Annotated in this window: 45 protein-coding genes and 1 pseudogene (1 of these 46 running past the window's edge); 19 read left to right on the forward strand and 27 right to left on the reverse strand. The window is 68.2% G+C overall.

Going from position 1 to position 57,671, the window contains the following annotated elements; all coding sequences use genetic code 11:
• Window positions 1–149: 149 nt before the first annotated feature.
• Together SPI01S_RS17745 and SPI01S_RS17750 are read right to left on the reverse strand one after the other, a co-directional pair.
• A complete protein-coding gene (locus SPI01S_RS17745) occupies window positions 150–1,334 on the reverse strand; it encodes a M24 family metallopeptidase (protein ID WP_066725756.1) in 1,185 nt (394 codons plus the stop codon).
• Window positions 1,335–1,344: 10 nt separating this feature from the next.
• Window positions 1,345–2,577: an NAD(P)/FAD-dependent oxidoreductase gene (locus SPI01S_RS17750; RefSeq protein WP_066725758.1), complete on the reverse strand. Its 1,233-nt coding sequence runs from the start codon at window positions 2,575–2,577 to the stop codon at window positions 1,345–1,347.
• 131 nt (window positions 2,578–2,708) lie between these two features.
• Between SPI01S_RS17750 and SPI01S_RS17755 the strand changes: the two genes are divergently transcribed.
• Window positions 2,709–3,353 (forward strand): GntR family transcriptional regulator, encoded by a 645-nt coding sequence (locus SPI01S_RS17755; protein WP_066725760.1) that lies wholly within the window; start codon window positions 2,709–2,711, stop codon window positions 3,351–3,353.
• Window positions 3,354–3,356: 3 nt separating this feature from the next.
• Here the strand turns inward: SPI01S_RS17755 and SPI01S_RS17760 are convergent, their stop codons facing one another.
• From SPI01S_RS17760 to SPI01S_RS17770, 3 genes are read right to left on the reverse strand one after another with little or no spacing between them, the layout of a single operon-like run.
• Window positions 3,357–4,763, reverse strand: coding sequence for an amino acid permease (locus SPI01S_RS17760; protein ID WP_066725763.1), 1,407 nt, complete (start codon window positions 4,761–4,763; stop codon window positions 3,357–3,359).
• 23 nt (window positions 4,764–4,786) lie between these two features.
• On the reverse strand, window positions 4,787–5,785 hold the full coding sequence (locus SPI01S_RS17765; RefSeq protein WP_066725766.1) for a 4-hydroxyproline epimerase: 999 nt from the start codon (window positions 5,783–5,785) through the stop codon (window positions 4,787–4,789).
• 6 nt (window positions 5,786–5,791) lie between these two features.
• Entirely contained in the window at window positions 5,792–6,715 is a 924-nt protein-coding gene (locus tag SPI01S_RS17770; protein WP_066725770.1) for a dihydrodipicolinate synthase family protein, read from the reverse strand.
• 217 nt (window positions 6,716–6,932) lie between these two features.
• Between SPI01S_RS17770 and SPI01S_RS17775 the strand changes: the two genes are divergently transcribed.
• Window positions 6,933–10,127, forward strand: a complete 3,195-nt coding sequence (locus SPI01S_RS17775) for a helicase-related protein (RefSeq protein WP_084253552.1) — start codon at window positions 6,933–6,935, stop codon at window positions 10,125–10,127.
• Between the two features lie 68 nt (window positions 10,128–10,195).
• A complete protein-coding gene (locus SPI01S_RS17780) occupies window positions 10,196–10,522 on the forward strand; it encodes a hypothetical protein (protein WP_157084767.1) in 327 nt (108 codons plus the stop codon).
• A gap of 6 nt (window positions 10,523–10,528) precedes the next feature.
• On the opposite strand, the gene SPI01S_RS17785 is transcribed toward SPI01S_RS17780, so the two are convergent.
• From SPI01S_RS17785 to SPI01S_RS17805, 5 genes are all read right to left on the reverse strand, one after another.
• Window positions 10,529–11,296 (reverse strand): ThuA domain-containing protein, encoded by a 768-nt coding sequence (locus SPI01S_RS17785; protein WP_066725776.1) that lies wholly within the window; start codon window positions 11,294–11,296, stop codon window positions 10,529–10,531.
• A complete protein-coding gene (locus SPI01S_RS17790; RefSeq protein ID WP_174539126.1) occupies window positions 11,293–12,618 on the reverse strand; it encodes a M20/M25/M40 family metallo-hydrolase in 1,326 nt (441 codons plus the stop codon). Before SPI01S_RS17790 ends, SPI01S_RS17785 begins: the two co-directional genes overlap by 4 nt.
• A 64-nt stretch (window positions 12,619–12,682) precedes the next feature.
• Window positions 12,683–13,069, reverse strand: coding sequence for a VOC family protein (locus SPI01S_RS17795; protein WP_066725779.1), 387 nt, complete (start codon window positions 13,067–13,069; stop codon window positions 12,683–12,685).
• Window positions 13,070–13,133: 64 nt separating this feature from the next.
• Entirely contained in the window at window positions 13,134–13,367 is a 234-nt protein-coding gene (locus tag SPI01S_RS17800; protein ID WP_066725782.1) for a DUF6894 family protein, read from the reverse strand.
• 49 nt (window positions 13,368–13,416) lie between these two features.
• Window positions 13,417–14,736 (reverse strand): oligogalacturonate lyase family protein, encoded by a 1,320-nt coding sequence (locus SPI01S_RS17805; protein ID WP_066725906.1) that lies wholly within the window; start codon window positions 14,734–14,736, stop codon window positions 13,417–13,419.
• Between the two features lie 132 nt (window positions 14,737–14,868).
• On the opposite strand from SPI01S_RS17805, the gene SPI01S_RS17810 reads away from it, so the two are divergent.
• Window positions 14,869–16,392 carry an MFS transporter gene (locus SPI01S_RS17810; protein ID WP_066725785.1) on the forward strand — a complete coding sequence of 508 codons (1,524 nt, stop codon included), beginning with the start codon at window positions 14,869–14,871 and terminating at the stop codon, window positions 16,390–16,392.
• Between the two features lie 30 nt (window positions 16,393–16,422).
• Here the strand turns inward: SPI01S_RS17810 and SPI01S_RS17815 are convergent, their stop codons facing one another.
• The 5 genes from SPI01S_RS17815 to SPI01S_RS17835 all read right to left on the reverse strand — a co-directional run bounded on the left by SPI01S_RS17815 (window position 16,423) and on the right by SPI01S_RS17835 (window position 24,182).
• Window positions 16,423–17,091: a hypothetical protein gene (locus tag SPI01S_RS17815; protein ID WP_066725788.1), complete on the reverse strand. Its 669-nt coding sequence runs from the start codon at window positions 17,089–17,091 to the stop codon at window positions 16,423–16,425.
• A gap of 66 nt (window positions 17,092–17,157) precedes the next feature.
• Window positions 17,158–19,911: an exo-rhamnogalacturonan lyase family protein gene (locus SPI01S_RS17820; protein ID WP_306305029.1), complete on the reverse strand. Its 2,754-nt coding sequence runs from the start codon at window positions 19,909–19,911 to the stop codon at window positions 17,158–17,160.
• A gap of 582 nt (window positions 19,912–20,493) precedes the next feature.
• Window positions 20,494–21,702 carry a replication initiator protein A gene (locus tag SPI01S_RS17825; RefSeq protein ID WP_066725791.1) on the reverse strand — a complete coding sequence of 403 codons (1,209 nt, stop codon included), beginning with the start codon at window positions 21,700–21,702 and terminating at the stop codon, window positions 20,494–20,496.
• A gap of 166 nt (window positions 21,703–21,868) precedes the next feature.
• Window positions 21,869–22,951: a ParB/RepB/Spo0J family partition protein gene (locus SPI01S_RS17830; RefSeq protein WP_066725794.1), complete on the reverse strand. Its 1,083-nt coding sequence runs from the start codon at window positions 22,949–22,951 to the stop codon at window positions 21,869–21,871.
• A 31-nt stretch (window positions 22,952–22,982) separates the two neighbouring features.
• The gene (locus SPI01S_RS17835; protein WP_066725797.1) at window positions 22,983–24,182 is read right to left on the reverse strand and encodes an AAA family ATPase; all 1,200 of its coding nucleotides are present in this window, start codon (window positions 24,180–24,182) and stop codon (window positions 22,983–22,985) included.
• Between the two features lie 159 nt (window positions 24,183–24,341).
• Here SPI01S_RS17835 and SPI01S_RS17840 point away from each other — a divergent pair, with 159 nt between their 5' ends.
• Complete coding sequence (locus SPI01S_RS17840; RefSeq protein ID WP_066725800.1) at window positions 24,342–24,623, forward strand: type II toxin-antitoxin system Phd/YefM family antitoxin; 282 nt, start codon at window positions 24,342–24,344, stop codon at window positions 24,621–24,623.
• Window positions 24,620–24,952 carry a type II toxin-antitoxin system RelE/ParE family toxin gene (locus SPI01S_RS17845; protein ID WP_066725803.1) on the forward strand — a complete coding sequence of 111 codons (333 nt, stop codon included), beginning with the start codon at window positions 24,620–24,622 and terminating at the stop codon, window positions 24,950–24,952. Before SPI01S_RS17840 ends, SPI01S_RS17845 begins: the two co-directional genes overlap by 4 nt.
• Before the next feature lie 9 nt (window positions 24,953–24,961).
• Here SPI01S_RS17845 and SPI01S_RS17850 read toward each other — a convergent pair whose 3' ends face one another.
• Window positions 24,962–25,219: a response regulator transcription factor gene (locus SPI01S_RS17850; RefSeq protein ID WP_066725806.1), complete on the reverse strand. Its 258-nt coding sequence runs from the start codon at window positions 25,217–25,219 to the stop codon at window positions 24,962–24,964.
• A gap of 236 nt (window positions 25,220–25,455) precedes the next feature.
• Here SPI01S_RS17850 and SPI01S_RS17855 point away from each other — a divergent pair, with 236 nt between their 5' ends.
• Window positions 25,456–26,133 (forward strand): FadR/GntR family transcriptional regulator, encoded by a 678-nt coding sequence (locus SPI01S_RS17855; protein ID WP_066725809.1) that lies wholly within the window; start codon window positions 25,456–25,458, stop codon window positions 26,131–26,133.
• On the opposite strand, the gene SPI01S_RS17860 is transcribed toward SPI01S_RS17855, so the two are convergent.
• A complete protein-coding gene (locus tag SPI01S_RS17860) occupies window positions 26,123–26,668 on the reverse strand; it encodes a gluconokinase (RefSeq protein WP_066725812.1) in 546 nt (181 codons plus the stop codon). The two genes, SPI01S_RS17855 and SPI01S_RS17860, sit on opposite strands and share 11 nt — an antisense overlap.
• Window positions 26,669–26,806: 138 nt before the next feature.
• Here SPI01S_RS17860 and SPI01S_RS17865 point away from each other — a divergent pair, with 138 nt between their 5' ends.
• A complete protein-coding gene (locus SPI01S_RS17865) occupies window positions 26,807–29,827 on the forward strand; it encodes a glycosyl hydrolase family 28-related protein (protein WP_066725815.1) in 3,021 nt (1,006 codons plus the stop codon).
• Window positions 29,828–29,946: 119 nt separating this feature from the next.
• Window positions 29,947–32,787, forward strand: a pseudogene (locus tag SPI01S_RS17870) (TonB-dependent receptor plug domain-containing protein); the annotation flags it as partial.
• Here the strand turns inward: SPI01S_RS17870 and SPI01S_RS23395 are convergent.
• Complete coding sequence (locus SPI01S_RS23395; RefSeq protein ID WP_373278326.1) at window positions 32,680–33,033, reverse strand: PH domain-containing protein; 354 nt, start codon at window positions 33,031–33,033, stop codon at window positions 32,680–32,682. The pseudogene SPI01S_RS17870 and the gene SPI01S_RS23395 sit on opposite strands and share 108 nt — an antisense overlap.
• An 11-nt stretch (window positions 33,034–33,044) precedes the next feature.
• Between SPI01S_RS23395 and SPI01S_RS17875 the strand changes: the two genes are divergently transcribed.
• The 6 genes from SPI01S_RS17875 to SPI01S_RS17900 all read left to right on the forward strand — a co-directional run bounded on the left by SPI01S_RS17875 (window position 33,045) and on the right by SPI01S_RS17900 (window position 40,840).
• Complete coding sequence (locus SPI01S_RS17875) at window positions 33,045–33,251, forward strand: hypothetical protein (protein WP_245653647.1); 207 nt, start codon at window positions 33,045–33,047, stop codon at window positions 33,249–33,251.
• Between the two features lie 105 nt (window positions 33,252–33,356).
• The gene (locus SPI01S_RS17880) at window positions 33,357–33,968 is read left to right on the forward strand and encodes a TetR/AcrR family transcriptional regulator (protein ID WP_066725822.1); all 612 of its coding nucleotides are present in this window, start codon (window positions 33,357–33,359) and stop codon (window positions 33,966–33,968) included.
• 377 nt (window positions 33,969–34,345) lie between these two features.
• Window positions 34,346–34,759 (forward strand): hypothetical protein, encoded by a 414-nt coding sequence (locus SPI01S_RS17885; RefSeq protein WP_066725825.1) that lies wholly within the window; start codon window positions 34,346–34,348, stop codon window positions 34,757–34,759.
• Window positions 34,737–35,987 carry an efflux RND transporter periplasmic adaptor subunit gene (locus SPI01S_RS17890; protein WP_066725828.1) on the forward strand — a complete coding sequence of 417 codons (1,251 nt, stop codon included), beginning with the start codon at window positions 34,737–34,739 and terminating at the stop codon, window positions 35,985–35,987. Before SPI01S_RS17885 ends, SPI01S_RS17890 begins: the two co-directional genes overlap by 23 nt.
• A 118-nt stretch (window positions 35,988–36,105) precedes the next feature.
• Window positions 36,106–39,282, forward strand: coding sequence for an efflux RND transporter permease subunit (locus SPI01S_RS17895; protein ID WP_066725831.1), 3,177 nt, complete (start codon window positions 36,106–36,108; stop codon window positions 39,280–39,282).
• A 151-nt stretch (window positions 39,283–39,433) separates the two neighbouring features.
• Complete coding sequence (locus SPI01S_RS17900; protein ID WP_066725835.1) at window positions 39,434–40,840, forward strand: efflux transporter outer membrane subunit; 1,407 nt, start codon at window positions 39,434–39,436, stop codon at window positions 40,838–40,840.
• Between the two features lie 4 nt (window positions 40,841–40,844).
• Here the strand turns inward: SPI01S_RS17900 and SPI01S_RS17905 are convergent, their stop codons facing one another.
• From SPI01S_RS17905 to SPI01S_RS17945, 9 genes are all read right to left on the reverse strand, one after another.
• A complete protein-coding gene (locus SPI01S_RS17905) occupies window positions 40,845–42,089 on the reverse strand; it encodes an MFS transporter (RefSeq protein ID WP_066725838.1) in 1,245 nt (414 codons plus the stop codon).
• 46 nt (window positions 42,090–42,135) lie between these two features.
• Window positions 42,136–43,188, reverse strand: coding sequence for a beta-galactosidase BglB (gene bglB, locus SPI01S_RS17910; RefSeq protein WP_066725916.1), 1,053 nt, complete (start codon window positions 43,186–43,188; stop codon window positions 42,136–42,138).
• Window positions 43,189–43,270: 82 nt separating this feature from the next.
• Window positions 43,271–44,215: an alpha/beta hydrolase gene (locus tag SPI01S_RS17915; protein ID WP_066725841.1), complete on the reverse strand. Its 945-nt coding sequence runs from the start codon at window positions 44,213–44,215 to the stop codon at window positions 43,271–43,273.
• Entirely contained in the window at window positions 44,212–47,196 is a 2,985-nt protein-coding gene (locus tag SPI01S_RS17920) for a glycoside hydrolase family 35 protein (RefSeq protein WP_174539127.1), read from the reverse strand. Before SPI01S_RS17920 ends, SPI01S_RS17915 begins: the two co-directional genes overlap by 4 nt.
• A complete protein-coding gene (rhaM, locus tag SPI01S_RS17925) occupies window positions 47,193–47,507 on the reverse strand; it encodes an L-rhamnose mutarotase (RefSeq protein WP_066725844.1) in 315 nt (104 codons plus the stop codon). Before rhaM ends, SPI01S_RS17920 begins: the two co-directional genes overlap by 4 nt.
• Before the next feature lie 16 nt (window positions 47,508–47,523).
• On the reverse strand, window positions 47,524–49,005 hold the full coding sequence (locus SPI01S_RS17930) for a rhamnogalacturonidase (protein ID WP_066725847.1): 1,482 nt from the start codon (window positions 49,003–49,005) through the stop codon (window positions 47,524–47,526).
• Window positions 49,005–50,222 (reverse strand): rhamnogalacturonan acetylesterase, encoded by a 1,218-nt coding sequence (locus SPI01S_RS17935; RefSeq protein ID WP_157084769.1) that lies wholly within the window; start codon window positions 50,220–50,222, stop codon window positions 49,005–49,007. Before SPI01S_RS17935 ends, SPI01S_RS17930 begins: the two co-directional genes overlap by 1 nt.
• A gap of 15 nt (window positions 50,223–50,237) precedes the next feature.
• A complete protein-coding gene (locus tag SPI01S_RS17940) occupies window positions 50,238–52,118 on the reverse strand; it encodes a rhamnogalacturonan lyase (RefSeq protein ID WP_169804542.1) in 1,881 nt (626 codons plus the stop codon).
• Between the two features lie 70 nt (window positions 52,119–52,188).
• On the reverse strand, window positions 52,189–55,179 hold the full coding sequence (locus SPI01S_RS17945) for a TonB-dependent receptor (protein ID WP_066725853.1): 2,991 nt from the start codon (window positions 55,177–55,179) through the stop codon (window positions 52,189–52,191).
• 299 nt (window positions 55,180–55,478) lie between these two features.
• Between SPI01S_RS17945 and SPI01S_RS17950 the strand changes: the two genes are divergently transcribed.
• The 4 genes from SPI01S_RS17950 to SPI01S_RS17965 all read left to right on the forward strand — a co-directional run.
• Window positions 55,479–56,123, forward strand: coding sequence for a PEP-CTERM sorting domain-containing protein (locus tag SPI01S_RS17950; RefSeq protein ID WP_084253554.1), 645 nt, complete (start codon window positions 55,479–55,481; stop codon window positions 56,121–56,123).
• A gap of 119 nt (window positions 56,124–56,242) precedes the next feature.
• Window positions 56,243–56,833, forward strand: a complete 591-nt coding sequence (locus SPI01S_RS17955; RefSeq protein WP_066725859.1) for an RNA polymerase sigma factor — start codon at window positions 56,243–56,245, stop codon at window positions 56,831–56,833.
• 3 nt (window positions 56,834–56,836) lie between these two features.
• Window positions 56,837–57,451: an anti-sigma factor family protein gene (locus SPI01S_RS17960; RefSeq protein WP_169804541.1), complete on the forward strand. Its 615-nt coding sequence runs from the start codon at window positions 56,837–56,839 to the stop codon at window positions 57,449–57,451.
• On the forward strand, window positions 57,448–57,671 hold the start of the coding sequence (locus SPI01S_RS17965) for a S8 family peptidase (protein ID WP_066725865.1). 982 nt of this gene lie beyond the right edge of the window; the window shows 224 of its 1,206 coding nt (coding positions 1–224); its start codon is at window positions 57,448–57,450; the stop codon falls past the right edge of the window. Before SPI01S_RS17960 ends, SPI01S_RS17965 begins: the two co-directional genes overlap by 4 nt.

A 57,671-nucleotide genomic window follows, 5' to 3' on the forward strand; every position in this document is an offset into this window, starting at 1 on the left:
GTTTCGTGCGCCTAGCGCCCTGAAACCCGCGGAAAACCGTCGCTTTCACGGTGCCTCGATCGCCGCTCGCATGACCATTTGATGACCATTGCGAGCCGAATCACGCCGAATCACCGCCGAATCGGGCCTCGAAACGCGAGAATCGGGCATCAGCCGAGCCGATCGATCGCTTCCTGCGGCTTCGTGAACCACCGCGGACCCGAATCGGTCATGTGGAAATGGTCTTCGAGACGGATGCCGAAGCGATCGGGCACGACGATCATCGGTTCGTTCGAGAAGCACATGCCTACATCGAGTGGCGTACGGTCCCCGCGCACGAGATAGGCCGGCTCGTGGATCGACAGTCCAATGCCGTGACCGGTGCGATGCGGCAGGCCCGGCAGGCGATAGTCCGGACCAAGCCCCGCCTTTTCGAGAACCGCGCGCGCCGCGGCATCGACCCGTTCGCACGGCACGCCCAACTGCGCGGCAGCGAAGGCGGCCGCCTGGGCTTCCTTCTCCAGCGACCAGAGCGCCTGCTCCTCGTCCGAGACGCGGCCAAAGGCATAGGTGCGGGTAATGTCCGAATGATAGCCTTCGACGGTACAGCCCGTGTCGATCAGCACGAGCTGGCCCTCTTCCAGCGCCTGTTCGCCGGGAAGGCCATGAGGGAAGGCCGTCGCATGGCCGAACTGGACGATGCAGAAGCTCGAGCCCGCCGCCCCCAGCGCGCGGTGCGCCTGATCGATGAAGCGCTTGACCGCCCCCGTGGTGATGCCGGGCACGAGAATGCGGGCGGCGGCGTGGTGGACCGCCAGTGTCATGGCCTTGGCCTGCTGCATCAGCGCGATCTCGCCGGGTGACTTGCGCATTCGGCAGCCGTCGATCGCGGGGGCGCCGTCGACCAGCGTGACGCCAGGCGCGGCACGGCGCAGCCGCTCGGCCATCTGGAAGGGCAGCGCCGGGTCGATCGCGAGCGTGGTCACGCCCTTCAGCGCATCCGCCACCAGCGCGAAGGGATCCTCGTCTTCCTCCCACAGCCGCATGTCCGCCTCGAATGCCATGTCGGCGGTGAGCGAGCCGAGTTCGAAGCGCGGGCAGATCATGATCGGCTCGCCGTCGAGCGGCAGCAGCATCGCGACCAGCCGCTCGGTCGCGCCCCATGGGACGCCGGCGAAATAGCGCAGCGACATGCCGGCGTTCACCAGCAGCGCCTGCGCGCCCATAGCTTCGGTTCGCACGCGCACGCGCGCGAGGCGGTCCTGCCGCTCGCCGAGGGTGATCGCGGGCGCGCGGTCCGCCCAGGGGGCCAGTGCCGCAAGTTCGGTTTCCGCGGTGGATCCGCCGATGGTCATGCTGTCTTCCTCATGCGTAGAAACGTTGGAGGCCGAAGGGGGCAAGGTCGATGGCGGCAGCTCTCCCTTCCGCCAGCGCGACGATGCTTTCCCCGGTCACTGCGGCCAGGGTAAGTCCGAGATGCTGATGGCCGAAGGCGTAGAGCAGATTGCCTGCCCTGGCACTCCGCCCGATCGCCGGAAGATAGTCGGGGAGCGTCGGCCGCGCGCCGGTCCAGCGCGTGAAGGGCGGCCGCAGCGGCAGGCCGAGCGCCACGACATGCGCCTCCAGCCTTTCCCATTTCGCCGGATCGGGCGGCGTATCGATGCCGGCGAACTCAACGAAACTCGCCGCCTGCACGCAGCCGGCATAGCGAGTGACGATCATCGCACGATCCTCGAACACCAAGGGCGGCAGGTCGGCGGGCCAGTCATGATCGACCGCGCGGATATGGTAGCCGCGCTCCGCGATGATCGGCACCCGGTGGCCCAGCGGCGCCAGCAACCGGCCCGAAGCGACGCCGGCGCTTACCAGCAGCTGGTCGACATCCGGCACCGCCGCACCGTCGACCGCCAGCCGCGCCTCCCCTCCCGCCAGCGTGAGCGTAGCGCGACCGGGGAGGATCGTGCCGCCCGCTGCTACCAGCGCGGCACGCAGCGCACGATCGAGCGCGCCCAGATCGGCGATCTGGGCGGTATTGGTGAATCGGATCGCACCCGCGCGCGCGCTGCCCGGCAGCTGGTGAAGCTCGGCGGGCGTCGCGTCGCGGAATGCCGCCGTGCCAATGTCCGCCGCCGCCCAGGCGCGGCGCCCCGCCTCTGCCGCCGCCACGCTTCCCCAAGCGACAACATGCCCCTCCTCGCGCAGCAGGTCCGGCGTATCGAGGCTGGCACTCAGCCGCCGCCACGCCGGCATTGCTTCGCCGAGCAGGCCCGACAGCGCGGTTCGTCCGCGCGCGAACCTGCTCGGCCGCGCCGCACCGAGCAGGCGCAGGCCGAAGGACAGCCAGTGTCGCCACGCTGCCGGCGGCAGCGACACCGCGCCGCCTGCCCCGAAGCGACGACGCGGCAGGCTACGCACCGTCGCCCAGGAGGCGATCGGTTCGACCTGCTCTATGGCGATATGACCTGCGTTCCCCCAGGAGGCGGCACTGCGCTGCGGATCGTCATCGACCAGCCGCACCGACCAGCCGGCACGTGCAAGCGCCAGCGCGCTCGCCAGCCCGACCACGCCGCCGCCGATCACCACCATGTTGCGCTGCATCAAGTTCGCCTTGCCCAGATTGAGATAGAGGTATACTGTATTTCAAGGCCGTACGCGCCAATTGTCGCTTGCCCAGCGCGCGGAAACCATGGCCTCCGTATCCGTGATCGCACCAAGGAAAGTCCCGCCGCATGAGCATCGTCGTCCGCACGCTTTCGGAACAGATCTTCACGATCGTCCGCGAGCAGATCGTCTCCGGCAAGCTGCCGGTGGATCAGGCGATCCGGCAGGACGCGCTCGCCAACCAGCTCGGCGTCAGCAAGATCCCGTTGCGCGAGGCGCTGGCGCGGCTGGAGCAGGAAGGGCTGCTCGTCGGCCAGGCGAACCGCGGCTATTTCGTGCGCGCTATGTCCTCGGGCGAAGCGGAAGAAATCTTCGCGCTGCGGCTGGCGATCGAACCGGATGCCGTCGCCGCCGGCGCCCTGTCCGCCACCGATGCCGACCGGGCTGCGGCGCGCGATGGTCTCGCCGCGCTCGATCTGGCCGCGGCCGAGCATCTCGACGAAGTCGCCGCGCGCAATCGCGAGTTCCACATCGCGCTGGTCCGTCCGGGCGGGCGGCTGCTCACCACCCAGCTCGTCGAGCGGCTGCAGATCCTGGCCGAGCGCTATGTTCACAAGCATCTCGAGCCGGCGGGCCGCGAGGATCGGGCGCATCTGGAACATGCCGAGCTGATGACCGCGTGGGAGAGCGGCGATGCCGATCGCGCCCGCGCGCTCGCCCGCGCCCATATCGAAGGCACACTCACCGACCTGCGCCGCCAGTTGAACGGCTGAGCCTCAGCCGCGCGCCAGCACGCTGCGGGCGCGCCCATAGAGGAAGTAGACGGCAAGGCCCGCGACGTTCCAGAGCAGGAAGCGGACCAGCGTCTTCTCCGGCAGCGAGAACAGCAGATAGAGGCAGCCCAGCACCGCCAGCGTGCCCACCAGATAGGGCTGCGGGCAGCGGAAGATGCGTGGCGCATCGGGCGCGCGGCGGCGCAGCAGCATCATGCAGACGCCCACGGCGATAAACGCGATCAGCGTGCCCGCATTGGCGAGCTCGGCAATCTCGTCGAGCCGCAAGAAACCGGCGACCGCCGCCACGAACAGCCCGGTGATGCCGGTGACCAGTACCGGCGCGCCGGTCCGCGGCGAGACCTTGGCGAGCGCACGCGGCAACAGCCCGTCGCGCGCCATCACGAAGAAGATGCGGCTCTGCCCGTACATCATCACCAGGATCACCGAGGGGAGCGCGACCAGCGCGGCCGCGGCGATGGCCCAGGCGGCGAAAGGGTGGCCGAGCGTGCGCAGCACCAGCGCCAGCGGTTCGGGCGAGTTGCCGAGCGTCGCGGTCGACATCGCGCCTACCGAGGCGACTGCGACCAGAATGTAGATGGTGGTGCACAGCGCCATCGATCCGACGATGCCGATGGTCAGGTCGCGGCCGGGGTTCTTGGCTTCCTCCGCCGAAGTAGCGACGGCATCGAATCCGTAAAAGGCGAAGAACACGATCGCGGCGGCGGCCATCACCCCGCGGGTCGCGGTTCCCTCGGCATGGCTGGCGAAGCCGTGCGGCATGAAGGGGTGGAAGTTGGCGGCGTCGAAGCCCGGCAGCGCGAGCGCGACGAACACGGCGAGCGCCACCAGCTTGATGACGACCAGGACGATGTTGAGCGTCGCGCTCTCGCGCGTGCCGAGCATCAGCATGCCGGCGATGGCGAAGGAGACGAGCACGGCGGGCAGGTTGACCAGGCCGCCGGCGTGCGGCCCCTGGAGGAGCAGCGCGGGCAGATGCACGCCCGCGGATTCGAGCCAGCCGACCAGATAGCCGGACCAGCCCACCGCCACCGCCGAGCAGGCGAGCGAATACTCGAGGATCAGGCTCCAGCCGACGACCCAGGCGATCGTCTCGCCCAGCACCGAATAGCTGTAGGTATAGGCGCTGCCGGCGGCCGGGATCATCGTTGCGAGCTCGGCATAGGCGAGTGCCGCGCAGGCGCACACTGCGCCGGCGATCACGAACGCGAGGATCACGGCGGGGCCGGCCCGTTCGGCGCCGACGCCGGTCAGCGTGTAGATGCCGGTCCCGACGATCGCGCCGACCCCCAGCGCGATCAGGTGCGGCCAGGAAAGCGTGGGGCGCAGCCGATGCGCGCTATGGCCCGTGCTGCGTTCGATCGGCTTGACCGGTCCCCAAAAACCCATGCGTCCCCCAGATTTCGTTGTGATCAGACGACCGAGAAGCCGGCCCAGAACGGGTCTTCGCGATCGATCCAGATGGTGTTGAAGCCCGTCGCGATCGCCGAGCCTTCGATAGAAGGGATGATGCCGGGCCGGTCACCCACCATCACCGCCTCTTCGACCCGGCCGATGAAGCGGCTGCCGATATAGCTTTCGTGCACGAAGCGGTCGCCGACCTGTAGGCGCCCCTGCTGCTCGAGATGCGCCAGCCGCGCCGAGGTGCCGGTACCGCACGGGCTGCGGTCGATCGCCCGCTCACCGTAGAAGACGGCATTGCGGCCGTCGGCGCCTTCCCCCTTGGGCTTGTCCGCCCAGAGGACGTGGCTGACGCCCCGGATCCGGTCGTCGAGCGGATGCACCGGCTCTACGGCCTCGCGCATCAATGTGCGGATGGTGCGGCTGAGCTCGACGATGCGCGAGGCGCCGAGATCGTCGAGGCCGGTATAGGGCCCCTGCGGCTCGATGATCGCATAATAGTTGCCGCCATAGGACACGTCGACCACGAGCGGACCGAAGCCCGGCACCTCGATTTCGATCCCCGTTGCGGCGACATAGGCAGGCACGTTGCGGATCCGCACCCAGCGCACGCGATCGCCCTCGGTGCCATAGGTGATGTCGATCACGCCTGCCGGCACCTCGATACGCAGCTGCCCCGGCGTGCGCGGGGTGATCAGCCCGTGTTCGAGGCCGAAGGTGACCATGCCTATGGTGCCGTGGCCGCACATCGGCAGGCATCCCGAGGTCTCGATGAACAGGATGCCGCAATCGGCATCCTCGCGGGTGGGCGGGTAGAGGAACCCGCCCGACATCATGTCATGCCCGCGCGGTTCGAAGCACAGCCCCGTGCGGATCCAGTCGAACCGCTCGAGAAAGTCCGCGCGCCGCGCCAGCATGTCGCTGCCCCGCAGCAGCGGCGCCCCACCCGCAACCAGCCGCACCGGATTGCCTGCGGTATGACCGTCGATGCAGAAGAAGGTGTGGCGCATGGGAGTTCAGGCTGCCTTCGACGTGCGTTGGCTGGGGCGGGTTGCCGCGGCTTCTTCGACCCAGCGGATCACCTGCGCACGGCGTTCGCCCGAAAGCGGCAGGCGCGGCATGCGGACCCGCTCGTTGCCGCGGCCCATGATCTGCTCGGCGAGCTTGATCGACTGCACCAGATCATGCTCGGCATCGAGGTGGAGGAGCGGCATGAACCAGCGGTAGATCTCGCGGGCCTCGTCGTACCGACCTTCGTTGAACGCCGAGACCAGCCGCACCGATTCCTCCGGGAAGGCGCTGGTAAGGCCCGACACCCAGCCCGACGCGCCCAGGAAGAGGCCTTCCAGCGCCACATCGTCCAGGCCGGCCATCAGCGTGTAGCGATCGCCATAGCGGTTGAAGAGGTCGGTGAAGCGACGCGGATCGGGCGCGCTTTCCTTGACGGCCACGATGTTCTTCACATCGGTCAGCCGGTCCAGCGTCTCGGTGTCGATCGACACGCGATAGGCCGGCGGGTTGTTGTAGAGCATGATCGGCAGCGAGGTCGCCGCCGCGACGGCGCGGAAATGCGCCTCCAGCTCCTCGGCGGTCGGCACATAGACCATGGCCGGCAGCAGCATCAGCGCATCGATGCCGATCTTCTCGGCGTCCCGGGCATATTCGATCGCGCGCGCGGTCGTGAATTCCGACACACCCGCCACCAGCGGTACGCGCTTGCCGACCGCTTCCACGCCGGCGCGCAGCACCAGGCGCTTCTCGTCGGGCTCGAGCGAGTTGTTCTCGCCGCACGTGCCGAGCAGGATCAGGCCATCGACGCCATCGTCGACCAGCGCGGTCTGAACACGCTGGGTCGCTGCGAGATCGACCGAAAGGTCCGCGGCAAACTGAGTGGTCGCCGCGGGATAGACGCCGGTCCAGAGCGTCTTGGCTGCAGTCATAAGAACACGATCCTCCAAAGGGTTGGATGATTTCGTATACGGTATCCCAGTTCAGCGCAAGGCCTGCACGAAGGAGTGCACATTTTTCGTCTCGACCGAAAGGCCCCTCGGAACGCGTGATGCACGGGCGCGGGCCCGGCTGGCTGCCCTCCTGCCCGGGAACGGCGGAGCAGACCGCTCGTTAGCGGTAGCTCGCTCGTTCCAAAGGCTTTCCAGCATGGCTTCACCTCGCGGTCCCGTTGCACGCGCGATCGCGCCCACCCAGGCGCCGAACGCCTTGCCAGCGGGCGACGTCGCCGCCCTGCTTGCCGAGACGCTGGGATCCGACGATCTGCTGTTCGCCGCCGGCGACGAACCGCGTGCGATCGCGGTCGCGCGGGCGCTGACGGCACTCGCCCCGGAGGCCATGGTCGTGTTCTGCCCGGGTAGCGATGCCCTGCCCGGCGATGCCGCCCCGGCTTCGCCTGCCAATGTCGGCGAGCGAGTCGCTGCCCTGCGCCGGCTGTATCTCGCGCAGGCGGAGAAGGAACGCCCGCGGATCGCGTGCATCACCACCGGTGAGGCGCTCGCCCGCCGCTACCCGCCGGCCGAAGCCTTTGACGCAGCCCCGCCGCGCATCGCCGTGGGCGAGCCTGTCGACCTTCCAGCGCTGTTCGCAGCGCTGGTCGAAGCCGGCTATGTCGAGGACGAGCGCGTCGACGAACCGGGCGAGGTCGCGCTGCGCGGCCAGGTTCTGGACGTCTACCCCGCCGATGCTGACGCGCCGCGCCGGGTCGAGGTGGTCGACGGCCGCGCGATCGCGCTGCGCAGCTACGACCCGGGCACCCAGCGGACCACCGGCGATTGCAAGGCGCAGGAACTCGGCCGCGTCGCCGAACCGCCGCTTGGCGCGGATGGCGTACCGCTGCCGGCGCATCTTCCGGGTGCATTGCTGGCGATCGAACCCGCCGCAGACGATCGGCGCAAGCGCTTCCTCGCACTCGCCGCCGATTCCAGGCGGCGCCGGCCCGGGCGGGGCCTGCGCGATGTGATCGAAAGCGCGCAGTGGGAGGCGACAACCGGGGCGCATTCGCCGCTGGTCGTCGCGCCTGCAGGCGATCCCCCGCCCCGCTTCATCGAAGGCCGCGCCCCGCTTCGCGCCTTCGCCCGTGTCGCGCGCGACGCGGTTGCAGCGAGGGAGCGGCTGGTGCTGCTCGGCAGCGCCCGCGATCTCCGCTTCCTGCGCAGCCGCGTTGCCGGCGTGCTGAAGATGGATCTCGCCGACGTCGCAAGCTGGGCCGAGCTCCAGCGCCAGCCGCCGGGCACCGTGGCGCTGCTGGAGGCGCCGGTGGACCGCGGCTTCCGGCGCGGCGGTATCGTCGCCGTGGCAGCCGCCGATTTGCTCGGCAGCCGCGCGGAGCGCGACACGGGCACGACCGGCGCCGCCGACACCAGCCTGTTCGGGCAGACCGAGATCCGTCTGGGCGACCTGGTCGTCCACGAGGATCACGGCATCGCCGTGGTGACGGGCCTGGCGCCCATGCCCGGCGACGACGAAGCCGGCGGCGACGCCATCGCGCTTGCCTATGCAGATGGCGGGGTGCGACTGGTGCCGGTGGCAGAGGCCGACCGGCTGTGGCGCTATGGAGGCGATGCGGATGCGGTGGCGCTCGACAAGCTCGACGGGTCCAGCTGGCAGAAGCGGCGCGGCGCGATCGATCTCGCCATTGCCGAGACCGCGCGGGGGATGATCGCGCTGGCCGAGGAGCGGCTGGCGCGGACGGCACCGGTGCTCGCGCCGGACACCGCGTCCTATGAGCGGTTCGTCGCAGGCTTCCCCTATAGCGAGACGCGCGACCAGGCACGCGCGATCGAGGCCGTGCGCGGGGACCTGGTCGCCGGCACGCCCATGGACCGGCTCGTGATCGGCGACGTCGGCTTCGGCAAGACCGAAGTCGCCCTTCGCGCAGCCGCGCTCGCCGCCCTTGCCGGCCATCAGGTTGCGATCGCGGCGCCGACCACCGTGCTTGCCCGCCAGCATCTGGAGACCTTTGGCGAACGGTTCGAAAACAGCGGCATCGCGGTGGCCGGCCTCTCCCGCCTGTCGAGCGCGGCGGAGAAGAAGCGGGTGAAGGCGGGGCTTGCCGACGGATCGATCCAGGTCGTGATCGGTACGGGTGCGGTCGCCGGCAAGGGCGTCACCTACGATCGGCTCGCGCTCGTCATCATCGACGAGGAACAGCGCTTCGGCGCCGCCGACAAGGAGAAGCTCCGCACGCTCGGCGCCGGCCATGTGCTGACGCTGAGCGCCACGCCGATTCCCCGCACGCTGCAGGCGGCGCTGGTCGGCATCCAGCATCTTTCCGTCATCGCCACGCCGCCGGCCCGCCGCCAGCCGATCCGTACGGCGGTGGGCAGCTTCGACGAGCGCCTGGTCCGTGCCGCGCTGCTGCGCGAGCGGAGCCGTGGCGGCCAGAGTTTCGTCGTCGTTCCGCGGATCGAGGACATGGCGCCGCTCGCCGCGAAGATCGCGACGCTGGTGCCGGAGCTCGAGCTGCTCCAGGCCCATGGCAAGATGCCGGCGGCGGAGATCGACGAGGCGATGGTGCGTTTCGGTCGCGGCGACGGCGATGTGCTGCTGGCCACCAACATCATCGAGGCCGGACTGGACGTGCCGCGCGCCAATACCATGGTCCTTTACCGCGCCGATCGCTTCGGGTTGAGCCAGCTGCACCAGCTGCGCGGCCGGGTGGGGCGCGGCAGTCGGCGGGGCCAGGTACTGCTGCTGACCGAACCCGACAGGCCGATCAGCCCGCGCACGCTCAAGCGGCTCCGAACGCTGGAGGCGTTCGACCGGCTGGGCGCCGGCTTCGCGATCAGCGCGCAAGACCTCGACATGCGCGGCGCCGGCGACCTGCTAGGCGAGGCGCAGGCCGGGCACATGAAGCTGATCGGCGTGGACCTCTATCAGCACCTCCTCGAAGCGGCGCTGCGCACCGCCCGCGGCGAGCCGGTGGAGCGCTGGGCGCCCGAACTCCATCTGGGCGTGCAGGGATGCCTTCCGGAAAGCTGGATCCCGGACGAGGAATTGCGCGTCGGCTTCTACGTCCGCCTCGCGCGCGCCGCGGACGGCGGGGCGATCGATGCGCTCGAGGCGGAACTGGAGGACCGCTTCGGCGCGCTGCCCGAAGCAGCGGCGACGCTGCTCGCGGTCGCGCGGGTGCGCGCGCAGGCGCTGGCACTGGAAATTGCGCGAATCGATGCCGGCCCGGCGGCGATCGCCTTCACGCCCCGCGCCGGTTTCGCGGGGGACACGCAGCGTGCCGGGCTCGCCGCAAAGGGCGATCGCCTGCTGCTCGCCGAACGAATCGAGGACCCAGCTGAGCGACTGGCCCGGATCGAAACGGCATTGGAGGCGATGACGAACGATTGATGGCGTTGTGCGGCGTGCCGATCCGGCATAGGCTCGTCACAGAAAACATAATGGAGAGGAATGGCGCGATGATTCTGCCGATCCTGCTGCTGATGCTCCAGACGACCCCGGCATTCAATGCCGAGGAGGAGATCATCGTCGTTTCCCGCCAACTGCGGATGATCAAGGTCGACCTCAAGACCGACAAGCGCAGCGATGGAATGGCCTTGCGCAACTGCCGGATCTTGCGCGGCTCGGGCCAGACCGATCTCGATGCGATCCCCTGCGGCGTCGCGCAGCAATGCGTCGAGGCCGGTGTGCCGACGCGGCGCGAGCTCAAGGCCTGTGTCGAGGACCGGTCGACCGACCGGATCAATGCGGTGCTCGCTGCCCGCCGCGCCGCCCGCGACGGCTGACCGCCTTCAACGCTGCTCGCCGAGCCCGGTCGCGGCCCAGGTGATGCCGCCCAGCAGGTGCTGGAGGTAGCGGTCGTCGCGGTACATCTCCGCCTCGTGGCCGAGCAGCGTCACGAACACCCTGCCCTTCTCCCAGACGTGGAACCAGGCCTCGGGATGGTCCCTGCCCATCCGGCGGCCCACCTGCCCCGGCCAGATGCGGGTAGGATCGTAGCTCGCCTCGTCAACGCCGAGGACGCGGTGGACGGCAATGTCGAACGGATTGCTGGTGACGTAGAACTCATCGCTCCACAGCCAGCGATCAGGCAGGCCGAACGTGGCCGGGAAGCCCTTGTCGAGCACCGTGACCACGCCTGTCTGGATCATCGGGTGGTTGACGAAGCTGCGCCCGACCAGCTTCTCGTACCAGGGCCAGGCACCGGCAGGCACGATCGCCGCGCGGTGCACCACCACCGCGTTGCCGCCGGCCTGCATGTAGCGTTCCAGCCCCGCGCGCTGGCCGGGACTGAACGCATCGGCCGGTGTGTTGAGCAGCAGGATGGCGGCATAGCGCTTGAGGTCGCCGTCCAGCGGCGCGCCGTCCTTGTGCCAGTCGATCGCGAAAGCATGCAGGCGGCCGAGCCGTTCCAGGCTGTCGCGCGCGACGGGGATGTACTCGTGGTGATATTGGCTCGGCGCCGCGATCACCAGCAGCGTGAACTGCGGATCGGCGCGACCCAGCGCCGGGAACAGCAGCGCCGCGAGCGCGAGCAGCAGCCCCAGCGCGCGCTTCACCGTGCGGCTCGCCCGGCACTCAGCCGCGACATCAGGATCGCCGCGCGCTTGGCCTGGCGGCGAATGCTGGCGAGGTCCACCGTCTCGCCCGGTGTATGGTCGCCGGTGCTGTAGGGGCCCAGCCCCGCGAGGCTGTCGACATCGGCCGCGACGAAGGAGACATCCCCTGCCCCGCGCTTGAGCGGATCGAGCGCCGGCATCTCCGGCAGTCCGAGGTCGCGGTTCACGCCGTTCAGGGCGGCGAGCAGCGCGCGGTTGCCCTCGGTCGGCGCCATGGCGGGATACCCCTCCCCGAAGACGATCTTGGCGTCGGTCTCCGGCGCGTGCGCGGCGACGATCGCTTCCATCTTGGCGCGCACCCGCGCGGTCTGTTGCGGGCTCAGCGTCCGGAAGTCGCCGATCGCGATGGCCGTCTGGGGGATGATGTTGGTCTTGCCCGCCGCGGTCGCGTCGCCGCTCTCGGTGAGCGTCGCCTGCGCGCCGCCGGCGATGACGCCGGTGTTGAAGGTGAGGTTGGGCTCGGGCAGTTCCTTGCGGAAGGCGGCGAGGATCCGCGCAAGTTCGTTGATCGCGCCATCGCCCACGCCGGCACCGAAGATGCCCGAGCTGTGCCCGGTCCTGCCGGTGGCGGTGATCCGCCAGTCGATCGCCGAGCGCCGGGCGATCGAGCCCATGTCGCGCCCGCCATCGATTACCAGTCCCTCGAAATCGAGCGCCACATCGGCGCGCTTGCCCGCAGCGATCAGGTCGGCACGCGCGATGCTGTGCGGACTGCCCGATTTTTCCTCGTCGCCGGTCAGCACGATCTCGATATTGGCGCTCTTCAGCGTGCCCGCAGCCTGCATCGCCCGGAGCGCGGCAACGATGACGACCATGCCGCCCTTGTCGTCCCCCGCCCCCGGCCCTTCCGCCAGGTCGCCCTTGCGGACGAATTTCTGGAAGGGCGAATTGGGCTCGAACACCGTATCGAGATGGCCGATCAGCAACAGCCGCTTGCTGCCCGCGCGGCCCTTGTGCACCGCGATCAGGTGACCCGCGCGCTGCACCGCGTCCATCGGCTTCCAGACGACAGTGAAGCCCAGCGGCTCCAGCTCGGCGCGCATCATCGCGCCCACCTTGGTCACACCGGCGAGATGGAGCGTCCCGCTATTCTGGTTGACCAGCGTCTCCAGCAGCGCAACCGAGCGGTCATAATCCGCATCGACGGTGCGCGTCATCACCGCTTCCGCCGCGGACAGGCGCTGCGCCACCGCAGGGGTGGCGAGCGGCATGGCCGCCAGCAGCAGCGCGGCGGTGCGACCAAGGCGAAGCGGATCGATCATCGGAGCCCCCTGTGCTGAACGGATCGGGCCGGTTGACCACAGCCGCGGCAACCCGGCAAGTCGCTCATGCCGGCTGATGGCACACGGCTTCCACGTTGATCCCGTCCGGCCCCAGCACGAAGGCGCCGTAGTAGTGAGGATGATAGTGCGGGCGCAGGCCCGGCGCGCCATTGTCGGTCCCGCCGATCGCCAGCGCCGCGGCGTGGAAGGCGTCCACTTCCGCGCGGCTGCCGGCGGTGAAGGCGATGTGCATCGGCCCGGTCGCCGCGCCGCCCGAGCCCACCCAGAAGAAGGGCTTGCCGTCGTGCCCGAAGCCGAGCCCGTGATATCCGCCGGTCTGCTCGGGCGTGACCTCCATCTCCAGCCCGATGCCCAGCGGCGCCAACGCCGCCGCGTAGAAGCGCCGCGCCCGGTCGATATCCGCGGTGTTGATGCCGATATGGTCGATCATGTCGTCCTCCCCTTCCCGCGAGCATGCCGCGGCGGGGAGAGGGAGACAAGTCGGGCGCGGTCGCTCAGGAAAGCTGCCGCGCGAGATCCGCGAGCAGGATCCGGGCAACCGGCTGTTCGCGGTCATCCTCGATGTCCAGGCTGCCGCGCAGCGGGGTCCGGCTGCCGCGGTGGCGCAGCAGCGCACGGGCGAGGCCATGGCCGGCGATCAGCGCAGCGCGCAGGTCCGGCAGATCGCGGCGCTCCAGGCCATGGGGATGGTGGTCCGGCGTGCACAAGCGGAAGCGATAGGCGGGCATGCAAGCACAATGCCCGTTGCATCAACTGGTTGCCGGGACTTGATATTGTTTATTGTTGCGGCGGTCCGGCCTTGGCCACTTCCACCGCATAGAGGTGCGCGGTGCCTTCGAAATTGCCACGGAACAGGATCCATTTGCCGTCGGGCGTGAAGATCATGTTCGGCTCGAGCCGATAATCCTGTCGGCGCATGTCGACCAGCTTCTCCGCCGCCAACGTGCCGGGGGCGATCAGCGCGTCCGCATTGTCGGCATGGATGCCCGCCACATCCGCGATGACGGCAGGAGTGAAGAGGTAAAGATATTTCCCGTCCGGCGCATGCGCGACCATTTCGGGATCGCCGCCGTCGCCCGAGAAGCGGGTGCCGTCCGGTGCGATGTTGTAATGCACCGACCAGAGGTTGCGCTCGACATGGAGCCAGCGGCGCTTGCCGGTCGCGAGCTCGACTCCGGCCAGCCAGAACACCTGCCCGCGCGGCGTCTGCAGATCGTACCAGACCCATTTGCCGTCGGGCGAAAAGAACTCGTGACCGGCAATCTCCATGTTCATCGTGCGGGTGTGCAGCCGGTGTTTCCCCGTGCCGTCGGCCCGGATGGCCCAGAGCCGATCGACGCGGTGCCAGGGCCCCTCATGGCAATAGAGGATCTGCTGCGGATCGGTGGGCGAAAACTGGACGTGGTTGAGCCAGTCGGTCGAAGCCGTCACCACCCGCCGCGCGCCGGTGCGCAGGTCGATGGTGAAGATCTCCATCGGCACCTTCGCATCGAGGCGGCGGTTCATGTGCACCTCCTTGGCCTCGGCATAGGGCAGCGGCTTCCCGTCCGGCCCGGTCGCGCGATAGTCGTTCATGCCCGGCGTGTTCACTTCGCCTTCCGACCGCGCGAGCGTACCATCGGGCCGCAGCGGCACAATCGGCCTGGCGACCTGTCCCAGCAGCAGCGTCTCGTCGGCGTTGATCGATCCGATCCAGCCACCCGGCACCGTCGCCACTCGCCGCACCGCGCCGCTGTCGGCATCGACGGCAAAGACGCCGAACGGCCCGCCGGCATCGTCCCGCCCGCGCTCGGCGAAATAGACGTTGCGGCTCCTGCGCCCGGTGAACAGCAGCACCGCGCCCGGCCGGGTGACGAGCGGCCGCATCTCCCAGCTCTTGACGTCGACCAGCGCGATGCCCTGCGGCGTCGTCACGGCCATCTTGTCGCCCTGGGGCAGGAAGCCGTTCTGCGTGAAATAGAGGCTCACCGTGCCGGGCTCGCGACTGATCCGGACGACGCGGTGGCCGGTTGTCGTGTCGACCCAGCTGGCCACCGGATCAGCGGCGGCGGTTCGCACCAGCAACAGCATGGCAAGGCCCGCGCCCAGCACTCGCATGCAGCTGCCCAGCCGTGCCATGATCGCTCCCCCAAGCCGCTTGATGTTGTTTCACATAGTATGATAGCAGTTCATATTATGGAGTAAAGTAGCCGGTGCCGCGGTGGCGGACATCGGATCCCAGGAGAGAGCATGGCCCGCAGCGCGCCCACCACCCGCCCCGTCCGGTGGTACAATTATGCCGCCTATGGATCGAACGACGTGCTCGGCGCGGGATCGATGGCGGTGATCTCGGGCTGGGTGCTGATCTTCTACACCCAGTTCTGCGGGCTGGAAGCATGGCAGGCGGCGCTGATCTTCACGGTGGCGCGGGTGCTGGACGCGATCGCCTCGCCGGTGATCGGGCACCTGTCCGACGCGATGGGGGATACCCCGATCGGTCGCCGCTTCGGCAGGCGCCGCTTCTTCATCCTGGCGGCGATCCCGCTCCTTCCCTCCTTCGCAATCATGTGGGTCGCGGGACAGGGCTTCTGGTATTATCTCGCGACCTACGTCCTGTTCGAGCTGGTCTATGCGATGGAGATCATCCCGTACGAGACGCTCGCTGCGGAAATGGCGCGCGACTATCGCACCAAGGCGAAGTTCGCCGGCGTGCGGATCCTGTTCGCCCAGGCGAGCGCGATCCTGGCCGGCTTCCTGCCAGGCATGCTGATCCAGGCGTTGGGCAAGGACAGCCCGCAGACCTTCCTCTACATGGGGATACTGTTCTCCGCCCTGTTCATGGTAACCGCGGGACTGCTCTACCGCTTCAGCTGGGAGCGGCCCGCGGCGGAAGTGGCGGCCCTGCGCCCTGAAGACGCGCCTCGGCCAAGCATGGGCGCCGCGATTCGCGGGCTCTACTCGAACCTGTTCTCCACCTTCCGCATCCGCGCCTTCCGGCTGCACCTGGGCATGTATCTGGGAGGCTATATCAGCCAGGACGTGTTCAACGCAGCGTTCACCTTCTTCGTGGTCTTTGCGCTGTTCGGATCGATCGAGGCGGCGTCGACGCTGCTCGGCACGATGTACATCGTCCAGTTCGTCGCGGTGCTGCTGGCCATCAACCTGGCGCTGCGCAGCTCCCCTGCCCGCGCCTACCAGCTGGCGGCGCTGAGCTTCGCGGCGGGTGTGCTGGCGCTGCTGGCGGAGTGGGGCGCGGGCGTGCGCGTGGGCAGCGCGTGGCTGTGGCTGCCGATCGCGCTGGCCGGGCTGGGCCGCGGGGCGCTCAACTACATCCCCTGGGCGACCTACAACTACATGGCCGATGTCGACGAGATCGTGACCGGACGTCGCCGCGAGGGCGCGTTCGCCGGCGTGATGACGTTCGTGCGCAAGCTCACGCAAGCCGCGGCAGTCGCCGGCGTCGGCGCGATCATGAGCGCGGGCGGCTTTGCCAAGGGTGCCGCGGTGCAGAGCCCGCAGGCGATCCACACCATCGCGCTGGTACTGGGAATCGGCACGGTGGGCGTGCTGATCGCCGGCATGTTCGTCTCCACCCGCTTCCGGCTGAACGCCGCCACGCACGACGTGCTGATGGCCGAGATCGACCGCTTCAAGCGCGGCGAGACCGCGCCGGGTTCCGCGCGGGCCAAGGCGGTGGTGGAGGATCTGTCGGGCTGGCGGTACGATCAGCTCTGGGGAAGGAACCCTGTGGCGGGGAGCGCTGGGCGGCACTGAGCCGGCCCTGCTCCCCGCCGCGCATCATGCTTACGCCGCAGCAAGACAGGTGGACCAGTGGGAAAGGCCTGCCCAATCCAGGGCAATTTTCAGGTTGGCGTGGTGGTCGGCGAGGTTGAAACCGTCGGGATCAACCATCCGGCGCGACACCAGATCCCACACGCGGGCGCCGCTCTCCGCATCATAGCGCCGGAACGGGAAGTTCTGATCGCCATGACCCGGTGTCAGCACATCACTCCGACGGGCAAAACCTCGCTTCACGATACGCCGGCGCTCCGTATGGCGCCCTTCCCCATCGGCGACGGCCGTCGTGACGGATCGAGCAAGTATCCAGGTGGCGATTTGGGGAGATCCCTGCGGGCGCGTCGACCTGATCGCATGGAGGAGCGTTGCGATCGGAACCGTGTGTTCAATGTGCACGGTCTGCCCCTTCTTCGTTCCGCACCGACCTTCGTCGGGTAAGCCCATGAACGCCTCGGTACGGTAGAATGCACCAACGCAATGGGCGTTGTTGCCGGCCTGCCAGCCGAACTTGTTGTGCAGGTGCCGAAGGTCGATGGGCCGGTAGTCGTACGCCTCCAACCGCCTGAACAGGGGTGTTTCCATCACTGCCCGCATCTTGTTTCCATTCTGGCGCCAAAAGCGCTCCAGCTTTGCGCGTTCAGCTTCCATGGCGCTGCCCCAGGCCGGTTCTTCCATTGCTTCCTAAGCCCTCTCAGTGGTTCCAAGAGGGTTGTTACGATCGAGATTCTTAAAGCTTCGCGATCATTGGTCGTCCGTGCCTTGCCTTTGCCGCCCGATGGAAACGCGGTCCAACGCCTCCGGAATCAGCGCCAGGTTCTGGATCGCGGCCAGCCCCCATTGCGAGGCGGCGTTGGTGGAGATGCCTGGCCATTCCACCCCGCCCCCGGGCAACGGCCGGCGCGGATCGCTGCGATGGAGCCCCAGCCCCGCATCGCCGGACAGGAACTCCTCCGCCGCCCGTGCAGCCAGCGCCGCGTCGCCGGCGGCGTGCGCGGCATAGGCGGTCAGTCGCGAGTGCGACTCGCGCAGGTTGCGCGGTCCGAAGGGTTCGCCCCATTTCGCCAGCCATTCCGCCTTGGGCGCATTGTACCAGCGGCAATAGTCCAGCCATGCCGCACGATAGCGCGGGACGTCGAGCAGGCGCAGCAGTTCGGCATTGATCTCTACCGCGCCAAATACGGCATTGAGGTGGGAAAGCTGGATCTTCGCACCGCGATCCAGGAACCGCCCGCTCGCCAGGTCGTAGGGCGCGCTGCCGGTCAGCCAGCCACGCGGCAGGCGGCCGATGCTGTCCATGCCTGCCACGATGCGGTCGCGCCATTTCCGATCGCCGGTGCGTTCCCATTCGGCGAGCCATGCCCCCGCCAGAACCGCCCAGGTGGTGCCGAACGTCATCTCGATCACCCCCGGCGGCAGCGGCTCGCGGGCGGCTCCCGGCACCTTGCGTCCGATTTCCACCGTGCGCAGCGCCTCGTGCGACGTGACCAGGTCGCGCATCAGTTCCGCGGTGCGTTCGTCTGCGGTCAGATAGTGGAAGATGCGTCGATAGTTGGCGTTGCTGACGCGCGGCTGCTTCGAGCTGTCGCTCCAATGCTGCACCCCGTGGCGGGTGCCGAGCCCGGCGAAGCGGCCGAGATGATAGACATCCACCTCGCTGGTATGCCGCGTCATCGCTTCCGCGAGGCGAAATGCCTTCGGATCGCGGCTGCGCAGGGCAGCGGTCCACAGCCAGAGGTCCGGCGACAACTCGCTGTTCGCCCAGGCAAAGCCGCCGATATCGTAGCGCCACTGATGGCGATCGGAATCGTAGCTGTGCATCACGTCGCCATGATTCCAGAAGCCGTACCAGCTGCGGCGATCGACTTCGCCTGCGTAGAAGTCGATCAGCCAGGCAAGCTGATCCTCGATGGCGGCGCGCATCGGGGTCGATCGATCCGGCAGTCCCCAGTCGCCGAATACCCCGGCAGCATGAAGCTGGGCAGGATCGGCCATCAGCCGCGGCGGTTCTGCCGCGGTGCGGGCCAGCGCCTGGAGCCGTTCGGTCGGCGGTGTCGCGGGGAAGGCCCAGAGCATCAGCTCGCTGGTGCGTGCGATCCCCGTTGGTGAATCCCAGCCGGGTTCATAATCCTCATAGGTGATGTCCAGGCCTTGGTTCTGCGCCGCATAGCCTTCCATCCCCATGACGCCGCGATAGCGCCGCAGGTCCATCGGCTGCGCGCGGGGGGACCACAGCCAGGCGCAGAGCCGCGCGGCGCTGCCGGCTGCCCCCTCGATCTCCAGCTCGGTCGGGTGGCGCTGCCAGAACCACCGCGCCGCGATCGCCGCCCCGCCCCAGGGCGAGCCGACATAGGCCAGGCCGGGGGCACGCCGCCCCTCCCCTGCGTCGATCCAGGCCATGTCGGTGCCGGTACGCTTGGCAAGGGTGAAGCCGTTGGCCGATGCCTGCAGCAGGCGGAACGCATCCCATGCCGGGATCCGCTCCAGCAGGCTGCCCACCGGCGCCCGCATCTGCGCCACGGGCGGAACCGGCCGTCCGGCAACCTGTGCAGATCGAAATGCTGCTCCAGGGTCCCGGCGCAGCCCGGTGAGCGGGCGCACGGCCTCCGTGAACATCGTTTCCGGGGCGGTGGCAAAGCGGACATGCCGGTCGTGCAGCGCGCCACGCATCGGCACGGTCGCGGCGAGGCCGATGCCGGATACGAAGAATTTCTCGGGATCGACATCGTGCACGAAGCTGTGAACGATGCGAAGACCCTGCGAGCCGGCGAAACACTCGATGCGGACGGTGAACGGCAGGAGCTTGTGATCGCCGTCGCGATGGTGCCCCTGCACCCGGATGACCGCCCGTACGGGGCCGCTCTGCTCGACGTCGGCGCGTTCGATGACGCCCACCAGCGGTACGCGTTGCCCCTCCGGCGTACCGAGTCGCAGTTCCCCGGTGAGCTGAACCGCCTCAAGCAGCGTCGTGCCGTCTCCGCCCTGCGCGTGCAGCAATGTCGACCCGCTCCGGGCAATACGCCAGGAGAGGCCGCCGGTCCGCACCAGGATGGCGTCTGCGTTGGTCTGCACCTGGACGGGCGCCTCCGGCAGGCGGGGCTTGCCGGGCGATATCCGAACGCCTGCTGGCGCCTTATCAAGGGCTGGCAGCGCATGTCCGGTCCATTTGCAGGATCCGTCCGGCCAATAGGCCAGTGGCCAGCTTTGCAGCGGGAGGGCGGTTCCATCGGGAGCGTTCGCGGCAAGGATGGTGTCGCGGCGAAGGAGTCCCTTCGGCCAGGTCATCCCCCAGCACGTACCTTCGAGGAAATCCGCCGGGGGGGCACCGTCTATCCAGGCTGCGTCAGCGAAAGGAAGACCAGAGGGAGCGGGGGTCCCGCTAGCCTCGGCGCTGAGCAACACAGGAAGGGTTGCGCCTGCTTGCAGGATGCGGCGCCGGCCGATCGGGTGGTGCATGCTCGTGTCCTCCAGCGGTATCCCGCTTGCCTTTAGCCACATGTGAGACGGTGGGCCACATTGTGGTTGATTGCTTGCGCTGAAGCAATTGTTTGTGCCCTGTCGGCATTGGGGCTGAATGTTGGGAGTTCGGCTTGGGCCGGCGGGTCGCATCAGGTCCAGGCGGCGGGGTTCGGCCCTTCTCCCTTTCTCGAAAAATGAAGAACTCGCAGAGGGGTTAGAGGGTTTGTTGAATCGTTAGGGAGTTACCGACCGCAGCTTCGGCACGCGAATCGCGGCATTCCCACGATTCGCGACATTTCGGCTGTTCCCGTTGTGTCGTGCGTTGGTTCCCGAAGGATCGACGGCAGCGTTCCCGATAGATCGATAGGGCGTTCCGAGAGGATCGATTATGGTTCCGGAAGTGTCGAAACCTGCCATCCACAAGCCTGATTGCAGCACTCGCATCGAGAGACGGGTGGGGGATTGAATCACTTGACGGGGAAACCGGACCGAAGAGGTTCAAAGAATGCTGTCCCAGCTGCTTCGTGACGCCAGCGTTGCAATGCAGCCCGACACTTCGGGAACGCTAGCGCGCTTCGGGGAAAGCGCAGGACGCACGACAGAATGCCCAGACCGCCGTCATCAGCGCAGCTGGTGCTTGTTGCGGGCGTGCCACTGCCGGACAAAGCCCAGAAAGGCGTTCTGGTAGTTGGCCGGCGTACGGGCGGGATCTCCCTCCACCCAGTCTCGGAACTGCCGATGGAGTTCCTGATAGTCCCAACCGGGGCATTCCTGCCGGAGCTGGTGGAGCGTTGCGTCGGTTACCATCCCGCTCGAGCCACGGTTGGCGAGGCCGGTCAGCGAGCGGCGGATCATCGCGCGCGCGTCGGGGACGACTGGGCCCAGGTCCTCGTCCTGGGAGGCCGAGGAACCTTCGGGAGCAGCTTTGGCGGGTTTGCGGGTCGCAGGCGTCGGCGTCGGCGTGGCGGTGCGGGCGGCCGGCGCCCCCTCCCCTTCGGCCCTGCGGCGCATGCGAAGGCTGGGCTCGCGCTTGCCGGCCGGCGTCTCCAGCGAGAGCGTATAGCCCGGCAACTCGTCGCGCTCGACGATCTTGGCAATTTCGAACTTGAACCGACGATACTGGCCTTCGGCCCCGGACTTCTCGAACAGCGTCGGCATCGAGATCGCGAACCCCGCCTCCCCTGCCCCGCCCGCATGCTTGCGCGCGACCTTGTACAGCCACCGCTCGCGGCCACCGGTCAAATCGAAATAGGCGCGATCGATCGACAGGACGCCGCCCGTCATCAGCACGCCTTCGTAGAACCAGCTCGACAGTTCGATCGTCATGCCGCGTGAGCGCTCGGTCCGCTCGTCGACGAGCTGAGTCCAGCCGTCCAGCCAGCTGAACGTCGCCTCGCGGCGGTTCTCGGCGCGGATGTTGGTCTTGATGGTCGTGGCGACCAGCCTGTCGAGCGACTGGCCGAGAAGCTCGTAGGCGCGGCCGGTGGTCGGGCGGCCGATGGCGCGCAGCAGGTCGTACGGCATCAGGTGGAGCTTTCGCGGAATGTCGTTGCGGCCGCGCCGTGCCATGTCGGCCAGCACGCTGGCGCAATAGATCAGGATGTCGGCATCCCAGATCGTCGCCATTCCATAGTCCGGGTTGGCGGACACGTGCACCCACAGCTTGCCGTCGGGGCTGCGATAGTCGATCGGCTTTACCCGCTTGGTCTTGGCCAGACTGAAGAAGGGGCGCTCCATCATCTCGCGTTGGTCGCGCAGCGGCATGTCCGCAAGATAGGGGAGGAACAGGTCGAACTGTTCCGGAATCGACTGGCGGTCGGCCTGGGTCATGTAACCTCGGGATTGGGATGGGGCAGGGGGTGTTTCCCCGGGGAAACGGGGCGGGCGCCGCTAGATGACTCGACAGCCCGAACGGATCGAAGGCGGGGGCGGGGGACGGGTCTCCCGGGGAAGCGGGCGTCGCCGTTGCAGCGCGCGTTTCCCCGGGGAAACATGCTCACCGCTGCAGCCCGCGGCCTTCGCGCTCGAGCTGGGCGAGCGCTTCGCGGAAGGCGGTGACCAGATGCTCGTGCTCGGCTCCGGACCCGGCGTGCAGCCGTACCGTCACTCCTTGGCGGTTGACCGACAGGACGCTGAGTGCGGTCCGCCCTCCCGGCATCGCCCAGGAGAACATCTCCTCCGCCTCCTGCGGACCGGCAGGGGCGGCGAGGAGGCGGCGGAGCACGTCGGTTGCGACGATCGCCGCCTGACCCCTGGACCGACGGTCCCCCTGTTCGCGCGCCAGCAGGCGTGCTTCCGCGAGGATGGCCTTGGCGGCAGTCTTGTCGTCCAGCGACTGGGCCAGCGGATAGGCCGGCTTCAGCTGCACGTCGGACGGCGAGGCGAATGCCGCGATGACCGTGTCCGGAATGCCTGCCACCTTGATCATCTTGGACAGCCAGCCCTTGGACAGCTTCAGCCGCTCCGCCATGCGCGTGAGGTGGTTGCCATAATGATTGCGAAGCGCCTCGGCATAGTTGCGCGCGCGCTCGAGGTCCGACACGTCCTTGCGGGCGCGGTTCTCCAGATCGGCGAGACGGAAGGCGGCCTCGTCATCCAGCTGGGCAACCTGCGCCACGAACTGCATGTCGGGATAGCTGTTGGCGCGCAGCCAGGAAATGGCGAAGTGCCGCCGCGTTCCGGCGATCACTTCATAGTCATGGTCCGGATCGCCATCGATGCGGCGGACCACGGCGGGCACCTTCTGGCCATTTTCCGCGACGATCGAGTCGATCAGCTCGCGGACATTCTCCTCCGAAAGATCGGCATAGACGCGAGCGTTGCCCGGCCAGATGCGCACCCGTGCCGGGTCGAGCAGCAGCTGGGTGACCTGACGTACCTCTCCGGAGGCGACGCGGGCCAGTGCCGATTCGCGGCCGAGCAGCGTGGTGCCGCGAGTGCGGGCCAGCCGCGCCGGCGCTTCCGGCTCGGGCGCGGGCGCCGAATCCGATGCGGCGGGCATGGCCGCCGCGCTCGTCACTTCTGCCGCAGCTTCCTCCGCCAGCAGGTCCGCGAGATAGTCTTTCTGGGTACGTGCCACGGTTCAGCCCTTCTGCCCGGCGGCGGCGCGATCAGGCCGCTTCATTGACGACATCCTCTTCGCTGGCCGGTGCCACCCGGCCCCAGTTGCGGCGCACCAGCGCCTCGACCTGGCCGAGCGCCTCGTCGAGATTGGCCTTGCAGCGCTTGTGGGTGCGGGCAGTGCCGATCGGGCGATCGAGTTCGTAGATCGACATCATCCGCATCGCCGCATGGCTGATCTCGGCCGATTCGAGGATGGGCACCGGCAGCAGGGCGGGCCCGAACGCCTGCTCCATGATCTGCCGGACCATTGCATGGCTGGGATCGTTGCCGTCGAACTTCGAACAGATCAGCCGCACGAAATCATATCGCACCTCGATGCCCGCTTCGGTCAGCTGGTGGAGCACCTGGTCCATCATCGACAGGAACTGGACGGTGGAGCAGAAGTCCGGCGTGGTCGCGGCCAACGGGACCAGAAGCGCGTTCGCCGCCTGCATCACCGCAAGGCTGATCGTGCCCAGCGCAGGCGGGGGATCGAGGATCACCACGTCATAGTCGCGGGCGAGGTCGCTCAAGCCTGCCTTGAGCTTGCGGAAGCGGGTCGCCAGGATCGAACCGCCATCGGCGCCGGCGGCGGCCAGCTCATATTCCACGTCGAACAGCTCGAGGTTGGACGGGATCAGGTCGACATTCGGCCACGGCGTCTTCTTCACCGCATAAAGCAGATCGGCCTGAGTCGGGTCGATCGAGAGATAGGGGTAGAGCGTCTCTTCGCGGGTAATGTTGAAATGCGGATTGAAGCCGAACAGCGTCGTCGTCGTCGCCTGGCTGTCGCAATCCACCACCAGCACGCGGTAGCCCTGCACCGCGAAATAATGCGCGAGGTGGGTAGTGACCGTCGACTTGCCGACGCCGCCCTTGAAATTCTGTACGGCGATGATCGCAGGCACGTCGAGCGGCGCGCGGGCAGGGGAGGCGCCCAGCACCTGCCGCATGTTGAGCAGCTCCTCCACGGTGTAGCCGGGGCGACGACCATTCTCGCTCGGCGGCGGCGGCGGGAGCCTGCCGTCATCCTCCGCCATGCGAATGCGGTTGGTGGAGCAGCCGAGCAGTTGCGCAGCCTCGGCGATGCCGAAACGGACATGGAGCCCTTTGCGGCTTTCCGGTAGGAATGCCTTGCGACGCAGTCGTTCGATCATGCGTTCGCCTGCATCGGCAAGTTCGCTGATCCGCTCAATGTCTGAATGCATTCGTGGCTCGCCCCGCGCGGTTGAATGAGTGTTGCGCTAGCTATGCACGAATTCGTTCAAATCGACAAGCTGGACGGAAATTGATGCAATCCGCTTGCAGGCGATTGCTCACACACGTTCGCAAGACTATATTCGGACCATTAACGGTCTGAGGACGCCATGCGCTACACGGAACAGGTCAAGCCGGTCAGCTATTTGAAGGCCAATGCGGCCGACGTGTTGCGTGGCCTCGCCGAGGGTGGGCCGCCGTTGGTGATTACCCAGAATGGCGAAGCGCGCGCGGTGCTGCAGGACGTGGCGAGCTATCAGGCCACGCAGGAGACCATGGCGCTGCTCAAGCTGCTGGCGCTCGGCACCCGCGATGTGGAGGCGGGACGTACCACGCCCGCGCGCGAGGCGATCGCGCGGCTGCGAAAGAGGCGAGGCACCCCGGCGGCATGAATGCTCGCTACACCGTCCACCTCACGGCGGGGGCGGAGACCGACCTTGCCGACATCCATGGCTGGATCGCAGTCAATCGCTCGCTCGACCAGGCCGATGCATTCCTCGACATCATGCTGGCCAGGGTCGAGAGCCTGGAGACCTTTCCGGAGCGGGGCAGCGTGCCGGGCGAGCTGGACGCGATCGGCGTACGCGAGTTTCGTCAGCTGGTCGAACCGCCCTATCGGCTGATCTACCGCCTGATCGTCGACCATGTCTTTGTCCTGCTCATCGCGGACGGGCGACGCGATTTCCAGGCGCTGCTGGAACGCCGGCTGCTCACCGCCTGAACGCGACGGTCAGCCGTGCGACCAGCCGAACTGGCCGGCGGCGATCGCGGCCTGGGTGCGATTGCGGACGTTGAGCTTGCGCATGACCGCGGTCATGTGGACCTTCACCGTCGCTTCCGCCATGCCGAGTTCATAGGCAATCTGCTTGTTGAGCAGGCCGGAATGAACGCAGCGCAGCACCTGCATCTGCGTGGGCGTCAGCCGGGGCGGCGTGGAAGCCTCCAAGCCGGGGCGGTCAACCTGCTGTGTCTGAGTTTCGGCCTGCATGCCATCCTCCCTGACGATCCGCTTTGCGAGGCATGGCCTCCAGATTCGTTAACGTTAACGTACGCGAACTTGTAGGACAGATTCAACCCCAAATCCGCGCGCGGCGGCACCGCCGGTCGTTTCGGCTGGCAGTTGAACGGCCGAGCGTGTAAATCTGTCCGATAGGTTGCCGCAATGGTCGCGGTGCACATACAGGGGAGGGGCATGGTGGCTGCCGCAGCCCGGGGGCCGGCACGGTGAACCAGCCCCGGCTTTCCGATCACGCCTATGCGGCGATCGTCGAACTCATCAAGGCGCAGGGACTGGAGGTCGGCGCGCGACTTCCCTCGGAAGCGCGTTTGGCGGAGATGTGTGGCGTCTCACGCGCCATCGTCCGCGAGGCATTGGTGCGCCTCGGCTCGGATGGGATCACCGAAGTGCGCCGGGGGGCGGGCTCGTTCGTGAAGGGGCGGCCTTCGGAGAGACTCGCCGCGTTCATGCCCCTGGCGGAGCTGCCGGCGACCCTCGGCAGCTATGAGGTGCGGTTCGTGCTCGAAACCGAAGCGGCCCGATTGGCGGCCCTGCGCCGCACCGGCGAGCAGATGGACGTGCTGGAAGCAGCCCTAGCCGATTTGCGCGCGGCCCTGCTTTCCAGTGCGCCCGCGCATGACGAGGATCGCGAGCTTCATCGCGCGATTGCGGATGCGACCGGCAATCTGGCGTTCCAGCAGGCGTTCGACGCGCTGTGGCCCGATGTGGAAAAGGTGATGCAGGCGGGCGTCGACATCTCGCGCTCGCGCTCGCCGGAGGTGGTCGCGGTCATGCTCCAGGAGCATGAGGTGATCGTCGAGTCGATCCGCGCACAGGATCCCGAGCGCGCCGCGCTGGCGATGCGCTGGCACCTGGGCGAGGGGCGGCGCAGGCTCATGCCCTGAGCGCGGGCGGCTCCAGGTGGGCCAGGACCCGGTCGCGCAGCACGTCGGGCGGTGCCTGAGCGGGAAGCGTGAGCACTCGCTCGGCGCGGGAGGGGCGTTCCAGCGTCGCCAGCTGGCTGTCGAGTAGGCTGGCCGGCATGAAGTGCCCCGCGCGCGCCGACATGCGGGCGATGAGCCGGTCGCGGTCCGCCTCCAGGAAGACGAACTGCACGTCTCCGGGGACGCCGGCGCGCAGCCGTTCCCGATAGACCAGCCGCAGCGCCGAGCAGGCAGCGACGGCGATGCCACAGGTGTCGATCGAGGCAGCGGCCGCAGCGGCCACCCGGTCGAGCCACGGCCAGCGATCCGCGTCGGTCAGCGGCGTGCCATCCCGCATCTTCATGACCGCTTCGGCCGAGTGGAAGGCATCGCCCTCGAGGAAGACGCAGCCGAGCGCTTCGGCAAGCAGCGCGCCGAGCGTCGACTTGCCGCAGCCGCTGACGCCCATCACGATCACGGCCTTGGGCGCGGGCGATCGTTCGGCAAGGCTGGGCATGGCAACGGGCTCCGGTGGCGAGGGCATCGTTGCTTCTGGAAGGCCGTGGCGATGCTGGAAACTACGACCTTGGTCGCAGATGCCCCCGTTCCCTCAGCAGGTTAGCCCATGCAATCAAGAACTAAGCTTAGCATGGGGATGGATATGCGCTGGACCTTGGCCGCTCTGCTCGCCGCGACTTCGCTCGCTACGCCCGCATGCGCGCAGCAGGCGTCGATCTTCCCAACCGCACCGGACGAGCCGCGCGCGGTGACGGTGAAGGCGAGGGGAGACGGCAGGGCGGATGACAGCGCCGCGCTGCAAAAGGCGCTCGACGATGCGCGGGACGCGACCCGGCACGGCATCGTCTTCCTGCCCTCCGGTCGCTATCGAATCAGCCGCACCCTGGTAGTGCCCGCCGGCGTTCGCATCTATGGCGTGGGGCCGACCCGACCGACGATCCTGCTTGGTGCCCGAACGCCCGGCTTCCAGCAGGGTGTCTCGACGATGATCGTGTTCGGCGGCGACGACCAGTACGCCGTCGGCAAGGTGCCGGTACCGGTCCCGACGGTGGTGCCGCGCGACAAGATCGTCCGCGACGCCAATTCGGGCACCTTCTATTCGTCGATGAGCAATGTCGACATCGAGATCGCCGAGGGCAATCCGGGTGCGGCCGGGGTGCGCTTCCGCATGGCGCAGCATGCGTTCCTCAGCCACATGGAGTTGCGCCTCGGGAGCGCGTTCGCCGGCGTCTACCAGGCTGGCAACGTGATAGAGAAGGTGGCGTTCAAGGGCGGTCGCTATGGCATCGTCACCGAGAAGACCTCGCCCGCCTGGCAGTTCACGCTGATCGATTCCACCTTCGACGGTCAGCGCGAGGCGGCGATCCGCGAGCATGAGGTGGACCTGACCCTGGTCAACGTCGCCATTCGCGACACGCCGGTGGGGATCGAGATCGACCGGGGCTATTCGGATTCGCTCTGGGGCAAGGACGTGCGGTTCGAGCGCGTGTCGAAGGCCGGCGTGGTGATCTCGAACGAGGCGAGCGCCTTTACCCAGATCGGCTTCGACAATGCGGTCGCGATCGACACCCCGATGTTCGCGCGCTTCCGCGACAGCGGCAAGACGGTGGCGGGGAAGGGGAGGGCGTACCGCGTCGGCGCCTTCTCCTATGGGTTGAAGGTCCCGAAGCTCGGCGAGATGGGCAAAACCGACCTGCAGGCGGAGATCCAGCCGCTGGCGAGCGTGCCCGCGCCTCCCGCCCCGGCGGTGCGCGCGCTGCCGGCGATGGCCGCGTGGGTGAATGTCCGCACGCTCGGCGTGAAGGGTGACGGCACCACCGACGACACCGCCGCGCTGCAAAAGGCGATCGACGGCAACCGGGTACTCTATCTGCCCACCGGCTTCTACAAGGTGACCGACCGGCTGAAGCTGCGCCCCGAGACGGTGCTGATCGGCCTGCACCCGGCGATCACCCAGCTTTATATCCCCGACGGCAACCCCGCGCACGCCGGCCTGGGCAGCGTGCTGCCGATCCTCGAGACGCCGCAGGGTGGGGACAACATCCTCTCCGGCCTCGGCCTGTTCACCGGCCGGGTGAATCCACGCGCCTCGGCGGTGCTGTGGCGATCGGGCGCGAACAGCCTGATGCAGGACGTCAAGATCATGGGCGGCGGCGGCACGCCCACCGCCGACGGCAAGCCGCTCGGCGCCCAGCAGGCGCGCAGCGGCGATCCGGTGGCAGACGGCCGCTGGGATGCGCAATATCCGAGCATCTGGGTGACCGACAATGGCGGCGGCACCTTCACCGACGTGTGGAGCCCCAACACCTTCGCGCAGGCCGGCTTTTATGTCACCAACACCAGCACGCCGGGGCATGTCTACGAAATGTCGGTCGAGCATCACGTCCGCAACGAGTTCGTGCTGGATAACGTGGCGAACTGGGAGTTCCTCGCGCCGCAGACCGAGCAGGAGGTGGGCGACGGCCCCGACGCGGTCTCGCTCGAGATCCGCAACTCACGCAACCTGCTGTTCGCCAATTACCACGGCTACCGCGTCACCCGCAGCTACCATCCGGCGCGGAGCGCGGTGCGGCTGTTCAACTCGTCGGACATCCGCTTCCGCAACGTGCATGTGAACGCCGAGAGCGGCTTTGCGGCGTGCGACGACGAGGGCTGCGGCACGTTTCTGCGCGTCAGCAAATATCCGTTCGACAATGCGATCGAGGACGTGACCGGCAAGCGCCTGGTCCGCGAGCGCGAATTCGCGCGGCTCGATATCGGCGCGGCCGAACGGCAGGTGGCGGAGAAGCCCGCTTCGGCCAACGTCGAGAAGCTGGAAGACGGCTTCTACTCGATCTCCGGCGCGACGGTGGACGCGCAGGGGCGCCTCTACTTCATCGATCGTCGCTTTCAGCGAATCCAGCGCTGGACCGAGGCCAAGGGGCTGGAGATCATCCGCGACCATGCGCTCGATCCGGTGAACCTCGCCCTCGACGGCTCGGGTCATCTGCTGGTGCTGTCGTCGCTAGGGCCCAAGGGTGCGGTTTATTCGATCGATCCCGACGGCCCGCGCGACCAGCTGACCCGCATCGACCCGACGCCGGTCGGCGCAGGCACGGCTGCGAACACGCTGCTGCCGGTCAACTGGTGGGCGAACGGCGAATTTCGCGACCAGCTGAACCAGCAGACCTATCAGTTCACCACCATGGCCGAGCTGTTCGCCAAGGAAGCGGGCGAGCCCAAGGCGCAGCAATATGTCTCGCCCGATGGCAGTGTTGCGCTGCCGGCCTTCCGGGTGTGGCAGCAGGGGCCGACCGACCATGTCGGCTGGCGCTGGTCGCACGCGCTCAACGCCAATGGCCTGGTCGGCGGCAAGCCGGGCGAGCGGCTGTTCGTGACCAACGGGTCGGAAAACGTCACCTATACCGGCACGGTCGGGCCGTCGGGCACGCTCACCAACCTCAAGCCCTTCGCCAACCGCGGCGGCGAGAGCGTCGCGGTGGCGCCGGACGGGCGCGTCTATGTCGCGAACGGGCAGGTGTTCGTCTACGGCGCCGACGGCAGGGAAGTCGGTCGGATCGACGTGCCCGAGCGCCCGCTCCAGATCCTGTTCGGCGGCAAGGACAAGCGAACCCTGTTCATCCTCACCCACCACACGCTGTACGCCGCCCGTCCCTGAGCGCGCGGGGCCGTCTACCACCTATGTCGTAGGTGTCGGCGGCCCCCCGCAGGACTAGCGTCACAACAGTATCGCCACGGGTCGGACAACGGCCGGGAAACATTGGAGGGGTTCGTCGCATGAAAGCCATTCTCACATCGCAGCTGCGCCTTTGCGGGGCGAGCCTGATCGCGCTGGCGGTTGTCGGCGCGGCCGGTGCGGCGCAGGCCCAGACGACCACCGGCTCGGTGCCGACCGCCGTCCCGCAGGCCGATGCGGCCGCGCAGGCGGAGCAGAGCGACCAGATCATCGTCACCGGCTCGCGCATCGTCGCCAGCGGCTTCACCGCGCCGACGCCCACCACCGTGATCGGCGAGGAGCAGATCGCCGCCAACGCGCAGCCGAACCTGTTCAACACCATCGCCCAGCTGCCGTCGCTGCAGGGCTCGACCGGCTCCTCGACCGGCACGTTCAGCACCTCGAGCGGCACGCAGGGCCTCAGCTCCTTCTCGCTGCGCGGCCTCCAGCCGATCCGCACGCTGACGCTGCTCGACGGTCAGCGCGTCGCCGCCGCCAATGTCAGCGGCGTGCCCGACATCAGCCTGTTTCCGCAGCTGCTGGTCAAGCGCGTCGACGTGGTCAATGGCGGCGCCTCGGCCACCTATGGCTCGGACGCCGTCGGCGGCGTGGTGAACTTCATCACCGACACCCGCTTCACCGGCTTCAAGGCCAATGTGCAGGGCGGCATCACCACCTATGGCGACAACAAGCAGATCCTGGCGCAGGGCGCCTGGGGCAAATCGCTGCTGGATGACAAGCTGCACCTGATCGTCAGCGGCGAATATGCGCATGACGGCGGCGTCGGCCCGGGCGATTTCGGCACCGACCTCGCGCGCAGCCGCAACTGGTACAAGGCGACGACGCTGCTCAACACCAACGTGACGAGCGGCGGGGCCCCCCAGTTCGTCTACAGCGACTATGCCCAGCCCTATCAATATGCGCGCTACGGCCTGATCAACAACGGCCCGCTCCAGGGCATCGCCTTCGACGCGAGCGGCAACCCGTACAACTTCCAGTACGGCTCGAACGGCCAGCCGCTCGGCAACGGGCGGGTGAGCAACTGCTATCCGGGCAACGGCTTCTGCGTCGGCGGTGACCTCAGCGGTGCGCCGGGCTCGGGTGCGTCGCTCGTATCGAAGCTGCAACGTGTCGTCGGCTATACCCGGATCGGCTATGACTTCGCGCCGAACAACGAGTTCTACGGCACGCTCAACATCGGCCAGGTCAAGACCAACAACCAGCCGAGCCCGGGCTATAACCGCCCCAACCTGACCGTGCAGTGCGCCAATCCCTATCTGCCGCAGCTGGTGCGCGATCGGTGCGCGACGTCGGGGATCACCTCGTTCAACTTCGGCACCAGCAACGGGGCCTTCCCCGATCCGCAGGTCTATACCGATCGCCGCCAGTATCGCGGCGTGCTCGGCGCCAAGGGCCGATTCACCGCCGCCGGCGGCGAGTGGAACTACGACGCCTATTACGAACATGGCGTGACCATCGCGGACATCAACGTCCATGATATCGTGCTGCAGAACCGCTATGTCGCGGCGACCAACGCGATCGCGCTGAACGGCGCGATCGTCTGCGCCGATCCGGTAGCGCGCGCGGCGGGGTGCCAGCCGATCAACGTCTTTGGCGGCTTCGCGCCTTCGGCTTCGGCGCTTGCCTATGTCACGCCGGCGAACGGCCCGTTCCAGCATACCAAGCTGACCCAGGACGTGGTGAGCGCCAATATCTCGGGCAACCTGGTCGACCTGTGGGCCGGGCCACTCAGCCTGGCGATCGGCGGCGAATATCGCCGGGAATTCTACCGGGTGAACGCCGATCCGTACGGCGCGGGTGCCACCAGCCCGAACAGCGCCGCCTACCCGGTCGATCCGCTGCTCAACCAGACGCTCGGCAGCAACTGGGCCGCGGGCAACTACAAGAACGGCAGCGGCAAGTACAATGTCTACGAGTTCTCCGCGGAAACGAACCTGCCGCTGCTCGACAGCGAGAGCCTGGGCCGCGCGAACCTGAATGCCGCCGCGCGCTACACCCACTACAGCACGTCGGGCTCGGTCTGGGCCTGGAAGGTGGGCGGTACCTGGGCAACGCCGATCGACGGCATCCGCCTGCGCGCGGTCACCTCGCGCGACGTGCGCGCGCCGAACCTGTCCGAACTGTTCGCCGCGCCGACGGTGACCACGCTGCCGAACTTCGCCAATCCCTTCCCGCCCGGCGGCGCGGTCCAGGCGTTCCAGAACACGGTGGGCAACCCCGCGCTGAAGCCCGAGATCGCCCGCAACACCGAAGTCGGCATCACCCTCGCCAACCCGCACTGGCTGCCGGGCCTCAGCCTTTCGTTCGACTATTACACGATCAAGCTGAAGGGCGTCGTCTCGACATTGTCGGCCGACCAGATCGTCCGCTTCTGCTTCGAAGGCAACCAGGCCTTCTGCGGCGGTTTCGTGCTCAACAGCCCGGTGCAGGGCGGCAATTTCATCAATGTCCAGCCGTTCAATCTGGCAAGCTGGAAGACCAGCGGCTTCGACATCGAGGCGAGCTATCGCTGGCAGCGCCCGCTGGGCCTGCCGGGTAATTTCACGGTGCGCGCGCTTGGCACGCATGTGAACGAATTCCTGGTCCGCGCCGGCATTGTCGGCGTCGATCCGGTGGACAATGCCGGCGCCAACACCGGCGCCACGCCGGACTGGAAGTGGCTGGCGATCCAGACCTACGATACCGACAAGTTCAGCCTGCTGGTGCAGGAGCGCTGGTTCTCCGACGGCGTGTTCGGCAACCAATATGTTGTCTGCCAGTCCGGTTGCCCGGCCTCAACGACCAATCACCCCACGATCGACCGCAACTTCATGCCTGGCGCTTTCTATGTGGACGTCGGCGGCTCCTACAAGGTGACGCGCGGGCTGGAGGGCTATTTCAAGGTCGACAACCTGTTCAACGTGGACCCTGCGCCGTCGCCGCAGACCAATACCGGCCTCGACGTGAATCCGGCGCTCTACGACACGATCGGCCGTACCTATCGCATCGGCGTCCGCCTCAACTTCTGACCCGCTCGTCCCCCCGACGACCCCTGGTCCCGGCCGCAAGGCCGGGACCTTTGTTTTCCTGGGGAAACCCGAAAGGCCGCGGGCGTTGAGGGCGGGTGCGCGCTGCTGCGCCCCGACCAACGGAGACGAGCATGACCGAAGCCATCACCGAAGCCACCAAGACCGTGTCGAACGGCAAGACCGCCCTTACCGACGATATTCGCGCCCATTTCTCCGGTGACGGTCCGATCACCGAAAAGGCCAAGAGCTTCGCCAAGGCGCGGCCCTGGACCAGTGCTGCCTTTGTCGGCATCGCCGCGCTGGCGGTGCTGAACGGCCTGCGCGGCGTTCGCCCGTAACCGTCTGGCAATGGGTGCGCCGGCGTGTCGTCGGCGTACCCATTGCGTCCTGCAGTAATTCGCACACTGGCAATCGTTCGCCAGCAGGGTTATATACCGGTCGTTATGAAAACCGCTGCCTGCACTGTTGCCAAGGGTCGCCCTCGTGAGTTCGATGTCGAAGAGGCATTGGCCGCGGCGCTCCGCATCTTCTGGACCAAGGGCTATGAAGGCGCATCGCTGACCGATCTGACCGAGGCGATGGGGGTTACCCGCCCAAGCCTCTACGCGGCGTTCGGCAACAAGGAATCCTTGTTCTGCAAGGCGCTGGAGCTCTACGAGCGCGAGAAGCTCTGCTATATCGGCCGGGCGCTCGACGCGCCGACGGCGCGCGGCGTGGCCGAAGCGCTGCTGCGCGGTGCGCTGGAGCGACAGCGCGACAGCAGCGATCCCAAGGGCTGCATGGGCGTGATCAACTCGGTCGCCTGTGGCGCCGAAGCCGAGTCGATCCGCGAGGAAGTGCTGAAGCGCGGCGAATCCGCCAAGCGCGCGATCGTCGCCCGGTTCGAGCGCGCCAAGGCCGAGGGTGATCTTCCCGACCATGTCGATCCGGAAGGTCTGACCGGCTATCTCATCGCACTGCTCCAGGGCATTGCGCTGCAAGGCGGCGCGGGCGCGACCTGTGCCGATCTCGAGCGGCTCGTCCAGACCAGCCTTTCCATGTGGCCGGCCCGCTAAATCGTTTCGGGCGCACGCAAAACGCCCTTGCGAATAAAAATACCGGCCGGTATGAAAAGGCTGTTGACGCACCGCAACGCGACTTATATACCGACTGGTATAGAAAGTGACCCGCCGCCGAAAAGGCCAAGGGTCCGCGACGGAGACGCGGTCATGCGCAAGCTTGCACGCAAGAAACGGGGTGAGCCTTAGGCTCGAACCTTTCATAGGAACGTAACGACGCGGGTCTCCTTCGGGAGAGGCCGAGCCGGGCGAGGGCATCGTCACGGACGGTTCCGCACATCCACGGAACATCATGCCGGCATCCGCGAGCGAAGGCGTTTCGCGGGAAGGGCGGAGCCTTGCTCGCCGCCGGTGGAACGACAGGGAGAAGCATCATGGCATATCTCGATCTCGCCGAAATGGCCGGCAACGCCGCGGCACTTCCCGCTTTTCTCGCCACCCCGCGCGAGGAGACCAAGCTGAGCGCGCTCGAATGGCAGGTGGTCGCGATCGCCCAGCGCGATCGGCTGTCCTCGCTGGATGCCCCCAGCCGCCTCTCGATCGCGCTGGGCGTGATCTTCGGCGGCGAGCGCGGCAATCCGCGACTGGCCGATCCCAAGCTCGAGGCGCTGCGCCGCATGGCCGTCCTTTCCTGGCATCGCGGGTTCCGCGTCGCCCAGTCCGAAATCCAGCGCTTCTTCGAGGCCGGCTATACGCCCGGCCAGCTCGAGACGCTGCTCACCAGCATCAGCCGCGGCCGCGCGGCGCTGAATCAGGGGAATCGTCATGAACATGCATACGCCCATTGAGGGCGAAACGGGGGTCCTTCGTACCCCCAAGCGCTTGCGCACCTGGCAGAAAGCCGCCCTGGTCGTCGTACCGGTAGGCGTGGTTGCCGCCGGCTTCGGCCTGAGCGGGCGCAACGCGCCTGCCGTGGCCGCGCCGGCCGCACCCGTTGTCACCGTCGCCACGCCGCTTTCGCGCGAAGTCAACGAGTGGGACGAATATGTCGGCCGCTTCGAGGCGAGCCGCTCCGTCGAGGTGCGGCCGCGCGTGTCGGGCGCGGTCACCGCGATCCACTTCAAGGACGGCATGGTCGTGAAGCAGGGCCAGCTCCTCTTCACCATCGATCCGCGTCCGTTCGCCGCCGCGCTCGCCGAAGCCAGAGCGGGTGTGGCGAGCGCCCAGAGCGATCTGGCGCTGGCCCGCTCCGACCTCGATCGCGCGCAGCGGCTGGTCAGCGTCGAAGCGGTGTCGAAGAGCGACGTCGAGCGCCTCCAGGCCCGCGTCCGCGCATCGACGGCGGCGGTTGCGGCGGCGGAAGCACGTGTCCGTGCCCGTGCGCTCGACGTGGAGTTCACCCAGGTGCGCGCGCCGATCTCCGGCCGCATCTCCGATCGCCGCGTCGATCCGGGCAACCTGGTCGCCGCCGGCGAAGGGCAGGGGGGCACGTTGCTCACCACGATCAACGCGCTCGATCCGATCTATTTCACCTTCGACGGCTCGGAGGCCTTGTTCCTCAAGGCCAAGCGCGCGGCGGGGTCGGCGGCAAGTCCCGTGGAGATCCGGCTGCAGGACGAGGGCGACTATCGCTGGAAGGGCCAGATCGACTTCACCGACAACGGGCTTGACCCCAAGTCGGGCACGATCCGCGGCCGCGCGGTGCTGTCCAACAAGGACATGTTCCTCACGCCGGGCATGTTCGGCAACATGCGCCTCGCCGCCGGCGGCAAGGCGCAGGCGCTGCTGGTGCCCGATGCCGCGATCCAGACCGACCAGGCGCGCAAGCTGGTGTTCACCGTCAACGCCGACGGCACCGTGGTACCCAAGCCCGTGGTGCTCGGCCCGGTCGTCGACGGTCTCCGCATCGTCCGCTCCGGGCTGGCGCCGCAGGACAAGGTGGTGATCGCCGGCACGCAGTTCGCGCAGCCCGGCGGCAAGGTGCAGCCCCGCGCCGGCACCATTGCCCCTGCCGCCGCCTCCGACGCGCCGATCGTTTCCGCTCCGGTCACGGGCCAGGCCACCTTCGCCCACTGACCGAACTGCCGCCGGGGCCCACCCCACCAACCCGGCGGCAGGCAGTTTCCCGTGTGCCCCGTCCGCGTGATCCCACGCGGGCGCGAGCGCGCGCGTCCGCTCGCAAAAGGAGAAGGCCATGCGCCTCTCACGCTTCTTCATCACCCGCCCGATCTTCGCGGCGGTGATCGCGATCCTCATCACGATCATGGGCGGCATCGCCTATTTCGCGCTGCCCATCTCGCAATATCCCGACATCGTGCCGCCGACCGTCACCGTGACGGCCAGCTATCCCGGCGCCTCGGCCGAAACCGTGGCGGAAACCGTCGCCGCGCCGATCGAGCAGGAAATCAACGGCGTCGACGACATGCTCTACCAGTCGTCGCAATCGACCGGCGACGGCGCGGTGACGATCACGGTGACCTTCAAGTCCGGCACCAACCTCGATGCCGCGCAGGTGCTGGTGCAGAACCGCGTCGCAGTCGCGATCCCGCGCCTGCCCGAGGAAGTGCAGCGCCTCGGCGTCGTGACGCGCAAGACCAGCCCCGACTTCCTGATGGTCGTCAACCTGATCTCGCCGGACAACTCGATCGATCGCAGCTACATCTCCAACTATGCGCTGACCCAGGTGAAGGACCGCCTCGCGCGGCTCGAAGGCGTGGGCGACGTGCGGATGTTCGGCGCGCGCGACTATGCGATGCGGGTGTGGATCGATCCCGGCCGTGCCGCCGCGCTGAACCTCACCGCCGGCGACATCGTCCAGGCACTGCGCGGGCAGAACATCCAGGTGGCGGCGGGGTCGCTCGGCCAGCCGGGCTCCAGCCCCAGCGGCAATGCCTTCCAGCTCAATGTCGAGACGCAGGGCCGCCTGAAGACCCCGGCCGAATTCGGCCGCGTCGTGATCCGTACGGATACCGAAGGCCGCCAGGTGCGCGTGAGCGACGTCGCACGGGTCGAGCTCGGCGCCGCCGACTATTCCTCGAACACCTATCTCTCGAACAAGCCGACCGTGATCCTGGCCGCCTTCCAGCGCCCGGGCTCCAACGCGCTCGCCGCCGCGGAGCGGATCAAGGCGGAGATGGACACGATTTCGAAGACCTTCCCCAAGGGCCTCGAATATCGCGTGATCTACAACCCTACCGAGTTCATCGCCCAGTCGATCGACGCGGTGTACCATACGCTGGGCGAGGCGGTGATCCTCGTCGTCCTCGTCGTGATCGTGTTCCTCCAGAAGTGGCGCGCGGCGATCATCCCGGTGGTGGCGATCCCCGTGTCGCTGATCGGCACGATGGCGGTGCTGCTGCCGATGGGATATTCGCTCAACAACCTGTCGCTGTTCGGGCTGGTGCTCGCGATCGGCATCGTCGTCGACGACGCGATCGTCGTGGTCGAGAATGTCGAGCGCAACCTCGCGCGCGGCATGACGCCGCTGGAGGCGGCGCGCACCTCGATGGACGAAGTGTCGGGCGCGCTGGTCGCGATCGTGCTGGTGCTGTTCGCGGTGTTCCTGCCGACCTTGTTCCTCAACGGCCTGTCGGGCGCCTTCTACAAGCAGTTCGCCGTGACGATCTCGGTCGCCACCGCCATCTCGCTGCTCGTCTCGCTGACGCTGTCGCCGGCGCTCGCCGCGGTGCTGCTCAAGCATGAGGCGCATGGCGACCGCCGCGGCATCGGCCGCCTCTTCGGCCGCGCCGCCGACGGCTTCAACCGCGGCTTCGAGCGGATGAGCAACGGCTATGCCCGCCTCACCCACAAGCTGGTCACCCGGCCGAAGCGGATGATGGTGGTCTATGCGGGCCTGATCGCCGCGACCGTCGCGACCTTCTGGGTCACCCCGGTCGGCTTCATCCCGGCGCAGGACCAGGGATACTTCCTCACCGTGATCCAGCTGCCGCCGGGCTCGTCGCTCGAGCGCACCGATGAAGTGATGCGCAAGGTCGTCGCGCGCATCCTGCCGATCCCGGGCGTGAAGGGGTCGGTGATGCTGGCAGGCTTCGACGGCCCGTCGCAGACGCTCGCCCCGAACAGCGCCGCAGCCTATGTGCCGCTGCAGAGCTTCGAGGAGCGCAAGAAGCTGGGCGTCAACATCGCCGGCATCATGGCCGAGGCGCGCAAGCGCACCGCCGACATCAACGAGGCGATGCTGCTCGTCGTCCCGCCGCCGCTCATCCAGGGCATCGGTTCGGCCGGCGGCTACCGCCTGATGGTCGAGGACCGGAGCGAGCATGGCTATCAGGCGCTGGGCGGCACTGCCTTCGGCCTGATCGGCCAGGCGAACAAGACGCCGGGGCTCCAGCAGATCTACACCTTCTTCAACACCGCCACGCCGCGCGTCTTCGCCGATATCGACCGTCGCAAGGCCGAGATGCTGGGCGTGCCGCCGGAGCGGGTGTTCGAAGCGCTCAACGTCTATCTGGGTTCGGCCTTCGTCAACGACTTCAACATGCTCGGCCGCACCTACCGGGTGACCGCGCAGGCCGACGCGCCGTTCCGGGCGACCGAAGCCGACATCGCCAACCTCAAGACGCGCTCGGACGCCGGCGGCATGGTGCCGATCGGATCGGTCGCGACCTTCGAGAACAAGACCGGGCCGTACCGCGTGACGCGCTACAATCTGTTCCCGGCGGTGGAAGTCGATGGCGATACCGCCCCCGGCTACAGCTCGGGCGCCTCGCTCGACGCGATGGAGAAGATCGCCGCCGAACTGCCTGCGGGCTATGCCGCCGAATGGACCGGCATCGCCTATCAGCAGAAGATGGCCGGCAGCACGGCGGGCCTGGTGTTCGCGCTGGCGGTGCTGTTCGTCTTCCTGGTGCTGGCGGCGCAATATGAGAGCCTGACGCTGCCGCTGGCGATCATCCTGATCGTGCCGATGTGTCTGCTGGCGGCCATGGCGGGGGTGAACCTGCGCGGCATGGACAACAATGTGCTGACCCAGATCGGGCTGGTCGTGCTGATCGCGCTCGCCGCCAAGAACGCGATCCTCGTGGTCGAGTTCGCCCACCAGGCGGAAGTGCGCGACGGCCTGTCGCCGGTCGAGGCCGCGGTGCGGGCGGCGCAGGACCGGTTGCGGCCGATCCTGATGACCAGCTTCGCCTTCATCCTCGGCGCGGTGCCGCTGCTGATCGCGAGCGGGGCGGGGTCCGAACTCCGCCAGGCGCTGGGGACGGCCGTGTTCTTCGGGATGATGGGCGTCACCGGCTTCGGCCTGCTGTTCACGCCGACCTTCTACGTGGTGTGCCGCGCGCTGGGCGTGCGGCTCGCCCGGCGGCGCGGGCAGGGTGGCGATCACCACCAGCTCCAGCCGGCCGAGTAACGATAGGTGAAGACCCGCCGCTCCCCTTCCTCCAACCGTCATCCCGGCTTCCGCCGGGATGACGGGAGAGGGAAGCGGCGGGCCTTCTGAACGAACCGGTTCAATTGAACCAACCGGCCGGCTCGTCGCGAGCCTGCCCAGGAGATTTCGCATGCAACGCATGGCTTCCATGATGGCCGCGGTTTCGGCGCTGGCGCTTTCCGCCTGCGCCGCCGGCCCGAACTATACGGCGCCCGCCCGCCCGCAGAGCGCCGCGGGCGCGTTTCTCTCGACCAGCCCCGCGCTATCGACCGCGCCGGTGCAGGCGGGCTGGTGGCGGCTCTACAACGATCCGGTGCTCGACCGGCTGGTGACGCAAGCGCTCGCCGCCAACACCGACATCCGGGTGGCGGTCGCCCGCATCGAGCGCGCCCGCGCGACGTTGCGCGGCGCAACTGCCAACCGGCTGCCGCAGGGTACCGCAAGCGCGGGCGCCAACTATGGTCGCGTGCCTGCGGGCCAGCGTCCGATCGGCACCGCGCAGGAGGATTGGCAGGTCGATGCCGGTCTCAGCGTCTCCTATGAGGTGGACCTGTTCGGCCGCATCTCCCGCGGCGTCGAGGCCGCCCGCGGCGACGTCGCCGCCGCCGAAGCCGATGCCGAGGCGGTGCGGGTCATCGTCGCTGCGGACACCGCGCGCGCCTATGCCGATGCGGTCTCCTCGGCCGAGCGGCTGGCGGTGGCCGAGCGCATCGTCGCGCTGCTCGACCAGTCGATCGACCTGACCCAGCGTCGCCGCAACGTGGGACTGGCGACCCGGCTCGATGTCGCCCGCATCGCCGCCCTGCGCAACCAGCGCCAGGCCGATGTCCCCGCGCTTGCCGCCCAGCGCGACGCGGCGCTGTTCCGCCTCGCAATCCTGATCGGCAAGACTCCCGCCGAGCTGCCCGCCGAGGCGCGCGAGCGCCACACCACGCTGCGGCTCGACCAGCCGATCCCGGTCGGCGACGGCGCGGCGCTCCTCGCCCGTCGTCCGGACGTGCGTGCGGCCGAGCGGCGCCTCGCCGCCTCCACCGCCCGGATCGGGGTGGCGACGGCGGACCTGTATCCGCGCATTTCACTGGGGGCCTCGGGCGGATCCACCGGCAACGACTTCGGCAACATCTTCGGAGCCAATCCCTTGCGCTGGCTCGTCGGTGGCCTCATCAACTGGACCGTCAATCCGGCCCCGGCGCGCGCGCGTATCGCCGCGGCCGAAGCCGATAGTCGCGCCGCGCTCGCCACCTTTGACGGCACGGTGCTGACCGCGCTGCAGGAGACCGAGACCGCGCTCTCCGCCTATGGCCGCGCGCTCGAACGGCGGACGGCATTGCAGGCGGCGCTCAATGAAGCCGAGGCGGTGGTCCGCATCGCCCGTGCCCGCCAGACCGAAGGCGACATCAACTCGCTCGACCTGCTCGATGCGGAGCGCACCTTCGCCGATGCGCAGGCCGCGCTGGCGACGGCCGATGCCGGCATCGCAGAGGCGCAGGTCAACCTGTTCCGGGCGCTCGGCGGCGGCTGGCAGCCGACCGCCTGAGCACTCAGCCCCGCGCGCGTTCGATCGCTTCGAGTGACTTGCCTTCGTTGCGCGGGGCCCAGATCAGCCCGATCACCCCCGACGCGACGAGGAAGCCGGTGAGGATCCAGGCGAGCGTGGTGAAATCATGCGCGGCGAGGCTCGGCACCGCCAGGCTCCAGATGCCAAGCCCGATCCGCACGATCGCGAAGGTGAGCCCTTGCGCGGTCGCGCGGATCGCGGTGGGGAAGAGTTCCGCCGACCAGAGCTGGAAGAAGCTCTGCGCCCCGAACCCGCCCGCCACGCCCATGATCACGATGTGGAGGATCACGATCTCCAGCCGGAAGCCGAAGATCGCCAGCAGCGCCATGCCGAAGACATGGAGGGCTGCCGAGATGCCGAACAGCAGACGCTGGTTCACCCGGTCCGACAGCGTCATGAAGATGCCGAGGATCGAGACCATGCCGATCAGGAAATAGCTGGCCGGCAATATCGTCGCGGCCCATTCGGGCAGGTGGTTCTGCGCGATCAGATAGGGCGTGAAGAAGCCGTTATAGCCCGCCCACAGGTTCCACAGCCCGTACATGCCGGCCAGGAAGGCGATGGCGCCGAGATGGCGCGGCGCCAACAGCAGGCGCCAGCCCGGGCCCGCGCCGCCGGCGCGGCGGGCGGCCTGCACGTCTTCCCAGCGCCGCGATTCCCGCATCCGCGAACGCAGGAAGGTGAGCGCAAGCGCAAGGACGGCGAGATGGGCGAACAGCCAGCGTATGCCGGTAATGCCGAACGGGCGCAGGAAATAGGCGGCGACCAGCACGGCGACGGGCCCGAGATACCAGAGGAGCTGCGCCACGCCCGAATGCGCGCCGCGTCGGGCGTCGGGCGCCTGCTCCGCGATCAGCGACCAGGAGGCCGGGATGTCGGCCCCGACCGCGAGGCCGACCAGCACGAAGCCCAGCACGATCATCCAGGGCGCGCTGGCGAAGACCAGCCACGCCATGCCGAACGCGTAGAACAGCATGTCGTACTGGTAGATCGTCTTGCGGCCGAACCGGTCGCACAGCACGCCGCCGAGCAACGCGCCGACGCCGGCCGAGATCGCATTGGCGCTGAACGCCCCGATCAGGCCGATGAACCCGTCCGACAGGCCGAACTGGGTTTTCCACAGCGCCAGCGCCACCGATCCCGACACGATCGAGCCCGCGTCGATATAGTTGGCCAGCCCCGCGAGAATCGAATTGCGCCACGATTCCCGGCCTTCGCCTGCCGCCATCGCATCTTTTCCTTCGCTGCACATCGGCCCGGCGGCGCCGGCAAGATCAGATATAGGTGCGCAGCAACTCGCCGAGCGCGCAGATCGCCAGGCTCTGGCCATAGGGCATCGAGGTGAGGCGGATGTCCTTGTAGAATTGCAGGGTGTCGCCCATCGCGGTGCCGAAGCTGACCTGCTGCAGCTCGCCCGTGTCGTCGATGTTGTCGAGCACGCCGCGCACCGCCTTCAGGCCCACTTCTTCATAGTGCCGCGGCAGATAGCCCTTCCGCACCGCCTTCAGGATGCCATAGGCGAAGCCCGCGGTAGCCGAGGCCTCGAGATAGCTGGTCGGGTCCATCACCAGCGTGTGCCACAGGCCGCTTGCGTCCTGGGTCTCGGCCAGCGTCTTCACCTGGGCCGCCAGCGTGTCGATCAGGAAGCTGCGGAAGGCGTCGCCCGGCTGGAGGTCCAGGATCTCGATGATCTCGGGGATCGCGATCGTCACCCAGCAATTGCCGCGCGCCCACAGGGCTTCGGCGAAATTGTGCCGGCCGTTGAAGTCCCAGCCGTGGAACCAGAGGCCGGTCTTCTTGTCGAAGAGATATTTGATGTGGACGAGGAACTGGCGCTTGGCCTCCTCCACATAATGCGGGCGGTTCAGCAGCAGGCCGATCTTGGCGAGCGGCAGCACGCTCATCATCAGCGTGTCGTCCCACATCTCGCCGGGATTCTCGTCATTATAGACGATGTGCTGGAAGCCGCCCTCCTCGGTCTTGGGCAGCCCGTCGGGCGCCATCAGCCATTCGGCCCAGGTGTCGAGATAGGGGAGGTAGCTGGGATCGGGTTCGTGCTCGTACAGCCAGGCGAGCGTGATGAACGGCGCCACGGTGTTGATGTTCTTGGTCGGCGTGCCCTCGGCGAAGCGATCGGCGAACCAGCCCTTGATGATGCCGAGCGCCTTCTGGTCGTTCGTCTGCTCGAAATAGCGCCACATGCCGAACAGGCCGACGCCGTGGGTCCATTCCCAGCCGGCCCAGCCCTTGGTGTCGATGATGCGACCGTCTTCGAGATGGAGCAGGAACTCGCCGGTCTCGTCCTTGATGTGGACGAGATTGTCCATCAGCAGGTCGATCTTCTGCGTGACGAGGTTGCGGGGGATGTCGTGCGAGGCGGCCAAGGTTCGTGTCTCCGTGGGTAAGGGTTCAAAGGCCGTGGCGCCGCGCGAACCGCGCGAACAGGCCGGGCCAGGGATGGGGGGTGCCGTCGGGCTCGACGAGGGGCAGGCCGTGGCCGCCCTTTTCGAAGATCATCAGCTCGGACGGGATCTTCGCCGCCTGCAACGCGGCGAACATGATCAGGCTGTTGGCAGGCTGCACCGCCGGGTCGTCCGCAGCATGCGCGACGAGGGTGGGCGGCATGTCGGCCGGCAGGTCGCGCTCGGCGGAGAAGCGGTGGACCTGTTCCTCGCTCGGGCTGGTGCCGAGCAGTTCCTTGCGCGATCCTCCATGCGCCTCGGGCATGCGCATCGTGATGACCGGGAAGAACAGGCCGAGCGCCACCGGCCGGGCGGAGAGCCGGTCCGCGGCGTCGATGGGTGCGTAGGTGGCGAGACCGGCGCGGCTGCCGAGCCGGGCGGCGAGATGGCCGCCGGCGGAGAAGCCCATCGCGCCGACCCGGGCCGGATCGATCTTCCAGCGCGCGGCACCGGCGCGGATCAGCCGCATGGCGCGCTGTGCATCCTGCAGCGGCGCATCGGGCCCGGCGGCCCAGCCGTCGTGCGGCAGGCGGTAGAGCAGCTCGAACACCGTGGTACCCTGCGCGGCGAAGTGGCGGGCGATGCTCGACCCGTTGCGGCCGAGTGCGACGCGGGCATAGCCGCCGCCGGCGATCATCAGCAGCGCGGACCCGTTCGGGCGGTCGGCCGGAACGACGTTCAGCATCGGCGTGGCGACGTGCGGCCAGGCGATGTCGTCGGCGTCGCCATTGGGCGAGCGCTTCACCCATGCGTCCTGCACGGTGACGCCCTCGCCCCCAGGAGGACGGCCGGGCCAGAGCGGCAGCCGCTCGATCGGCGCGGCGCGGGCGGGCAGTGCGGCGGCGGCCGTTGCGGCGGCGGAGGCGGCGAGCAGGGTGCGGCGGGTGATCATTGCAGTTCCTCCGGGCGCTGCGGTGCTGCGACCATCGCGACGGGCAGGCCGCCGCGGACGTTGCGGAGTGGCACCAGCGTCACCTTCTCCAGCGCATTGCCGGGCGCGCCGTCCGAGGTGACAGCCAGCGCAATGCTGTTGACCCCGCGATGATTGAGGATCCCCTCCGGCACCGGGAAGACGCGCTGCGGGCCGACATGGGCGATGAACTGCCCCATGTTCCAGCCATTCACGAAGATCAGCACGCGGTAGCGGGCGCCGGGGGAGCGCGGCCTGGTCGTGTCGCCGAACGCCACACCAATGGTGGCGTCCTGCCCCTTGGGCACGTCGAGCGTGAAGCGGCTGCGGTACCAGATCGTGCCGGGCGCCGCGGGCGTCTCCGTCTTCCAGCCGCGGTCGTCGAAGCCGGGGAGGTGCCAGCCCATCCGCTCGCCATATTGGCCGCCATTGTTGGCGGCGCCGCGCGCCGGATCGGGCAGGTCCTCGCCGCCCTTGCGGCCCTGTATCTTCCAGGTGACCGGCACGGCGAAGCTCGGGCCGCCGGCGGGCTCTACCGAGGCGAAGACGATTCCCCGCGCCTCCTTGTGGAAATCGTCGGCGTCGAGATCCCAGTTATGGCCGTTGTTGCGAACCATCACCGACAGCACATGGCTGCCGGGCGAGCGCGCGGCTTCCGGCAGGGCGAACTCGGCGACGCCGGTGGTGATCGGGCGGGGCAGGCCGGCGGGGATCTCGTCACTGCCGACCAGCTTGCCGTCGAGGAACAGCTGGAGCATCCCCGCGCCGCCCGCGCCGTAATGGATGCGGATGCGCTCGGCGGCAGCGCTGCCCTCGAAGCGGCCGCGATACCAGACGTCGCCGTCGTGGAAGCCATAGGCGTCCATCAGCATGTTGGGCACGCCGTCCGGCCGCGCGGTGATGCTGGCATAGGCGCGGTTGTCGATCGCCTGCCAGTCGCGGTCGTCGAAGTCGGGTGCGGCCTCGGGCGTGCCGGGGGCGGAGACCCAGGCGAGTTCGGGCAGGGTGATCGGCGCGGGGCCCGGGAGAGGCTTGGTTGCCACCAGGCTGCCCGAGGCGGTGCGGGCCGTCGCTACCGGCACGCCGTTCCAGCGCAGGCTCCGGGTGGCGGCCGGTGCCCAGACTTCGAGCGACGTTGGCTCCTCGGTATCGCCGGTGAGCGCCAGCGCGCTGCCCGCGGGCGTTGCACGGCGGACCAAGGCGGGGCCGCGCACCAGCGTGTCGCCCATCCGCCAGAAGCGCGCGCCCTCCGCCTCGTCGGCCACAAGCAGGGTGAGCGGCGATCGCCCGCCGCCGGTGATGCGCAGCCGGGTGAGGCCCTTGTGGGTGTAGGCGAGCTTCAGGTCGCCGCGCGCGGCATCGAAGCTGGAGGTCGCCGCGCCTTCCAGCACCTCGACCTTGGGGGCGGAGGCATAGCGCAGCACCGTTTCGCCCGGCTCGCCAGCGCGGCCGTAAAGCAGCAGCAGGTCGCGGCCGTCCTGGCGCAGCGCCGCCTGGAGTTCGGAGCTGGCATAAACGAGCCGCTGGCCACCCAGCGTCACGCCTGCCACCAGCCACTTCGCGTCGAAGCCGTTCAGCGCCATGTTCCAGCTGTACCGCCCGTCGGGCAGGTCGGCGGTGACGGTAAAGCGATCGTCGGTCTGGCCGTTGGACGGCTTGTGGGTGACGAGCAGGAAGCGCGCATCCGTCTCCGGACGCTTGTTGTGGTAGACCTGGATGCGATCGGAGGAGACCGTCACCGGCCCCGCCGGGACCATGCCGGCGAGATCGGGCAGGCTCTGGATCAACCCGGCGAGCTGCTTCAGCTCCTCGGCCTTGGGGCGCAGCGCGCGGGTTTCGGCGATGGCCGAGCCATAGTCGTAGCTGGTGAACACCACCGGCGCGGGCAGCCAGCCCCAGCTGGTGCCGCCGAACCCCATGTAGAAGCTCTGGATGCCGATGCCGTTCGCCAGGTTGGTGCCGTAGAACACCCGCTGGAAGCGCTTGCCCCGCTGGATCGCGTTGCACGCGTATCCGCCGTTCGAGCCCCAGTAATCGAACCAGCCGCCGCCGAATTCCGCAAGGAAGCCCGGCGTGTTGGGCGAGGCCGAGGCGCCGCCCTTCGCCCCGCCGGGGCCGTAAAAGCCCCAGTCCGGCGCCGCCGATCCGCGCGTCGGCTTGCCCGCGACCGTGCAGGTCCCGCCGGGATAGCCGTCGAACGCATAGAGGTCGTTCGGTCCCTCGACTGTCTTTTCCACGCCCGCGCCCGCCGGCACCCAATAGCCGTTGCGGCCCTGGTCGTTGTGGAACAGCGGCACAGTGATGCCGTCGGCGCGCGCCTTGGCGGCGAGATGGTCCATGTAGCGGCGCTGCGCGGGGGTGGTCAGCGCCAGCTCGTTCTCGATCTGGTGCAGGATGACCGTGCCCTGGTGGCCCTTGCCGTCGCCGTTGATCTGGTGGCGGGCGATGATCGCATGGACCTGGGTCAGCCACTCGTCCGCCGCGGCCATATAGTCGGGATCGTCGGTGCGGGCCCGGGCACGCTGGTTGACCAGCCAGCCGGGGAAGCCGCCCCGCGTCAGCTCCGCATTCACATAGGGGCCGGCGCGGGTGATGACGTAGAGGCCTTCCTCCTCGGCCATGGTGAGCAGCCGGTCGAGGTCGCGGATGCCCGAGAAATCATAGACCCCGCGCTTCGGGCTGTGGAAGCCCCAGTCGAAATAGAAGGCGACGGTGTTGAACCCGCTCGCCTTCATCTTCTGCAGCACGTCGCGCCACAGATCGGGCGAGGGCAGGCGGAAGGCGTGCATCTCGCTCGACCAGATCACGGTGCGCTTGCCGTCGATCATCAGCGAGCGCGCGTCGAACGACACGCGGCCGAAGGTCTTCACCGGCGCGGCGAGATTGGCGGTCGGCTTCGCCTCCTGCGCGGCGGCAGGCAGCGCGACCAGCAGCGTCGAGGCGAGGAGCGCAGCGCGGATCATGGCAGGTAGAACACCGGACGCAGCGGCCATTCGAGCGGCTTGTTGTCGGGCGCGACCTCCATCAGCGGGGCCATATGGTCCCACCAACGGCGCATCACCGGGTGGGCGGGCAACTGCTCGTTGGTTGCCTCTTCGGTCAGCTTCAGCACCGCGAACAGCGCGCCGGTCGCCTCGTCGAGGAAGATCGAATAGTCGCGGATCCCGGCATCGTGCAGCAATGCGGCCAGCTCCGGCCAGAGCGCGTCATGTCGCGCCTTATATTCTTCGGCCATGCCGGGCTTGAGTTGCATCCGAAACGCATGAACCCGCATTTCCCTCTCCGCGCCACTATGTGGAATTGCTATGCACGATATGGTAGCGGTGTGGCGCGTCCGCGTCAAACCCGATCCGTGCATCGGCGGCGTCCTCGAGCAGCAGAGGCGGGCGCGGATCGGCGCCGGATCGCCGCAGGGACAGACGCGCCGCGCCGAGGCCGCGCACATGGCGGGCCCACAGGCCCCAGGCAGGGGTGGGGCCGAACATGCTCGGCTCGGGATAGGCATCGGCGAGTTCGGGCGGTGCGGCGGGCAATGCGCCTCCCGGTCCGCCGCCGAAGCGCAGGTCGATGTCGGACAGGCGCACGGCCTCGATCGGGTGGCCCGGCAACCCTGCGAGGATTGCCGCGAACCGCGGGTCGATATCCGTGGCGGTGAGGCCGTGGATGTCGATGCCGCGGATCGCGCCGGGGCGCGTGCCGTCAGGCCCCCGCAGCCGCGCGCCCAGGCGGAGGAAGATCGGTGCGGTGGTCACCTCCTCCATCGTCAGGTCCTCGGCGCGGACCTGCTCGATTGTCCCGCCGTCGACGCTCTCGATCGCGAGCCCGCGGCTGCGAACGAACCGGCAGTTGCGGATGCGGACGCGGCGAAAGTCGCCGTTGCTCTCCGTGCCCAGCTTGATCCTGCCGGTGACGCGGTCGCGATCCGGGGAGAACTGCTGGGTGCGGCCATGGCTGCCGTCGAGCAGCGTGCCGAGATCATAGCCGGAGACGGTGCAGTCCTCGATCGTCACGTCCTCGCAGCTCGTGCGGCCGAGCGCGAGGCTGGTCTTCAGCACGATCGCGTCGTCATTGGGGGTGTTGACCCGGCAGCGGGAGACGGTCGCGCGGCGGACGCCGTCGAGGTCGATCCCGTCGCGGTTGCTGTCGATGGTGAGGCCGGAGCAGGTCAGGTCCTCCACCTCGCTGGCGAGGATCGCGAAATGACCGGCGCGGAAGATCGTGAGGCCCTCGATCGTCACCCGGCGACAGCGGGCGAGGGCGATCGCCTTGTTGCCCTGGCCACGCATCGCGGCGGCATCCTGTTCGAGCCGGGTCACGTCGGCTGCCGTCATCGTCGCCATCGAGAGCGGGCGCTCGCCGCGCTGTGCGCTCCACGGCGTGCCGGGGCCGTTGCGGGTGAGGCCGGCGCCATCGATCCGGCCCTTGCCGCAGAGGGCGATGTCCTCGGCATCCTCGGCCCAGATCAGGCTGTTGTGCCAGTGGCTGTGGCCGAAATCCTGGTAGAGCTGGGGGCCGCGCTCCTCGGGCAGGTCATAGGCGCCGTCCGGGCCGGGCGTGGCCGCGAGCAGGGTGGCGCCGGCGTCGATCGCGATCGTCACGCGGGAGGGGAGGCGGAGCGAAAAGCTGCGATAGGTGCCCGGCGGCAGCAGCACGATCCCGCCGCCTGCCTGATGCGCGGCGGCGAGGGCGGCGGCGATGGCCGGCCCGTCGAGGGCAATGCCGTCGCCGCGCGCGCCATGCGCGCGAACGTCGAGGACCAGGCCGGTGCGCATCAGCTTCCCGCCGGGCGTTCGCTGCTGGCGGTGAGGCTCGGCGCGAGGGAGAGGCTGTCGAGCGCCGGCGGATGCGCTGGATTGAAGCGGCGCGCGTCGGGATGGAGGTGCGCGGCCAGTTCCGGCACGGTGTCGGCCAACCCCGCGGCCACCGCGTGTGCGAGCAGCCAGGCGCCGGGGTTGTTGTGATGCGTCTTGTCGCGGCCGCCGTCGTTGAACAGCTTGGCTGCCTCGATCGGGCCATAGGCTTCGTAGAGCGCGATCGTCGCGGCCTGAAGGTCCACCAGCGGCACCCGTTCCTCGCCCGCCACCTTGCGCATCGCCTCGGCATACTCCGCCAGGGTGTGGCGAATGCGGCCGGCGTCGAAGTTGCGCCGCTCGGGCGAGGTGACCAGCACCGGCTTGCCGCCGCGCCGCCGTACCTCGGCGATATAGGTGCGCAGCCACGCCGGGTAGGTGACCGCCGGGTCCGCATAGGTCTGCGGCCATTCGGACTTCTGGTCGTTATGGCCGAACTGGATCAGCACCCAGTCGCCGGCCTTCACCTGCGACAACAGCTTGTCGAGGCGCAGTTCGGTGACGAAGGACTTCAGCGTCTCGCCCGACTCTGCATGGTTGGCGACCGCGATGTCTGCCCGGAACAGCGCCGGCAGCATCTGGCCCCAGCTAGCTGCGGGTTCGGCGCGCTGGTCGGTGACGGTGGAATCACCGGCGAGGAAAATGGTCGGCACGGTCACCGGCTCGATGGTGACCCGCTGGACGCGCGGGTCGCCGAGGAACTCCAGCGTGAGCTTGTCGTCCCAGGTGAAGCTGCCCGCCTCGCGCGACTTGAGCCGCACGGCGGTACCGCCCGGCGCATTCGCGGGCGGCGCGGCCAATGCGGCGGTCCGCACGTTCACGACGAAGCTGGCGGTGACGAACTGCCCCGGCGCAGTGGTGATGTTCCGCAGCATCAAGCGGCGCGATTCGGCCTTCACCGTGGTGTGCGACGCCGCACGGGCGTCGCCGAGGCGCACCGTCACCCGGTAATTGCCCTCCGCCACCGCAACGGAGAAGAGCCGCTCGCGCCCCGTGCCGCCAGGTTCATAGCCATGGCCGCCGGGCTGGTAGGGCGTGCCCTCCGCCACCGCGATGCTGCCTGGCGCGGGCGGCCCACCGGGTGCGAGATCGAAGGTCTGAGGGCCCGTCACGGCCGCGAGCATCGCCAGCATCCACATTGCGCCCATCCTAGACTATTTATGCGTGGCAAGGTCGAACGAGAGATGTGGCGGCTGGTTGTACGCCGTGTTCTGCCAGGCAACGCCCAGCCGGTAGACCGGATCGTGCAACAGTGTCGGCAGCCGGATCGCGGTGGGGTAGGGCGTGGCGTAGATGCGCAGCTCGCGGCTGTCGGTGCTGGGCAGCACCAGCTCCTCGCGCCAGTCGCCGAGGATGTCGGCGGAGAGCGACGGGTTGCGCTTGGTGCCGTTGTTCGAGGTGGTGCCCGGCGGATCGAGCAACAGCTTTTCGGTGCTGGTGGTCCAATCCCATTTGGTGATGCGGGTGCCGTCGAGCAGCTCGGCCAGCGCGTCGCCGTCCCAATAGATGCTGAAATTGGCGGCGCGGGGGTGGCCGCCGGGGATCACCTTGCCGCGCGCATCATAGAGGTCCGGGGAATTGCTCGCCCAGGTCTCGGCGCCGGGGAAGCGCGGATCGATGTCCACTGCGATGCCGCGGCCGGTGTCCTTGTCCGCCGGGGTCGACCAGAGGAGTTCGCCGGTGCGCGCGTCGAGCATCGCAGCGCCTCGATTGCCGCTGCGGCGCATCTCCTCGTGTACGCCGAATTTCTCCAGGCCCGGCCTTGTCGGATCGAGGTCGCCGACATGCATGGTGTCGCCATGGCCCAGCCCCGAGGACCACAGCCCCTTGCCGTCGTCATCGACCGCCATCGATCCGTAGATCACCTCGTCGCGGCCATCGCCGTCGACATCGGCGACCGAGAGCTGGTGATTGCCATTGTCGCCATATTTCTCGTTGCCCGGCGTCGCGCTGTCGAAGAGCCAGCGCTGCGTCAGCTTGCCGTCGCGCCAGTCCCAGGCGGCGACGGTCGAGCGGGCGTAATAGCCGCGGCCGAACACGAGGCTGAGGCGATGCCCGTCGAGATAGGCGACACCCGCCAGATAGCGTTCGGAGCGGTTGCCATAGCCATCGCCCCACAGCGCCTTGAGGCCCGCCTCGCTATCGGCGCCGCGCGGCGGGGCATAGGGGGCGGTGGCGAGCGCGCGGCCGGTGCGGCCGTCGAACACGGTCAGATATTCGGGTCCGTCGAGGATACGGCCCTTGAGGTTCGCCATCTTGCGGCCGTCGCTGGTGACGGTGGAGCCGGTGCGATCGGGCACCTCCACCGCCGCATCGCCGTGGCGCCAGTCCTTCGACGGATCGCCCACGGCCTTGCCGGTGCCGTCGATCGTGCCGTCGGCGGTCTTCATCGCGATCTCGGCGCGGCCGTCGCCGTCGAGATCGAACACCATGAACTGGGTATAGTGCGCGCCCGATCGGATGTTGCGGCCGAGGTCGATCCGCCACAGCTTCTTGCCCTCCAGCGTATAGGCGTCGATCAGCGTCTCGCCGGTATAGCCCGCGAACGCATTGTCCTTGGCGATGCTGGGATACCATTTGACGATCAGTTCGAGGCGACCATCGCCATCGAGATCGCCGACCGAAACATCGTTGGCGCTGTAGCCATAGGTCTCGCCGTCCGGCGTGGTGCGGTCGGCCGGCTTGTCGAGCGGTACCGCCAGATAGCCCTGCGCCCATACGGAGGCCGACGTTCCGGCTGCGCCGCCGTCCACCGCCAGCGCATAGCGCGCCGCAGCCGTGCCGGCCTTGTCGTGGAAGCTGGTCGGCTGGTCGGGCGCGATGCGCGCGATCGGCTTGCCGTCCCGGTAGAGGGTGAAGCGGATGGTTCTGGGGTCGCTGCCGAGCAGCCGCCACGCGACATGCACGCCGCCGCCCTGCGCGGGCACTGCCACCAGCGCGCGGTCGAGCCGTTCGACCTGCCGTCCGTTCAGGCTGTCGGTGGTCTGCGCCGCGAGCGGGGCGGCAAGGGCGGCGGCGAGCAGGGCGACACGCATCACGACAACTCCTGGAGTACGTGAAAAATGGGCCGCCGGAGATGACGCGGCGGCCCGAGGGGAGGTTGGGTCAGAACTGGAAATTGACGCCGAAGTTGAAGGTGCGGCCGATACGCGTCTGGAACAGCGTGTCGCGACGGACGCTGTCGATGTAGAGGTTGTTGCGTTCGTCGGTCAGGTTCTGCGCTTCCACGATCAGCTTGATGTGCTCGTTGACGTTGAACGAGGCTGAGGCGTCGACGAAGGTGTTGGGCGAATTGCCCTGCAGGTCGCTGCCTGGCGAGGCCGGGATCGCGCGGATGTAGCGATCGCGGTAGCTGGCGGTCGCGCGAATGCTGAACTTCGAATCCTCGTAGAAGATCGTGCCGCTTGCCGTGTTCTTGGAAAGACCGACCAGGTCCGCCGTCGTGGTGACGGTGGGAACGCCGTTCACGCTCGCGAGGATGTAGCGGATCTTCGAGGTGACATGGGTGTAGTTGCCCAGCACGCCGATGTTCTTCAGGAAGCCGGGCAGGAAGCGCATCTGCACCTGCGCGTTCACCTCGACGCCGTTCAGCTTGCCGCCCGGCGTGTTGAGCGGCTGGCCGACGGTGAAGATCTCGGTCGGCAGGGTGTTGGTATTGTCGAGCAGTGCCACCGGAAGGCCCAGCTGGGTGAACGGGATCTGGCTCGTCACCCGCTGGACATAGGATTTGATGTTCTTGTGGAAATAGGCAACCGAAAGGAGGGATCCCGGCTGGAAATACCATTCCAGCGCCGCATCGAAGGTGTCGGCGCGGATGGGGTCGAGATAGGGATTGTTGATGTTGCCGTTGCGCGTCGTCGCGGTGATGCCGCTGGTCGGGGCCAGCTGGCCGAGTTCGGGACGCGACATCACCTTGGCGGCGGCGAGGCGGAGCAGCACGTTGCGCGCCGGCTCGATCACGACATTCGCCGAGGGCAGCCAGTCGTCATAATCGCGCAGCACCTGGCCGTACTGACCGCGCAGGTTGGTGGGCGTCTGGCCCGCTGCCGCGACGCTGACGGTGCCGGCGGCGAGCATGTCCGTCTTCACATAGCGCACGCCGACATCGCCGCGCACCTTGAACGGCAGCGCCATGTCGGTGTCGAAGGTCGCCATCGCATAGGCGCTCTTCACCGATTCCCGGATGCGCGACGCCACCGCACCGCATTCGGTGCGGCAGAACTGGACCGCGTCATAGTTGAACGCCTGCGCCCATTTGTCGGGATCGATGGCCGACCAGCTCTTCGGCGCTCCGCTGCCGAACAGCTGGTCCAGCCCGCTGATCTGCCGGGTGATGCTGGCAAGCGTGGTGCCGGCCGGCAGCGCCTGCACGATTGTCTGCGACGTGTAGGGCAGCGACGTCCAGGCGCTGAAATCGCTGCTGCGATACTGGCCGCCGACCCGCAGCTTGAGCGCGTCGCTGAGGCTGTAGTCGAGGTTCAGCTCGCCGGTGAAATTGTCGGTCTGGTTCTTCGACGGCTTGCCCTGGAAGCTGAAGCCGCCCAGCACGGTACCGTCGGAACGGGCGGGCGCGTAGTTGAAGCTGGCCGGGTTCGACACGTCGAAGCCGAAGCCGAGCAGCGGGGTGCTGCGGCCATTTCTGAAGTCGATCGAAAAATTGGGTGTGTCGATCGCGTCCATGAAGGTCTGGAACCGCTTCGGGTTCCACCAGACCGACTGGTTCTTGCCGACCAGCATCTCGATCTGCAGCTTGTCGTTGAAGCGATGGCGCAGGTGCGTGTTGACCTGAAGGAAGTCCGAGGTCCAGTGGTCGACCAGGCCTTCGGAGCGCACGTCCACGCCATCGAACAGGCCATAGAGCAGCGAGCCGGACGAGCTGAACTGCGCGTCGCGCACCGAGACCATCGGCTGCCCGTTGTTGTTGATCGAACGACCGAACGAGATGCCCGCGATATAGTTGTCGCGGCGCGTTACTTCGAAGCGCGAATAGATCGCGTCCACGCCGATGTCCGTATCGTCGTCCGGGCGGAACTGGAGCGACAGCGTACCGCCCATCCGCTCGGTATCCTGCTCGGAATTCACATAGCGCGGCAGGCGCGGCAGGAAGGCACCGCTGCCTGGCACGTTCGGCAGGTCTGCACGGCGCAGATTGGCGACGGTGTTGTAGGCCGCGAGCGTGCCGGTACGCGGGTTCCCCGTGCTGCACATCGTCGCGGTCGCGCCCTTGCCGGCGACGTTCGGACTGATCGGCGCATACCCGATCGGCGTGCAGAAAGGCTGAACCGGGGCCGGGCCTGCGACGCCGTCCGGATCGAAGCCGTTGGCGTCGGCCGAAAGGATGTCGACCGCCGAATAACCGACTTCGCGGATATGGCGCTTCTGATACGCGAAGCTGGCGAGCACGCCGAAGCGGCCGTCGGCGAACTTCTTGCCGACGAGGAGCGAGCCGCGCGGATCGACCTTCTTGCTCAGTTCATTGTACACCCCGCGCAGCGTGGCGGTGAGGGTGAAGTCCTTCTTGAGATCGAGCGGCTTGGGTGCGCTGAGGTCCACCGTCGCACCGAGCGAGCCTTCCTCGACATCGGCCGAGGTGGTCTTTCGCACCGCCAGCGCCGAGAAGATCTCGGTCGGGAAGACGTTGAAGTCGAAGCTGCGCCCCGAATTGCCTGCGCCGTAGATGTCGGACGAGCCGGTCTGCGCGCTGCCTTCCATGCCGTTGATGCGCACCCGGGTGAAGGCGGCGCCAAGGCCGCGGACCGAGATGTTGCGCCCCTCGCCGCCGTCGCCACGCGACAGCGCTACGCCCGGCACACGCTGCATCGACTCGGCGAGATTGCTGTCCGGGAACTTGCCGATGTCCTCCGCCACGATCGAATCCACGGCGGCGGTTTCGTTGCGCTTGAGGCTCAGCGCGCTGTCGAGCGAGGCGCGGAACCCGCGGACCACGATCTCCTCCTCTTCCGGCGGCGGCGCGGTCTGGCCGGGAGCGGTCTGGGCTAGGGCGGGAATGGCCGAGACCATGGCGATTGCCAATGCGAGGCCCGAGGCCCCCCGCCGGACGGCCGCATTCTGCGAACCCGAATCATAGGACATCATGCTCTCCCGGTCCTTGTTGCCCGCTGCCGATCACCGACGCGGCTGATCCCAATCTGTGTTGAGTCGTTCCAATATGTATTACGCATTTCCACGATGTAGCCAAGAGGGCGTCTGATCGGTCCGGTTCGGCGGCTGAAAAAATGGCTAATCCGCTTTGAACCTTTCTCCCGCGCGGCGGCACTGACGGAGCGCGACAGGTTCGAGCCGGGGATTCCCCTGCCGGCCGAACCTGGCGTGCGTGCCCGGTCCGTCGTCCTCCCCTGTGCAACGGATCGGGCCAAATTCGGGAGAACCAATCGATGCGTATGCTTCTGGGCGCCGCCGCGCTCGCCACCTTCGTCGCCGCACCCGCGCTGGCGCAGACCCAGACCGTCACCGACGCGACGGGCGACTTCCTGTCCGGCTATACCGGCCCCAAGCTCGCCGACCTCGACGTCACCAGCTTCTCGGTGAGCTATGATGCCGCCGCCCAGATGTTCACGCTGGGCACCACTTTTGCCGGCAACATCACCGCTGGCACGCCCGGCTTCTACGTCTATGGCGTCAACACCGGCGCGGGCGCGATCCGTCCGTTCGGCGGCATCGGCCAGGGCAATGTGATCTTCGACCAGGCAATCGTCGTGCAGAAGAACGGCACCGGCTCGATCGGCGGCACCGCGCTCGATTCCAACTGGGTGGCCATTGCCGGCAACATCCTGACGGTGAAGGTGCCGCTGTCGCTGCTGCCGAGCACCGGGTTCACCCCCGGCAAATATGGCTTCAACCTGTGGCCGCGCACCGGCTTCGCCGGCAGCGCCCAGATCAGCGACTTCGCACCCGAGAATGCGACGCTGGCCGCCGCGGTGCCCGAGCCCGCCAGCTGGGCGATGCTGATGCTTGGTGCCGGTGCGGCCGGCGGCATGCTCCGCTATCGCCGCCGCCGGACGACGCTCGCGCTCGCCTGATCGTCTCCCCGCCGGCCGGGCCGGAAAAACCACCCGGCCGGCGAAATACACGCCTCGGGTCGCACCGATTGAACCTTTGCACGCGCCATCGGCACTAAGATGGAAGCAAAGGGCAAGGCGTGACGCAGAGCGAGCATCAGCAGGGGCGACCGAGGCCCCCCAGGGACGACGAGGAAATGGGCCTCGTCGCGGCCGTGCGCGCGCGGGACCTGCGCGCGTTCGAGCAGCTGTACCGCCGCTACCAGCCGCGCCTCACCCGATTCGTCGGCACGTTGCTGCGGTCGCCGGCGCTGGTCGAGGAAGTCGTCAACGATACGCTGATGGTGCTGTGGCAGAAGGCGGGCGACTTCACCGGCGCGAGCCGGCTGTCCACCTGGCTGTTCGCCATCGCCTACCGCAAGGCCCTTCGCGCCCGCAGCCGCCTGCCCGAGGTGCAGGAAAGCGATGCCGAGCTGGCCGAGCTGCCCGACGCGGCAACGACCGACGCCGCGCTGTCGCGGGACCGGACCCGCGCGGCCCTCCAGCGTGCGATGGCGGGGCTGTCGGCGGATCATCGCGCGGTGGTGGACCTCACCTATTTTCACGAGATCGGCTATCGCGAGATCGCCGAAATTCTGGGATGTCCGGTCGACACGGTGAAGACGCGGATGTTCCATGCCCGGCGCCATCTGCGGCGTGCCATGGCGGGCGAACTGGCGGACTGGATCTAGATGATGGGCGACCTTCTCCACCTGCGCGGCGATCCGCACGAAGCGACGATGCTGCTGCTGCCCTGGTACGTGACCGGGGAGATCGAACCCGGCGACCGGTTGCTGGTCGAGGCGCACCTCGCCGGCTGCGCGGCATGCCGCGACGAGTTCGCTGTCGAGCGACGGCTGCACGGCGCGATCGCCGATCTGCCGGCGGCTGGCGCCACGGGTTGGGACCGCATCGCCGCCGAGCTTGCGGCGACCGAGACGCGCCCGCGGCTGCCGAACCGCTTCCTGCGCGGTGCCGGCTGGATGCTCGCAGCTCAGGCGGCGATGCTGGTGCTGGGCGTCGGCGTGGTGCTGCATCTCGGCCGCCAGGCGCCGTCGCCCGCCTATCACGTACTCGGCACGCCGGAGCAGCGGCAGCCTGGCAATATCCTGGTGATGTTCGCCGCAGACACGCGCGAAGCAGCGCTGCGCAGGGCGATCGAGGCGTCGGGCGCGCGGCTGGTCGACGGTCCGACGGCGGCCGGCGCCTATCTGCTCGCCATCGCGCCGGGCGAGCGGGAGGCGGCGCTGGCCCGGCTCCGCACCCAGCCGGGAGTGACGCTGGCGCAGCCGGTCGACGCGGCGCCATGAAGCATGGGCGCGCCCTGCTGGCGCTGTTGTTCGCGCTGATCGCAGGCCCGCCGCTTCACGCGCGCGCCGAGGAGGCGCCGCGCATCCTGGTGATGCTGCGGCTGGCGCCCGCGCATTTCCGCGCGGGCAGCGGCTATGGCGGCGGTTACGGCGAAGACCAGTCGGCGGCGGCGCGGCGGCGGATCGCATCCGCGGTGGCCCGGCGCAACGGCCTGCGTCT

The sequence above is a fragment of the Sphingomonas pituitosa NBRC 102491 genome, from assembly GCF_001598435.1.
Classification (GTDB): Bacteria; Pseudomonadota; Alphaproteobacteria; order Sphingomonadales; family Sphingomonadaceae; genus Sphingomonas; species Sphingomonas pituitosa.

Bases quoted from the DNA above. Each gene is read 5' to 3' on its own strand.
- SPI01S_RS17775 (WP_084253552.1), top strand. From the start codon at position 6,933: ATGGCTTCACCTCGCGGTCCCGTTGCACGCGCGATCGCGCCCACCCAG.
- SPI01S_RS17800 (WP_066725782.1), bottom strand. From the start codon at position 13,367: ATGCCCGCCTATCGCTTCCGCTTGTGCACGCCGGACCACCATCCCCAT.
- SPI01S_RS17890 (WP_066725828.1), top strand. From the start codon at position 34,737: ATGAACATGCATACGCCCATTGAGGGCGAAACGGGGGTCCTTCGTACC.
- SPI01S_RS17770 (WP_066725770.1), bottom strand. From the start codon at position 6,715: ATGACTGCAGCCAAGACGCTCTGGACCGGCGTCTATCCCGCGGCGACC.
- SPI01S_RS17895 (WP_066725831.1), top strand. From the start codon at position 36,106: ATGCGCCTCTCACGCTTCTTCATCACCCGCCCGATCTTCGCGGCGGTG.
- SPI01S_RS17915 (WP_066725841.1), bottom strand. From the start codon at position 44,215: ATGATCACCCGCCGCACCCTGCTCGCCGCCTCCGCCGCCGCAACGGCC.
- SPI01S_RS17795 (WP_066725779.1), bottom strand. From the start codon at position 13,069: ATGATCGACCATATCGGCATCAACACCGCGGATATCGACCGGGCGCGG.
- SPI01S_RS17805 (WP_066725906.1), bottom strand. From the start codon at position 14,736: ATGCGAGTGCTGGGCGCGGGCCTTGCCATGCTGTTGCTGGTGCGAACC.
- SPI01S_RS17860 (WP_066725812.1), bottom strand. From the start codon at position 26,668: ATGCCCAGCCTTGCCGAACGATCGCCCGCGCCCAAGGCCGTGATCGTG.
- bglB (WP_066725916.1), bottom strand. From the start codon at position 43,188: ATGGACAATCTCGTCCACATCAAGGACGAGACCGGCGAGTTCCTGCTC.
- SPI01S_RS17950 (WP_084253554.1), top strand. From the start codon at position 55,479: ATGCGTATGCTTCTGGGCGCCGCCGCGCTCGCCACCTTCGTCGCCGCA.
- SPI01S_RS17885 (WP_066725825.1), top strand. From the start codon at position 34,346: ATGGCATATCTCGATCTCGCCGAAATGGCCGGCAACGCCGCGGCACTT.
- SPI01S_RS17790 (WP_174539126.1), bottom strand. From the start codon at position 12,618: ATGATCGATCCGCTTCGCCTTGGTCGCACCGCCGCGCTGCTGCTGGCG.
- SPI01S_RS17755 (WP_066725760.1), top strand. From the start codon at position 2,709: ATGAGCATCGTCGTCCGCACGCTTTCGGAACAGATCTTCACGATCGTC.
- SPI01S_RS17960 (WP_169804541.1), top strand. From the start codon at position 56,837: ATGGGCGACCTTCTCCACCTGCGCGGCGATCCGCACGAAGCGACGATG.
- SPI01S_RS17845 (WP_066725803.1), top strand. From the start codon at position 24,620: ATGAATGCTCGCTACACCGTCCACCTCACGGCGGGGGCGGAGACCGAC.
- SPI01S_RS17940 (WP_169804542.1), bottom strand. From the start codon at position 52,118: ATGCGTGTCGCCCTGCTCGCCGCCGCCCTTGCCGCCCCGCTCGCGGCG.
- SPI01S_RS17880 (WP_066725822.1), top strand. From the start codon at position 33,357: ATGAAAACCGCTGCCTGCACTGTTGCCAAGGGTCGCCCTCGTGAGTTC.
- SPI01S_RS17865 (WP_066725815.1), top strand. From the start codon at position 26,807: ATGGATATGCGCTGGACCTTGGCCGCTCTGCTCGCCGCGACTTCGCTC.
- SPI01S_RS17780 (WP_157084767.1), top strand. From the start codon at position 10,196: ATGATTCTGCCGATCCTGCTGCTGATGCTCCAGACGACCCCGGCATTC.
- SPI01S_RS17850 (WP_066725806.1), bottom strand. From the start codon at position 25,219: ATGCAGGCCGAAACTCAGACACAGCAGGTTGACCGCCCCGGCTTGGAG.
- SPI01S_RS17930 (WP_066725847.1), bottom strand. From the start codon at position 49,005: ATGCGCACCGGCCTGGTCCTCGACGTTCGCGCGCATGGCGCGCGCGGC.
- SPI01S_RS17920 (WP_174539127.1), bottom strand. From the start codon at position 47,196: ATGATCCGCGCTGCGCTCCTCGCCTCGACGCTGCTGGTCGCGCTGCCT.
- SPI01S_RS17810 (WP_066725785.1), top strand. From the start codon at position 14,869: ATGGCCCGCAGCGCGCCCACCACCCGCCCCGTCCGGTGGTACAATTAT.
- SPI01S_RS17760 (WP_066725763.1), bottom strand. From the start codon at position 4,763: ATGGGTTTTTGGGGACCGGTCAAGCCGATCGAACGCAGCACGGGCCAT.
- SPI01S_RS17825 (WP_066725791.1), bottom strand. From the start codon at position 21,702: ATGACCCAGGCCGACCGCCAGTCGATTCCGGAACAGTTCGACCTGTTC.
- SPI01S_RS17745 (WP_066725756.1), bottom strand. From the start codon at position 1,334: ATGACCATCGGCGGATCCACCGCGGAAACCGAACTTGCGGCACTGGCC.
- SPI01S_RS17945 (WP_066725853.1), bottom strand. From the start codon at position 55,179: ATGATGTCCTATGATTCGGGTTCGCAGAATGCGGCCGTCCGGCGGGGG.
- rhaM (WP_066725844.1), bottom strand. From the start codon at position 47,507: ATGCGGGTTCATGCGTTTCGGATGCAACTCAAGCCCGGCATGGCCGAA.
- SPI01S_RS17835 (WP_066725797.1), bottom strand. From the start codon at position 24,182: ATGCATTCAGACATTGAGCGGATCAGCGAACTTGCCGATGCAGGCGAA.
- SPI01S_RS17875 (WP_245653647.1), top strand. From the start codon at position 33,045: ATGACCGAAGCCATCACCGAAGCCACCAAGACCGTGTCGAACGGCAAG.
- SPI01S_RS17765 (WP_066725766.1), bottom strand. From the start codon at position 5,785: ATGCGCCACACCTTCTTCTGCATCGACGGTCATACCGCAGGCAATCCG.
- SPI01S_RS17900 (WP_066725835.1), top strand. From the start codon at position 39,434: ATGCAACGCATGGCTTCCATGATGGCCGCGGTTTCGGCGCTGGCGCTT.
- SPI01S_RS17820 (WP_306305029.1), bottom strand. From the start codon at position 19,911: ATGTGGCTAAAGGCAAGCGGGATACCGCTGGAGGACACGAGCATGCAC.
- SPI01S_RS17905 (WP_066725838.1), bottom strand. From the start codon at position 42,089: ATGGCGGCAGGCGAAGGCCGGGAATCGTGGCGCAATTCGATTCTCGCG.
- SPI01S_RS17815 (WP_066725788.1), bottom strand. From the start codon at position 17,091: ATGGAAGAACCGGCCTGGGGCAGCGCCATGGAAGCTGAACGCGCAAAG.
- SPI01S_RS17840 (WP_066725800.1), top strand. From the start codon at position 24,342: ATGCGCTACACGGAACAGGTCAAGCCGGTCAGCTATTTGAAGGCCAAT.
- SPI01S_RS17750 (WP_066725758.1), bottom strand. From the start codon at position 2,577: ATGCAGCGCAACATGGTGGTGATCGGCGGCGGCGTGGTCGGGCTGGCG.
- SPI01S_RS17935 (WP_157084769.1), bottom strand. From the start codon at position 50,222: ATGTGGATGCTGGCGATGCTCGCGGCCGTGACGGGCCCTCAGACCTTC.